We start from the raw sequence: 57671 nt of genomic DNA on the forward strand, positions 1-57671 counted from the left end.
ACGAGGCCGGGCTGGGACACCCTGCCGGCGCTCATGTACCACTCCGTGTCCGCCGTCGGCGGGCCGATGCGCGATCTCGCGGTGCCGCCCGCCCTGCTGCGCGAGCAGTTGCAGGCGCTGGGCGCCGCGGGTTATCGCCTGGTCGGCCTGACCGAGGCGCTCGACCTGCTGGCCGCCGGCAGCACCGACAGGCTCCTCGCCGTCACGTTCGACGACGGCTACCGCGACTTCCTGACCGAGGGGGTGCCGATCCTCCAGGAGACGGGGGCCGGCGCCACCCTGTACGCGTCGGTCGGGCACCTCGGCGGCACGGCGGGCTGGCTGGGCCAGTGGGCGCCCGACTTCGGCCCGATGCTCACCTGGGACGAGCTCGACGAGGTGGCCGCGGCCGGGGTCGAGATCGGCAACCACAGCCTGATCCACCACCCCCTCGACGTCCTCCCGCCGGATCAGCTGCGCGACGAGATCACCCGCAGCCACGACGAGCTCGAGCAGCGGCTGCAGACCAGGGTGCGGTCGTTCGCCTACCCGCACGGGTACAACAGCCGCCGGGTCCGCGACCTCGTCGCCGCCACCGGGTACGACAACGCCACCGAGGTCGGCCGCCGGTTGCACACGCCGGGCGAGAAGAGGCTCGCCGTGCCCCGTCTGCAGCCCACCCCCGACCACAGCGGCGCCGACCTGGTCGAGCTGGTGAAGCACGGCGAGGCCGGCCTGATCCCCAAGGTCAAGCAGCTGGCCCAGCCGGGCTGGCGCGCGGTCCGTAAGGTGGCCCGCACGTTCGGACGGAACCTCACGTGAAGCGCCGTAGTCTGCTGGGCCTGTCCCTGGCCGCCGTCCCGCTCGCCGGCTGCGAGCAGTACCGCTCCGACGACGAAGTGCCGCCCGTCGTGTCGCACCCGCCGCCCTCGGCCAGCGAGGCTCCGGGGTCTCTGCCGCCGGTCACCGAGGGCGGTGGCCCGGTGCGCTTCAAGCAGGGCGCGGTCATGCTCGGCGCGTACGTGGATCTGAAGGGCATGGGCGTCAACGCGGGGATCGACCTGCGTCGCCGTCAGCTCGGGAGGCCCGAGCGGATCGTCCACCGGTACTACTCGTGGACCGATCCGCTGCCGGTCTCGCTGGGCTACGTGTCCGGCAAGAGCACGCTGATGATCTCGTGGCGCGGGCCCGAGTACAAAGATGTCAACGGCGGCGCATCGGACAAACTCATCGCGCGTGCCGCAAAGCGTATGGCGCAGCGGAAAAAGCCCACATTGATGCGCTGGGCCTGGGACATGAACCGCGACTTCTACAAATGGGGCGGACCCGGCAACAACCGGGACACCGAGGGCTACATCCAGGCGTTTCGCCGCATCCACCGGATCTTCCGGGAGGAGGGCGCGGACAATGTCTCGTGGGTCTGGAGCCCCAACTGGAATTCGCGCCCCGCCGAGGATTGGAACGCGTTCACGAACTATTATCCGGGGGATGAATACGTCGACTGGGCCGGTGTATCCGGCTTCGCCCAGGCACACTCGCCGGGCGACATGTTCGACGAGTTCTACGCGACGTACAGCTCCCGGAAGCCCATCATGATCACTGAGGTCTCGGTCGTGGACCGCGGCGGCGGCACCAAGCCGGAATGGATCGCCGCCCTGCGCTCCTGGATCAAGGCGCACCCCGCGGTCGGCGCGTCGGTCTGGTTCGACACCGACACCCACCCCTCCTCCCGGGAGAACTGGCGGATCGACTCGTCGGCGGCGTCGCTGGCGGCCTACAAGGCGATGTCGAACGACCCGGTCTTCACCGGGTGACCGGAGCGCATCACCGGTCGAGGCGCAGCAGCCATCGCGCCCCGGCCGGTACCCGCCGCCGCTGGCTCGGGCTGCTGATGGTGCTGCTGCTCGGCGGCACGGCGGCCGCGGGCTATCGGGCCTACTTCTACGAGGGCCCGCCCGACGTCGAGGCGGCCGGGCCGGGCCTGTGGGTCTCCACGCGCGGCTCCGACGACGCCGACGGCAGCCCCGAGAAGCCCTGGAAGACGATCGCGCACGCGGTCGAGGTGGCGCCGGCCAAGTCCAAGATCTTCGTACGGGACGGCACGTACGCCCCGTTCACGGTCTCGCGCCCGAACCTGACCGTGACCAGTGCCCCGGGCGAACGCGCGACGGTCGAGGGCGTGTCCGGCGTACGCGACGGCATCCTGGTCGCGGCCACGGGCACCACGATCGCCGACCTGACCGTACAGGGCTGCGTGCCCAAGCCGGACGCCAACGTCAACGTCAACGGGGACCACGGCAGCGGCATCCGGGTGCACAAGACCAGCAAGGTGACCATCCGCGGCGTGACGGTGCGCGACAGCCACGGCGAGAACTCGGCCGGCCTGCCGGTGGGGTGTTACGGCATCCTGGTCACCGACTCCAACGACGTACGGGTCACCGGCTCGGAGGTGCACCACAACGGCGCCGGCATCGGCGTGACCGGCGGCGGCCGGGGCGTGCTGGTCGACGGCAACAACGTGCACGACCAGGACAGGATCATCCAGAACTCCAAGCCCGACGGCGACGACTTCGGCGGGTACGGGCTGTCGGCCACCTTCATCACGGCCAAGCCGGGCCCGGTGTTCCGCGACAACACCGTACGGCGTAACCACGGCCCGTCCGAGGACTACGGCATCGACGGCGGGGGCATCGAGATCTACGACGCGGCCAACGTCACCATCACCGGCAACACGTTCGAGGCGAACGACGGCGTGATGGAGACCGGCACCGGCAACGGGGGCGGCTGCGCCAACAACGTCTTCAGCGACAACCGGGCGAACGGCGGCACCGAATCCGGCTTCGGCAACGACACCGGCATGGTGCTGCGCTGCGCGGCCGGGATGACGGTCAGCAACAACACCTTCGCCGACATGAAGAAGTTCACGTTCCTGCTGGCCACCGGCAGCGACTTCGCCGGCAGCATCGAGGGCCTGAAGATCACCGGCAACACGGTGACCCGCAACGACAGCGTGCCCATCTTCCGCCTCCAGATCGACGGCGGCGACTCGCCCAACATGACGATCGACAAGAACAACTACCAGACCGGCGACAACAACTTCTCGATCCTCAACGGCAGCTTCACCGAGGCGTCCGTCCCGTACGACGAATGGGTCTCCCGCACCGGCTTCGACAAAGCCTCCACCCTCAAACGCTGAACCCGGTCCGGCCGCCGCCGAGTGCGGTTCAGCGTTCGATGTGGCCGAAGAAGAGGCTGGCGGGCGAGTCGAGCTCGGGTGAGGTGAAGAAGTCCCGGATGGCGCCGATGAACTCGTCGCGGCTGATCCGGCCGTCGTCGTCGGTGTCGAGTTCCAGGAAGACGTTCAGCGCTTCGAGGTCCGACACGCCCCACGCCTCCAGGAACACCTTGTACTCCGGCTTGCTGATGGCGTCGTCCCCGTCGGTGTCCATCACGTCGAAGATCGCCTGCGGGACCACCGAAGCCATGGTGAACTGACTCGTGTCGGCGCCCGCCGCCTTGTTCCCCGCCACGAACTGCTCTTTCGACAGCCGATCGACGCCGTTCACGTGGCGCAGCAGCTCGGACCAGTACCTCTGGTAGGCGGCTCGCAGCGCATGCGCCCGGTCGTCCTCCGCCGCGATGCCGTATCCGTCCAGGTAGCGACTGATCAGGCGTTCGTAGTCGTTCCAGTCGACCAGTCCGTCCCCGTCGGTGTCGCTCGCCCCGAACAGATGCCCCAGCTTCACGGCGATCGGATCAACAGCGCCATCGGTCATGTGCCCTGGCCCTCCAAATGTTAGTTCGTCGGCGATGTGCCCGGTCACGGGGCGGACCAGCCGGCGTCCCGGCAGGCCTGGGTGAAAGCGTCGGAGGCCGTACGCCAGGCGGTGTTGCCCTCGTCGGCGTTGCGGCCCAGTTCCATCGCGCGGTTGCGTACCGGTTCGTTGTCGCTCTTGACCGCGGACGTGGTGACCTTGTCGGCGAGGGAGAGTCGGGCCGAGTTGCTGCGGGCGGAGGCCTGACCGGCCGCGAAGTCGTCGCACGCGCGTACGGCCGCGTTGTCCAGGACGCCCGGCCCCTCGTCGCCGGAGTCGGCGCCGCGGCCCGCGATCAGGGCGAACACGACCAGACCCGCGATCACCAGGGCGATGATCTGCGGACGGCCCAGCTTGAACAGTTTCACACCCAGAGGCTATCGGGACGCGCGCCCCGAAACCCACGTTCACTCACGCAAAAGGCCCGCTTCCCGACCGTATGGGAAACGGGCCTTGGACCTTGCCGTTGATCTTTACTGCGTGGCGGGGGCGCCGACCAGCTTGAAGATCGCTACGCCGGGGGCCTGGTAGAAGACCTGCCAGTTGGCCGAGGCGCGCAGGGCCGAGTCGAGCGACTGCATCGCGTTGTCGTCGGCCGTGCCGAAGTAGTCGGTGTAGTCGTCCATCGCGTCGCTGACCACCAGGTAGTTGGTGGGGTAGTTCATGGCGCGGATGTACGTCTCGATGTCCGGCAGGCGGGTGCCGTTGATGTTGCCGGTGAACAGCGGGTCGCCGATCAGCGAGATGTCGACCGACACGTGCCCCTTGTTGAACTCGCCGTAGTTGGCCTCGAGCTTCGTCGGGAAGTTCGGCGCCACCAGGACCAGGCCGGAACCGGGCTCGGCGTTGGCGTAGAAGTACTGCGCCGCCTCGATGTCGGTCGCCCGCACCTGGTGCACCATCAGCTGGCCCTGCAGGCCCTGCAGACCGGCGAGCAGCAGCACGGCCAGCATCACGCCGGAGGCCAGCATCGCGGGCACCCCGCGGCGTCCCTTGCCGGCCCAGAGCACGCCGATCAGCAGCCCGACGAACGGCATCGAGAAGGCGAAGACCCGGTAGATCGCCTCGCCGCCGTAGTTGCCGGCGACCAGGGTGACCATCGGCAGGAAGCCGATCAGCGCGGGCGTCAGGACCCGGCCCAGCCTCTTGCGGGTCAGGAAGACGGCGATCAGCGCGGCGAGCCAGACCCCGAGGGCCAGGGCCCGCGAGACGGTCGCCGAGAACTCCTGTTCGGGGGTGTTCCAGCTGGCCGAGTTGCCCGAGGCGTTGGACAGCAGGTCGAAGCTGAACAGGCTGTACTGGCTGTTCACCGAGCCCAGGCGGGGCACGAAGAAGAGCAGCATGAGCGCGACCAGACCGGCCAGGAACACCCGCGGCCGCAGGATGCCCAGGATCGTCAGGGCGAACAGCGGGACCATCATCAGCACCGGGGTGAGCTGGTGCGAGACGATGATCGCGGCGAACAGCCCGGTGGCGCCGAGGGCGGCGTAACGCCGGGTCCGGGCGTCGGTCTGGGGGCGCGCCGGCATGCCCTGGACGGCCCAGGCACGCAGCCGGGCGATCCGGCCCTTGGGCTCGGACTTGACCTCAGGGGCGCCGACCAGCCAGCGGGTCACGATCACCCAGAACGCCAGCATCAGCGCGAAGACCAGCGCCTGCGGCGAGAAGTAGCCGATGTCGACCCACATGCAGGCCTGGAACAGCAGCACGGCCAGCGCGATGACCCGGCGGTCCTTGGTGAACTGGCGCAGCAGGGCGGCCGTCATCAGCGAGGTGACCAGCGCGAACAGCAGCGAGGACCAGGCCGCGAACGAGAGGCCGTCGACGCCGGAGATCTGCGACAGGCCGGCCACCGCGGCGAAGAAGCCGGGCCACTGCTGGTAGATGTCGCTGCCGCTGATCAGGCTGCCGTTCTCGCGGATCAGGTCGACGACGCCGATGTGCTTGTACGTCCAGGCGTACTCGATCGTGCCGTCCAGCAGCGGGACGGTGGCCTGCATGATGATCGGCACGACGATCAGGTAGGCCGCCATGACCAGCGGCCGGGCCCGGCCGAACAGCTCGACAGCGAAGCCGATGAACAGCACCACGACGCCGACGACGAAGGGCACGCCGAGCGCCGCGCTGAAGCCGTACAGCCCGACCTGGTCGGGGGAGATCTGGGCGAGCGCGAGAACCCAGAGGCCGACGCCCGCGGCCAGCGTCACGAAGGGGATGACGCCGAGCGCGAGGCCGTTGTCGATCTTGTCGTACGGCTTGCCGACCCGGCCCAGGATCAGCGGCACCTTGGCCCGCGAGAGCCGGAAGAACTGCACCGCCGAGCCGGCCACGGTGACGCCGGCGAGCGCGCTGAGCCAGATCGCCGGCTCCCAGACCCGCAGCCACAGCGTGACCGAGGACAGGAGTGTGACGGCGGCCAGGCTGCCGGCCACGGCGAGCGCCCAGGAGACCAGGCGGTTGCGCACGTTGGCCACGGACAGCAGGGCCGCGCCCGGGCCGAACAGGGTCAGCACGAGCAGCAGGACCAGGCGGCCCGGCCCCTCGGGGACGACCTGCCCGAGCAGGCCCAGCACGCCGGCCACGATGCCGACGAGCGCGAACTCGGGCCGGTGGTCGGCGCCGGACTCGTGGTCGGCCGCGGCCGCCGGCTCCTCGGACAGCGCCGGGGCGCCGCCGCCGGTGGTGATCACCGGGGCGGGCATGAACCGGGTCTGCGACGAGTCGTCGGGGCCGATCGGGATCCGGACGGTCTTGTCGCCGATTTCGAGCCGGGTGGTCGCGTCCTTGTCGACGGTGGAGATCACCGCCGTCGCGTCCGGGGCCGGCTGGGCCTCGCCGGCGGCGCCCAGAACGATCCGGACGGTGGAGTCCGGCTGGTCCGGCATGTCGGCCGAGCGTTGCTGCATGTATTCCCGTCCTCCGTGAACGTCACGACGCCGGCCGTGACGCGTGTTCCTAGGCCTGGGTGGCGCGTTCCTTGGCCCGTGCCGCCCGGCGAGATGTGAAGTAGGCTCGCGGACCCGCCAGCATGCCACGGCGGTTCGCCGAGAGCAGCTCCTGGGGGAAGTCTTCGCGGATGGTCGCAGTTCGGGCGGTGTCCTTGCCGGTCATGTCCTTCAACGCGCTCGGCGCCAGCCGCATCAGCGGGAAGATCAGGCCCGGTCGGCTGACCAGAAGGCTCGTGTACGCGGCCACCAGCCCCGTGCCGTAGCCCACCATCTGCTTGCGCAAACCCTCGAGGTCGCGCCGGTGGTAGTGCCGGGTGATCGCGGAGGGCTGATAGACGATCGTGCCCCCGGTCAGCAGCACCTGGGTGAAAGCGAGGGTGTCCTCGGAGCCCATGGCCGGGGTGCCGGCGCCGAGCGCGGTGTCGAACAGGCCGATCCGCTCGATCACGCCGGGCCGGAAGGTCATGTTCGCCCCGGTGCCGAACGGCGGCAGCGGGTAGAGCGGGCTCTGGATGTGCCGGGTGTGCGGGCCGAACACGTCCGGCTTGAACCCGCGGCCCTTGCTGTGCCCGCCGAACTGCTCGAACCAGATCTGCGCCTTGGTCTCGAGCTCGGCCGGCACGATCACGCCGGAGATCACGTCGGCCTCGGGGTGCTCGTGCAGGGCGCGGGCGACCTCGGCCAGCCAGTGCGGGTCGGCTTCCTCGTCGTCGTCGAGCCAGGCCAGGATCTCGCCCGGCGCGGCCTTGACGGCGGCGTTGCGGGCGAACGACAGACCGCCCTTGGGCTCGACCATGTAGTCGACCCGGCCGCGGGCGGCGGCGGCCCGTACGACCTGCGCGGTCGCGTCGGTGACTGGCGCGTTGTCGACGACCAGCACGCGGAACGCGGGGTACTCCTGGGCCAGCAGGCTGTCCAGGCACTTGGCCAGCTCGACCGGGTGCTCGCGGGTGCAGACCACGACGGTGATGTGCGGCGCGGTGGTGAGGACCGCGCGCCGCTCGGCCAGGAACTCGGGCTCGCTGGCCGGGTTGACGCCGTGCAGCGGCACCGGGCCGTCGCCGAGGCGAAGGCGGACGGCCTCGCCCAGCTCGGCCTCGACGGCCTGGGCCAGGTCGGCCGGGTGCAGGCCCGCCGCCGGGATGTCGAGCAGCAGGGCGCCCAGCGGCTCGGAGAAGAGCCGGACCAGCAGCCAGGCCTGCTCGGCGCGGCGGCCGTCGGGCTGCACGGCCGGGATCGTCGGCAGGGGCTGCGAGAGCTCGAGGTCGCGAACGATGCCGGGCAGTTCGGTGGCGGACGCGCTGCGCTGCGCCGGGATGACGCTGCGGCCGAGGTCGGCGCTCATCGGGCGGCCTCCAACTGGGACTTGGGGGCCCGCTTGGCGGCGATCGTCTCGACGACCCCGCCCCAGCCGGCCGCGGCCACGCCGGCGACGATGCCGCCGGCGCGCAGGAAGTTGTCGGCGCCCTTGCCGGTCAGGCCGGCGCCCAGGTTGCGCAGCGCGGCCTTGGGCAGCGACCACAGGTACGAACGCTCGGCGCCCAGCGTGTCGCGGTCGCCGCCGTCGTCGAGACCGGCCATCTGCACCTTGCCGCGGCCCTCGGCGTAGCACCGCTTGACGAACCACGGGAAGGTCGAACGGTTCGCCGGCACCTCGTGCCGGATCGTCGCGCCCGGCACGTACATCCAGTGGCCGCCGGCGTGCGCGCTCATCCGCAGGCACAGCTCGGTGTCCTCGGGGCGGTTGCGGTCGCCCAGCTTGCCGAAGCCGACCCGGAAGCCGCCGACGGCGTCGAAGGTTTCGCGGCGTACGACCATGCTGGCCGACCACACGTTGCGGATCGGCGAGGTCTCGGTGGGCATGCCGGCGTACGAGCCGCCGACCGCCCACAGGAACTCCGCCGGCATCCAGCGTGGTTCCGGCCCTTCCCAGGCGGGGATGATGCCCCCGCCCGTGCCGACGACCCGGGGGTCGCTGAACGGCTGGACGAGCCGTTCCAGCCAGTCGGGGCCGGCCGTGATGTCGTCGTCCATGAAGGCGACGAGGGCGGTCTTCGCGTGGAAGGCGCCGGTGTTGCGGTTGCCGGAGACGCCCTTGGCGTAGGCGTTCTCGAGGACGGTCACCCCCGGCAGGTCCCGCTGGATGCGGCGGAACAGGTCGGGGTTGTGATCGACGACCACGACGACCTCGGCCGGCTCGGGTTCCTGCGACCGGGCGCAGGCGACCGTCCGGACGAGCGAGGACCAGCGTTCCTCCGTGTGCGTCGGGATCACGATGGTCGTGTCGAGGGGGGTGGATTCCACGGGAGCGTCTCCTGAAGCGAGGGGTGGGGACGGGTCGCGGGTCCGGTCAGCTCAGCGGCTTGATGTCGGTGCTCACGGCGCCGACCTCGTCGCCCACGCGGGGAGCCGGCGCGGGCGCTTCCGGGGTGTGCGCGGGACCGTGGGCCCGGCTGCCCGGCTGCTGGTGCACGATGACGCCACCCGGGCGGCGCTCGCCCTTGCGCTTCTGGCTGCGCATGCGGCCGTACTCGCTGAAGATGGTGCGCAGCACGCGGAAGCCGTCGCGGAAGGTGTTGAGGTTGGTCTCGCCGTGGATGCGGCGGTGCTCGATGCTGCCGACCTCGCCGACCTTCATCCCGTCGACAGCGGCCCGGATGTTGATCATGGTTTCGATCTCGAAGCCGTCGCCCCAGTGCTTGGTGCCGTCGGTCTTCTTGGGCAGCCGGGTGTCGGGCAGGTCGAGCACCGGCACGACCGTGCGCCAGAACGCGTTGTAGCCGTAGCAGAGGTCGGTGAACTTCGTCCCGAACAGGACGTTGACCACCAGGTTGAGACCGTCGTTGCCGAGCTTGCGCAGCTTGGTGATGTCGTGGCTGTGGCCGCCGTGGTTGAACCGGCTGCCCTTCACGAAGTCGGCGCCGTCGACCAGCTTCTGCACGAACAGCGGGATCTCGGCCGGGTCGGTCGAGCCATCGGCATCGATCATCACGATGATGTCGCCCGTGCAGGCGGCGAAACCGCAGGCGAGGGCGTTGCCCTTGCCGGTGCGGGTCTGGTGCACCACGACGACGTCGGGGCGCAGCTCACGCGCGACCTCGACGGTCCGGTCCTTCGAGCCGCCGTCGACCAGAACCACCTCGTCGATGTTCGCCGGCAGCTTGGCGAACACGTGCGGGAGGTTGCGCTCCTCGTTGAGGGTCGGAATCACCACGCTCACGGTCGGTGACGTTCCTCCGTCACCCCTCGTGTTCATGGCGGGCGTCGAAAACTCCATGTCGGTCCCTTCCCGGGGCGGCAAAGCGGTTCGATCGGCAGATCTGGCGGCAAGAAGCGTAGGGCTTTCGCTTCTGTCGACCAACGTAGCAAGCCGCTACGATGCGTCAACTGTCCGAAAAGACAGCGTAGGGGCGGCTGGGAGGATCATTCTCTCCAACCGGATGACCGCAGTGTATTCACACGGCTAACTGCGCACGATTTTCGTCACATCGTTACCACTGGTAACGGACATTCCACGCCTATATTGGCGTGTCACCCATGAAGGCGACAAGTGCCTCATAGGTACGGTTGGATGGGTGGAATCGGTCATGACGGAGATGCCGGATTACCGGCTGTGAATCACCTCACCGAATACGGGCATTACTGAGCGTATGGGGACGGTTGCAGTTCGGTTGCCGGGCCATCGACGGGTCGCTAAGTCCTGAGCTGGGTAAGTATCGATCAGGACGTAATTCGGCCGCGCCCCCGTAGCCTTCGGGCCGCCTTACCGTTGGTGAGACGATGAACGCTGATGAAGCCCAGTGTGTTTGCGGGCATGCGCAGAGTGCCCATGAGCACTACCGGTCAGGAACTGAGTGCGGTCTGTGCGGACCCGAGCGGTGCCCCCGATTCCGGAAGGCCGCGTGGTGGCGCCGGCTGCTGACCCGATGACGGGACAGGTGCGCGAATACCTACTAGATCTGTAGGGTAAGTCTCACTTCGAGCGAGAACTCGCAGCTCCGCGACGTCTCCGCACGACAGGAGGACTTATATGGCACTTCCCGACTTCCTGATCGCCGGCGTGCCGAAGGCCGGCACGACCGCGCTGCACGCGGCGCTCGCAGGTCATCCCGAGCTCTTCCTGCCCTCGGTCAAGGAGCCCAAGTTCTTCCTGTCGGACGGACCGCCGCCTGCCCGCGGCGGTCCCGGCGACGTGCAGACCTATCAGGAACACGTCTGGCGGCAATCCGACTACGAGGCGCTGTTCGACCCGGCCCCGGCCGGCGCCCTGCTCGGCGAGGCGACCCCGTTCTATCTGCACGATCTCGGCGCCCACGCCCGGATCAAGGCGCTCATCCCGTCGGCCCGGCTGATCCTGCTGCTGCGCGACCCGGTCGACCGGGCCCACTCGAACTGGACGCACCTGTGGAACGCGGGGCTCGAGCCCGAGGCCGACTTCCTCACCGCCTGCCGGGCCGAGCCGCGGCGCGTGGCGGCCGGCTGGGCCGCGTTCTGGCACTACGTGGGCCTGGGCCGGTACGGCGAGCAGGTGCGCCACCTGTACGAGCACTTCCCGCGCGAGCAGGTGCTGCTGATGCGGTACAAGGAGCTCAAGGATCAGCCCGCCGCCGCCCTCGACCGCGTCTGCGAGTTCCTCGGCGTCGCGGCCGGGGTTCTGACCGCCGTCCCGCGGGAGAACGTGAACAGTCACGTCGTCGAGCACAACGGCGTGAACCAGGTTCTGCGCTTTCTCCTGCGCGGCGGGGGTACTTTCGGGCACCGGTTCCCGGTTCCGCTGCGGCTGGCCGCCCGGGGGCCGCTGCTCACCCTGCTGCACCGCAGGCGTGGCGCTCGCCCGGTCACCACGCCCGAGGAGCGGGCCGCGCTGATGCCGCTGTTCGCCGACGACATCGCTCTGCTGACCGAGGTGACGGGAGAGTCGTACGACGACTGGCTCTCGATCGACCGACACGCCGCGGCGACCTAATCCCCACTTTCCCCATAGATATTGCACACTTGTGCCGTTACTGTTCGCACGTCGTTCGTGCCGACTCGACGAGGAGCCGCCTTGACCACGGGAACCTTCACCCTGCCGTTGCCGCGCTGGGACGACTCCACCGTCGTGGTCGACCCACCCGGCGACGAGCCCGGCGCCTGGTCGGGCGCGCCCAGCTCGATCGTCGCCGACGGCCACGTCTACCTGGCGTACCGCCTGCGTCTGCCGATCGGCGAGGGTCGCGGCATCGCCAACGTGGTGGCCCGCTCGTCCGACGGCGTGAGGTTCGAGACCGTCGCCGAGGTGACCAAGGAGCAGTTCGGCGCCGAGTCGCTGGAACGGCCCGCCCTGGTGCGCACGGACGACGGCCGCTGGCGGCTCTACATCAGCGCGGCCACCCCCGGCACCAAGCACTGGCGGGTCGAGCTGCTCGAGGCGGCGACGCCCGAGGGCCTGGCCACGGCCGTGCCGCGGGTGGTGCTGGCCGGTGACGAGACGGCCGGCGTCAAGGACCCGGTGCTGCACCACGACGCGTACGGGTGGCACCTGTGGGCCTCGGTGCACCCGCTGGAGAGCTGGGACGACGCCGACCGCATGACCACCGGGTACGCCACCGGCCCGGACGGCGTGCACTGGACGTGGCGCGGCACGGTGCTCGCGCCCCGGCCGGGGGAGTGGGACGCCCGCGGCGTACGGGTGTCGTCGGTGCAGGTCGACGGCGACGAGATCAGCGTCGCCTACGACGGCCGCGCGACCGCCGGGGAGAACTGGGAGGAGCGCACCGGCGTGGCCCGCGGCAAGCGCCTGGCCGACGGCAGCTTCGGCGAGCTCACCGCCGAGGCCCGCGAGCCGCTGGGCAGCCCGTACGCCCCCAACGGCCTGCGCTACCTCAGCCTGATCACGCTGCCCGGCGGCCGCCGGCGGATCTACTACGAGGCCACCCGGGCCGACGGCGCACACGACCTGCGCACGGAGCTGATCTGACGCGTTACCGCAGGTAGCCGGCGATGTTAGCGTAATCACGATTGCCGGGGCCGGACGCCTGGGGATCGACCGTGCTCGTCTAGCTTGGCAACCGACGCCAGGTGTTCGCGGTAAACGGCAGCACCGTCGGTGGCGGAGTCCCTCCCACAAGGAGCGGCTCCGCCATTCTCATCCGCGGGATCAACCGGCCTGCACCCGTCGTGCACCCCGTGATCTCCTGGAACCTCCCCGGCTGCCGCCGATGATGCCCTTCGACACAGACCACGAGGGTTCAGGAGCGAGAGCACATGGTCGGAGCAGCGGTTTCCATCATTCCCACGGTCATGGCGCCCGCAGCCGGCCACTCCGCGCCCGTCGCGGACTGGGTGACCGGCATCACCGAGCCGACCGTCCTGGTCGCCGACGACGACGTGGACGTACGGGATCTGATCACCTCGAAGCTGGTCGCGGCCGGCTACCGGGTGATCACGGCCGAGGACGGGGCCTCCGCGCTGCGCCAGGTGGTCACCGAGCAGCCCGACATGGTGATCCTCGACGTGTCGATGCCCGGCCTCGACGGCCTCAGCGTCTGCTACGAGCTGCACTCCTCGGCCGACACCGCGCAGATCCCCGTGCTCATGCTCAGCGGCCACTCCCGCCAGGTCGACATCGACCTCGGCCTGACCGTCGGCGCCGACGACTACCTGGTCAAGCCGTTCAACCCGGCCGAGCTGGTCCGTCGGGTCCGCTGGCTCCTGCTGGCCAACGAGGACTGAGGCTCCGCAGGAAGAGACCCAAGGCCTTCCCGTACGGGATGAGCGTCGTCAGGTCGGCATACTCGCTCGCCCCGTGCTGCCCGTCCCCGCCCGGCCCGAAGATCACCGCGTCCACGCCGGCCGCCGTGTAATGCCGGCCGTCGGCGGCGCCGTGCTTGGCCAGCAGCGTGCCCGCGAACCCGGCGTCGCGCGCGGCCTGCCGCAACAGCTTGACCTCCACGCTCCGAGGGTCGGCGTGATGGGGGTGGCCCAGCGCCTCGACCTGGGCCGTCACGCCCGTGAGCTCGCCGAGCCGGGCCTCGATCCGCTCCGCGCTGCGCCAGTCGTCGTCACCGGCCGGGAAGCGGATGTCCAGCCACGCGCTCGCCGCGTCAGGCACCTGGTTGACGGCGGCATTCGGCGTGTCCACGCGGGCCACGTTCACCGTCGTGCGCCACACCTCAGTGTCCGGAACCGGATAGCGGCGCAGCAGCGCGTTGATCGCCTCGACGACTCTGACCAGCGCATTCTCGCCGAGCCACGGGTACGCCGCGTGGGCCGCCCGCCCCTTCGCGGTGAGCCGCACGTGAGCAAGCCCGCGCGACTCGTTCACCACCCGCAGCCCGCTCTGCTCGCCGATGACCACAAAATCGGCCCGTACGCCCTGGGCGATCTGATGGGCTGTCCCGTCGGCGCCGCCCACCTCCTCGTCGGTGACCAGCTGCAGGGCGACCGGAACGTCGAGCGTGGGCGCCAGCCGCCGGAACACATCGGCCATGACCAGCGCCGCGACCTTCATGTCCTGCGCGCCGCGGCCGTAGAGGCGGTCGCCCTCGACCCGCGGCACGAACTGCTCGGGCAGCGCCGGAACGACGTCGAGGTGGGCGTTGAGAACGACCCGGAAGTGTTCGTCCCCCGGCCGGTGCACGAGAGCGCTGGGCTTGCCGTTCGACAGGAACCTCCGTACGGCGAACCTGGGCCCCACCTCGTCGAGCACGAACTCGAGTGCCCGCCGCAGCTCATCCGGCCGCTCCGACGTGGACGGCATCGCGATCAGGTCGCAGGCCCGCCCCACCAGCCGCCGCAGGTCGACCCCATGATCCACCGTTTACGCCTCTCAGCCGGGCCCACCCTCCCCGGGGGCCACCACCACCGTAAGGGCTGTCAAGCCGACCCTGGCGCGTTGTCCACACGCAGCATCCCACGCCTGCGAACGCCCGATGAGTTATCCACAGGCGGCTTCGCGGAACCGTCCCCAGCGGAGAGGACGACGACGGCGGTCTGCCGGGCGCCGGGGCCGGTTCGAGGTGGATGTCGGCGCTGGTCAGCTCGATGGGTGCGCTCCCATCCGAGGCGGGGCGAGGGGCGGGGCGAGGGGCGGGGCGAGGGCGGGGCGAGGGGCGCGGCGAGGGCGGGGCGAGGGCGGGGCACTGTGGGGCGGGTTCGGCCTGTATGCTCGCTCGCGACCTAATTGGGGAGGTCGAGCGGCCGGCGCCGGATCGATGAGTCCCGCGTGTATATCGCCGTGTATTCCGAACGTAATCTCCTGGCAACAATCGGTCAGATCCACAAGCGATCGAAATCCCGTGCCGGGGAAGTGGCACTTAATGTGCGGTTAATTCTCGGCATAATGTTGCGCCGTCAAGAAAATGTCGGACGGCGGGTAATCGGAACGGCCGTGGGGCTCGTCACGTTCCGTGGTGGCCGAACACGGAACGTGAGACGCCGTGACTCCTTGGTGTCGTCATTGGACCGCACGCCCTCACGATGACGGCGTGCGATCCGCACAGGGGGCAACACGCGGTGTGTGAGGGGTGGTAAACGAGCCGTCCATCGAGGGGCAGAAGCGCGGCGGGACCCGTGATAGACATGCGCAGTGCGGGACCAGCGGCGTGCGGAGCACAAACACCCCGAGATCCTCGCCGCCGCCCGCATCGTGGTGGCTGAGCGGGGCGCCGATGCGACACGGTTCTCCGATGTGACCGCGGCGACCGGCGTCGGGGTCTCCACGCTGCAGTACTTCTTCGGCAGCCGGGAGGACATGCTCCGGGCCGTCTTCCGGCATTCCGCCCGCGCCGACTTCGACGAGGTCGCCGTCCGGCTGGCCGGCGAGACCGTCCCCTGGCGCCGCGTTCTGCTGATCGCCACCCACCTCACCGGCGCCGTCGGCAGTGACACGTCGTGGCGGGTCTGGGTCGAGTCGTGGCGGTGGGCGCTGCGCGACCCGGAGCTGCGGGTCGACGTGCTCGCCGACCACACCCGCTGGCGTGAGCTGCTGACCGCCGAGCTCACCACCCTCGTAGGGGATCCGGAAGCAGTCGCCCGGCAGGCGCTCGCGCTGATCGACGGTCTGGCGCTGCCGGTGGTCCTCGGCGACCCGGCGGTCGATCGGCACACGGCGGAAGCCCTGCTGACCGACGCCCTCCAGTCCCTGACCGGCCGACAGCCGCAATCGGGTGCGGTCCGCGACGATGGGGCCTCGGCCGAGCGGCCGGGGCGGTTGGGTGTGGCTCGTGACGATGGGGCCTCGGTCGAGCGGCCGACGCGGTTGGGTGTGGCTCGTGACGATGGGGCCTCGGTCGAGCGGCCGACGCGGTTGGGTGTGGTCCGTGACGATGGGGCCCCGGCCGAGCGGCCGACGCGGTCGGGTGCGGCCTCCCACGATGAGATCCCGGCCGAGCGGCCACCGCGGTTGCGCCCGGCCCGGCCCGGCGACGCGCCCGCCATCGCCCGGATCTGGGAGGCGGGCTGGCGCGACGGGCATCTCGGCAACGTCCCGGACGCGTTGACCCGGGTTCGAACCCCCGGCACGTTCCGGGCTCGGGCCGCCGAGCGGATCAGCGGGACCACCGTGGCGGTCGAAGGCGACGAGGTGGCCGGGTTCGTGATGGTGGTCGCCGACGAGGTCGAGCAGGTCTACGTGGACGCGGCGTTCCGCGGCGGCGGCGTGGCCCGTGTGCTGCTGGCCGAGGCGGAACGGCAGGTCGCGGCGGCCGGGCATCGGGTGGCGTGGCTCGCGGTGGTGCCGGGCAACGCTCGGGCGCGGCGGTTCTACGAGCGGGAGGGCTGGACGGATGAGGGGGCCTTCGACCACACGGCGTCGGGGATCCGGGTGCCCTGCCGGCGGTACACGAAGGCGCTTCAGCTGTAGTCACTGCCGTACAGGTGGCGTCCGGGGTGGTCGCAGTAGAGCAGGCAGTGGTTGTCGTCCTGCTGGGAGGGCGTGCGCACGGCCGCGCAGTGGGGGATCGCGTTGATCTCGGAGGCCGACAGCGTCCACTGCACCCACCAGCCGGTGCCGGCCGCGTGCTGGCCCAGCCCGGCGTGCGGGCCCTCGTGCGGGTGTTCGAGTTCGCAGTGCAGCACCCGGTCGAGGCCGTGGGCCGGGCGGGGCAGCCGGCTCAGCCAGCCCACCTGCTGGTGGTCGAGTTCGATGCGGGCGGGGCAGCGGTGCGCGTCGATGACGGCGAGGGTGGTGACGAAGTTGCCGGCGCCCTTGCGTGACGAGATCAGGCCTTCGGTGCGCAGCACGCGCAGAGCGGACTGCACGGTCGTACGGGCAACCCGGTGCTCGCCGGCGAGGGTGTGCTCGGACGGGAGCTTCGCGCCCACGCCCAGGCTGCCGGTGAAGATCTGATGTCTCAGCTCGGCCGCGATCTGCTGGTACGGGGAGAGTGCCGTGTCGGGGGACATGCAAGGCATGCTGCGTGGCTGGTCAGGCCGGAACAAGTGCGCAACCGCGACTGTCTGTCACGACTCCGCGGGTGGCAGGGAGCGCTGACGATCGCGTGCGGACAGCGACGGCGGGGTCTCGCGGGCGCTCAGCGGGGGCTGCGAACCGCGGCCCGCGAGCAGCGGCGTGGTCTTGTTCCACGGCGGTCCACCTGCGTCTTTGCGGCGGCGCGCCATGCCCGACAGCGCTTCCAGCACGACCCGGTTGCCGAGCATGGCGGTGATGTCGGCGTGGTCGAACGGAGGCGCCACCTCGACAATATCCATGCCTACTACGGGTAATTCGTGGCAGATCCGCGAGACGCTGTCGAGCAGTTGCCGCGCGGTGAGCCCGCCCGGTTCGGGGGTGCCTGTGCCGGGGGCGTGGGCGGGGTCGCAGACGTCGATGTCGACCGAGAGGAAGACGCCGTCGCAGTCGTCCAGCGCGATCCGGAACGCGTGGTCGAGCACGGCGTCGAGGCCGCGGTGGACGATCTCGCTCATGTGGAACGAGTTCATGCCCTGGTCGGCCATCCAGTCGAGGGTCTCGGGACCGGGCCAATAGCCACGCAGGCCCAGTTGCAGGAAGCGGTCCCCCCGTACGGCGCCCGACTCGATCAGGCGGCGCATGGGCTGACCGTGGCCGTAGAGCGACCCGAACTCGATGTCCCCGGTGTCGGCGTGCGCGTCGAAGTGGATGACCGAGATCCGGCCGGCGCCGTGGTGCCGGGCCACGCCGGTAACGTCGGGCCAGGTGATGGTGTGGTCGCCGCCGAGGATCAGCGGGATCGCGCCGTGCGCCGTGACGTGGGCGACCGCGTCCTCGATGGTGTCGCAGCTGCGCTGGATGTCGCCGCTGAAGACCTCGAGGTCGCCGGCGTCCTTCACGGTCAGGTCGCCGCCCAGCGCGTCCACCCGCATCGCCAGGTGGGGGCGGGACCCGTCGTGGGGCAGGTAGTCGGTGCCCCGGATGACCTGCGGTCCGAATCGGGCGCCGGGCCGATGGGAGGTGCCGCCGTCGAAGGGCGCGCCGAGGATCACGACGTCGGCGTCCGCGTACGTCTCCGGCTCCTGCCAGTCGCAGGCGGGTACGCCAAGGAAGGTGATCTCGGGGCCGTACATCGGTCCGTAGCGCGTCACGACGGGGACTGTATCTCCATACAGTGGCCGAGTACAGCGTTTCCGCAGGGGCGTCGGAGGGTAGAGCCATCCGAGGATCTGATCAGGAGGTTCGGTACATGCGGATGCTGGGCGGCCGTTACGAGCTTGTGCGGCGCATCGGTGTCGGCGGCATGTCCGAGGTGTGGCGGGGCCACGACCGGGTGCTCGACCGTCCGGTGGCGGTCAAGATCATGGGACCTTCGCTGGAGGGCACGCTGGGCGACGCCGCGAGTGTCGACCTCGTACGGACGGAGGCCCGCTCGGCCGCGAAGCTGGCGCACCCGAACGTGGCCGGCGTGCACGACTTCGGCACCTCACGGTCGGAATCGTCCGCGCGTGAGGTGCCGTACATCGTGATGGAGCTGGTCGAGGGGCAGACGCTGAGCGCCCATCTGGCCGCGGGGCCGCTCGACTGGCGGATCGGGGTGCGGATCTGCGCCGAGGTCGCCGCCGCGCTGGCCGCCGCGCACGCCGAGCTGATCGTGCACCGCGACATCAAACCCGCGAACGTCATGCTCACCCCGTCCGGCGCCAAGGTGCTCGACTTCGGCATCGCGGCCTCGGCCGGAACCCCGGATCCCGATCCCGAGCTGCCGGTGATGGGCACCCCGGCGTACGTGGCGCCCGAGCTTTTCGAAGGGGTGCCGCCGACCCCGGCCAGCGACATGTTCGCGCTGGGTACCCTGCTGCACCAGTGCATCAGCGGGCGCCTGCCGTGGCGGGCCGAGTCGCCGACAGAGCTGGTCTACGCCCAGCGCTACCGCGACCCCGACCCGCTGCCCGAGATCGACAAGCTGCCACTCGAGGTGGAGGACCTGGTGTCGCGCTGCCTCAACCGCGACCCGGCCGAGCGCCCGACCGCCATGGTGGCCGCGCTCCTGCTGGCCGAGGCGGTGGACGCCCGCGTCTACGTGCCGATGCAGGACCTGCACGCCGAGGAGGCGCACCCGCAGATCTCGCCGTGGGACAAGCGTGCCGCTGAGGAGCCGACCTCGGTGGCAGTGCAGGCTGGAGGCGGACGGCACCGCGCCGGCTAACCGCTGCGCGGCACCACCACCAAGGGGCGGCACGCGCGCCGGATCAGCCGGGTCGAGACCCCGCCCAGCAGCACCCGCCGGGCCGGGCCGTAGCCGCGGGAGCCGCAGTACAGCACGTCGACGTCGGTCAGGTCGGCCAGCGCGTCGACGACGTCCCCGGCCACGATCTGCCATTCGGTCGTGACGTCGGGGACCGACTCGGCCGCCCGGCGCAGCGACAGCTCGTACGTCTCGCGGGCGGTGTCGAGGAAGGCCCGCTCGATGTCGTCGCCGATGAGGAACGGCAGTGCGGCGTCCCCCGCGGCGACCACGGTGTAGAGCTTCAGCGTGTCGCCGCCGCGGCGGGCCATCTCCGCCGCGGCGTTGAGGGCGGTCCGGCCGTCCGGTGTGTCCACGTAGGCCACGCCGACACGGCGCTGCTCGGCGGGCGGGGCGGGCATCGCGGCCGGGGCGATGGCGACCGGGCAGACGCTGCCGGCGAGCAGCCGCTCGGCCGTGCTCCCAGCCATCAGGCGTTCCCGGGTGGCGTGCCGTCCCGAGCCGATCACCAGCATCTGCGCATGGGTCTCCTCGGCCAGGTCGTGCAGGCCATGGGCGGCCGACGACGACGAGGCCATGCGAAAGGCCACTTCCCCCCGTACGCCCTCCAGGGCCTTACGGGCGTCGTCGAGCACCCGCTGAGCGGCGCGATGCCGGTCGGCCACCCACTCGGCGTCGACCCGCCCCGAGCCGAGCGCGGCCGGCGCAGGATGCACGACGGCGACGACGAGCGGCGCACCGAGCGCCTCGGCGAACCAGCGTCCCAGGGTCAGCGCGTCGGCGGCGGCCGTGCCACCGTCGACGCCCACGATCACCGGCCCCGTCATCGCGGATCACCCTCCTCGGGCGAGCGGGCCCATCCCGGGGTCCCGTCCGGGTCGCGGCGCAGGCGGGAGTTCTTGTAGCCGTACAGCCAGTAGATGAGCACGCCGATCGCCAGCCAGACCACGAACCGGACCCAGGTGTCCCACGGCAGGTCGCTCATCAGATAGACGGCGAAGGCGATGCCCAGCAGCGGCAGCACCGGCGACCACGGCACCCGGTACGGGCGAGGCATGTCCGGCCGGGTGCGCCGCAGCACGATGACTCCGACGTTGACCAGCACGAACGCGAACAGCGTGCCGATGTTGACGAGCTTGACGATCTCGCTGAGCGGGATCAGCGCCGCCAGGATCGAGATGAGCACGCCGAGCACCAGGGTCAGCCGGGCGGGGGTGCCGTACCGCTGGTTGACCTTGGCCAGGCGCTGGGGGAGCAGGCCGTCGCGGCACATGGCGAAGAAGATGCGGGTCTGGCCGTACATGATGACCAGCACCACGCTGGTGATGGCGACGACCGCGCCGAGCGCGAGGATCGCGGCCGCCCAGCTGATCCCCGCGCCCTCGTCGAGCGCGGCCGCCAGCGGCGCGTCGCTGCCCTCGAGCGTCTCGGGCGAGGCGATGCCGATCGCGGCGGTCGCGGTCAGCACGTAGAAGATCGTGCAGACGACCAGCGAGCCGATGATGGCCAGGGGCAGGTCGCGGGCGGGCTTCTTGGCCTCCTCGCTGCCGGTCGAGACCGCGTCGAAGCCGATGTAGGCGAAGAAGATCACCGCCGCGGCCGCGGTCACCCCGTCCACTCCCTCGGGGGCGAACGGCTGGAAGTTGCCGGTGCCGAAGTTCGCGAACGCCACGATGATGAAGAACAGCAGGACGAGCAGCTTGACCGCAACCATCACCAGGTTGACCCGGGCGCTCTCGGTCACGCCGCGGATCAGCAGGAACGTGATGGCCAGGACCACCAGGACGGCCGGCAGGTTGAACACGCCGCCGTCCTCGGGCGACTTCGCGATCGCGTCGGGCAGCGCCACCCCGAACGCGGAGTCGAGGAACGCGTTGAGGTTGCCGCCCCAGCCGACGGCGATGGCCGCGACCGAGACGCCGTACTCGAGGATCAGGTCCCACCCGATGATCCAGGCGACCAGTTCGCCCATGGTGGCGTACGTGTAGGTGTACGCGCTGCCCGCGACCGGGATCGACGACGCCAGCTCCGCGTAGGACAGCGCCGAGAACACGCAGGCCACCGCGGCCAGCACGAACGACAGGATGACCGCGGGCCCGGCGATGCCGGCCCCCTCGCCGATCACCACGAAGATGCCGGTGCCGATGATCGCGCCGACACCCATCGCGGTCAGGTGCGTGGCGCCGACCGCCTTCTTGAGACCGTGGCCCTCCTCGGCCGTCTCGGTGATGAGGGACCGGACGTCGCGCACCGCAAAGATGCCCGGCCGTCCCGAAGTCGTGGCCATGCTCACTCCTCCCGCCTCTGATCCCGCCTATGTGACTTTGGGCATACGACAGGTCACTCCGCAACCGGACAGCGAGATCGGGCAGGTTCGACATGCTCCGGAGGGCACAGCGCGCACCGGGTGTCCGCTGTGGCAGTGGAAACAGGCGGCAGCCTGCGAGGAGACTGAAACCAGAGGTACGGTGGCCAGACAGCCCCAGGTGACGGAGGTTCGGCGGTGGGCGAGGCGGTGATGACGACGCGACGCCAGGCGGACGGCGCGATCGTCGTCGATGTCCGCGGAAGCCTCGACGCCGCGACGGTGGGGGCGTTGCAGGAAGCCCTGCTCGGCACCCTGCAGCGCGAGCGCCCGCTGACGCTGATCGTCGACCTGACGTTCGTGACGTTCATGGATTCCCAGGGCATCGGCGCGCTGGTCTCGGGGCACAACGCGGCCCGCGAGACCGGCACCCGGTTCCTGCTGCGCAATCCGAGCGAGTTCGTGCACCGGCAGCTGCGCGTCACCGGCCTGGCCGAGATGTTCGGGCTGCCTCCCTCGTCGTCGAGCCAGACCTACACGCCCTGACGCCACCTGCCCGGCAAAGGCGCGCGGCTGCCCGGAACGGCGGTTAGTGTGCCTTCATGGAGGCCAGGCGTGACCCCGATTGGTGGACGCTGCCCGCCGCGGCCGGGTCGTGGTCGACGCTCGAGCTGCCCGTGAAAGCCGTACGGGCCGAGCTGAGCGCCCGGGTCTGGTCACCGGCCGAGGCCACCGGCAGGGTGCTGGTCGCTCATGACGGTCCCGACTACGACAAGCACGCCGACCTGGCCCGGTACGCCGCCGCGTCGATCTGCGCGGGCCGCATCGAACCCTGTCACGTCGTGTTGCTGCCGGCCGGGAACCGTTTCGAATGGTATGCGGCCCTCCCCGCGTACGCCCGGGGTCTTGGTCTCGAGATCTTGCCCCGTCTGACCGAGCGCCTGTCGGGCGGCCGTCCCGTGGTCGCGATCGGCGCCAGCCTGGGCGCGCTGGCCCTGCTGCACTGCCAGCGCCGGCACCCCGAGCCCTTCGCCGGGCTGTTCCTGCAGTCGGGCAGCTTCTTTCAGCCGCGCTTCGACCGCCACGAGTCGGGGTTCGGGCGCTACCTGCCGATCGTGCGCTGGACAGGGCGGGTGCTGCGGGCCGGGCGCGGTCCCGCCGTGCCGACCACGTTCACCTGCGGCAGGCTCGAGGAGAACCTCGCCAACAACCGGAGCATGGCCGAGGCCCTGCGCGGGCAGGGTTATCCGGTCACCTTCGCGCAGATCGAGGGCGGTCACGACTGGCCGGCGTGGCGCGACGCCCTCGACCCGCACCTGACATCCCTGCTGAGACGAGTCTGGCCCTGAAACACCGGGAGGCACCGTGGCGGACGTCGAACACACCATCGGACTTCTACTGGGAACGGAAGACGACTGGCCACGGGCCTTCGAGGCCCTGGTGCGCCGGCTGGGGACGGTGAGCGGGCCGGACGGCCGGACCCACCGCGTGCTGTCCGAGCGGGTCACCATCGAGCCGTTCAACCTGCGCTACAAGCCCCGCCACGAACTGGTCATCGACCGGCTGGCCTACTGGTACTACCACCCGCGCGAATGGCTCAAGAAGATCGCGCTGATGGACGACGTGTACCTGCTGAACAGCCCGTTCACGTTCCAGTCGATGGAGAAGCACGCCGCCTACTGCGCGATGATGCGGCTCGGCCTCAAGGTGCCCGAGACGGTCCTGGTGCCGTACAAGAATCCCCTGGACAACAGCCGGTACGCGTACACGGCGGCCCGCTACAACCAGGCGTTCGACCTCGACGCGACGGCGGCGCAGGTGGGCTATCCGATGTTCATGAAGCCGTACGACGGGGGCGCCTGGGTCGGCGTCTCCAAGATCCGCAATCCGGACGAGCTGCACGCCGCGTACGACGCCTCGGGCGAGCGCCTGATGCACCTGCAGGCCTCCGTCGAGGACTACGACGTGTTCGCCCGGTCGCTGACCATCGGCCCCGAGACGATGGTCATGAAGTTCCGCCCCGAGCAGCCCATGCACGCCCGGTACGAGGTCGACCACGGTTTCCTCGGCGCCGAGCAGGGCGACGAGGTGGTCACCATCTCGCGGCTGGTCAACGCGTTCTTCCGCTGGGAGTTCAACTCGTGCGAGTCGCTGGTGCGCGGCTCCGACGTGCACCCCATCGACTACGCCAACGCCTGCCCCGACGTGGCCCTGACCTCCCTGCACTACTACTTCCCGTGGGCGATGGCCGCGCTGATGCGCTGGTCGGTGTTCTGCGTCGTGACCGGCCGCAAACCCCGGCTGGACACCGACACGTCGGCCTACTTCGCGATCGGGGACAACCCTTCCCTCTCGTACGCCGAAAAACTCGCCGGATACCGCAAGCTCGCCGACGACTACTTCGAGGCCGACCGGTACGCCGAGTTCTGCGACCGCTACCTCGGCAACGTCGACGAGATCGTGTACGACTGGGTCACCTCCGACGAGTTCCGGTCCCTTTTACGCGAGACGGTTCGCGCCACGTACCCGGTGCACGAGCACGAGAAGTTCTTCGCCCACTTCGGCGGCCTGCTCGACGCCTGGGTCCGCGACAACGCCCGCTGAGTTTGTCGGACCCCCCGACTAGGGTTCTCAGCGTGAGGATCCGGATCGAGGGACGCGACCTGCCCGCCGCCCGCCCCGGTGGTCAGGCCGACGCGTTGCGCCTGGCGGGCGTGCACGTGGGGGTGCAGCGCGACCGTGCGGTGGTCTCGCTCTTCCCGGCGTGGGCCGAGTCGGCCACCTGGGAGTTCGAGATCACCTCACGCGAGGTCGACGAGTTGCTCGACGTGGGCGGGCCGTTCGTGCACGGCCGGCCGGGCGCCCGTTTCCTCTATCTGAGCTGGGGCAACGTCCACGGAGCCGACTTCCAGATGTTCCGCCGGGCCAAGCTGATGTTCGGCGACGTGCCGACCGCCGCGCTGCGCGAGGCCCACGAGGGCGCCGGGGTGCTGACCGCCTCCCTTCCCCTCACCGACGGGTTCGGCGACCCCGTGTGCGCCCGCGTCCGGCCCCCGGTGATCGCGTGGGAGGTGCGATGAGCTCCCTGGTCGCGGCCGAGGTGCGGGTGCTGCACGCCTTCGTCGGCCGCGACGGGGCTCTCACCGTGTGGGGTGAGGGGGCACCCACCGGTGGGCCTGGGCATCCGTTCGCCCTGCCCTCTTCGCGGCTGCCCGTGGGGGAGCAGCGGACGGCCACGCTGCTGCTGCCCTCCACGAGCGCCGGCCCGCTGCCGTCGCCGCAGCTCGGCCTGCCGCCCCGCCGCGGCACTCCCAGGTTGCGGGCCTGGCAGGTGCCGGCCGTCGTCGTGCCGTTCCTCGACGCCGAGGTCGCCGCCGAGTTCGACGGGCGGCTCGGCCGCTCGGTCGAGTGGGCCGTCGAGCTCTGCGAGTTCGCGGCCGACCTGGTGCGCCGCGGTCGCGTGCTGCCCGTCGTGCACCCGCACGGCCCGACCGCCCGCTGGCGGCCCGTGCTCACCGGCTTCGACGCCGTCCACCGCGACGACCTGCTGCGCCGCCTGCCCGCCGCCGCCCGCGCCGAACGCGCCCGCCCCGGCGACGTCGCCGGCCTGCCCGCCGAGGACGCGCTGGCCGCCGCCCTCGACCGCCTCGTCGACGGCCTGGTCCGCACTCGTCTGGCCGAGGCCGGCGTGCGCCTCGGCGACGGCTGGCTGGCCGCGCTCACCGGCGATCCCGAGTTCCCGGCCGCCCCCGCGCTCGCCGACGAGCTGGCCGACCGCCTCGACCGGTGGCACACCAGCGCCCTCACCGGCGCCGCCGTCCGGCTGTGCTTCCGCCTCAGCCACCTGGCCGAGGTCGAACCCGACCAGCCCGATGCGGTCAACCCCGCCGCGTCCGCCGCCCCGCCCCGCGACGCCTGGCTGCTCGAGTTCCTGCTGCAGGCCGTCGACGAGCCCAGCGCCCTGGTCACCGCGGCCGACATCTGGCGCGACAGCTACGCCCCGCTGCGCCGCTGGACCAGCCACCCGCAGGAACGCCTGCTCGGCGCGCTCGGCCGGGCCGCCCGCCTCCATCCCGACCTCGACGCCGCGCTGCACGTGCCCCGCCCCGTCGACATGGTGCTCGACACCGAGGAAGCCCACCGGTTCCTGACCCACGCCGCCACCCTCGAAGAGGCCGGCTACGGCGTCCTGCTGCCGTCCTGGTGGCAGGAGAAACCCGGCCTCGGGCTCGGCCTCAACCTGCGTCCCCGCGACCCGATCCCCGCCGTGCTGCGCGACCGGACGGCCGACCTGGCCCACCTCGTCGACTACGACTGGGGGCTCGCCCTCGGCGGGCGCATGCTGACCAGCGAGGAACTGACCGACCTGGCCCGGGCCAAGGTTCCGCTGGTCAAGCTGCGGGGCCGCTGGGTCTGGCTCGACGCCGACCGGCTCGACGCCGGGCTCCGCTTCCTGGCGCGCGGCGGCGGCACGATGACAGTCGGCATGGCGCTGCGCACGATCAAACTGCTGCCGCCCGAGGAACTGCCGCTGCCGGTCACCGCCACCAGCGGCGCCGGGTGGGCGGCCGACCTGCTCTCGGGCGAGCTCGAGCACCGGCTCGAACTGCTCGACCCGCCCGCCGGGCTGCGCGGCGAACTGCGGGCCTACCAGCGCCGGGGTTTCTCGTGGCTGGCCTTCCTCGACCAGCTCGGCCTCGGCGCGTGCCTGGCCGACGACATGGGCCTGGGCAAGACCGTGCAGCTGCTCGCCCTGCTGCTGCACAAGCGCTCGGGGCCGGCGCTGCTGATCTGCCCGCTGTCGGTGCTCGGCAACTGGCAGCGTGAGACAGCCACGTTCGCGCCGTCGCTGCGGGTGCAGGTGGTGCACGGCAGCGAGCGGGTGATCGATCCCGACGCCGACATCGTGCTGACGACGTACTCCACGGCCGTCCGCGACGCCGACCAGCTGGCCGCCGTGCACTGGGACAGGGTCGTGCTCGACGAGGCGCAGCACGTGAAGAACAGCGCCGGCGAGGCGGCGCGGGCCATCCGGCGCTTCCCGTCGCGCATGCGGATCGCGCTCACCGGCACCCCCGTGGAAAACCGGCTGGCCGAGCTGTGGTCGATCCTCGACTACCTCAACCCCGGCGTGCTGGCGTCGGCCCACACGTTCCGCGCCCGCTTCGCGGTGCCGATCGAGCGGTACGCCGACGAGGACGCGGCCGCCCGGCTGCGTCAGGCCACCCGGCCGTTCCTGCTGCGCCGCGTCAAGTCCGACCCGGTCGTGATCAGCGACCTGCCCGACAAGCAGCACGTACGCCACCTGTGCGGCCTCACCGGCGAGCAGACCACCCTCTATCGCGCGATCCTCGACGAGATGACCACGCGGCTCGACGAGAGCACCGACCGCTGGAACAAGGGCATCGTGCTGGCCGGCATGACCAAGCTCAAACAGGCCTGCGTGCACCCGGCGCTGCTGCTCGGTGACGGCTCGCCCCTGCCCGGCCGCTCCGGCAAACTGGAACGCCTCGAGGAAATCGTCGACGGCGCGCTGGCCCAGGGCGAGAGCGTGCTGTGCTTCACCCAGTTCGCCAAGTTCGGGGCGATGCTGACCCCGCACCTGGCGGCCCGGTTCGATGCGCCGGTCCGCTTCCTGCACGGCGGCACCTCCCGCACAGCTCGCGACGAGATGGTCGCCGAGTTCCAGTCCGACGAGCGTCCGGGCGTCTTCGTGCTGTCGTTGAAGGCCGGCGGCACGGGCCTGAACCTCACCGCGGCCAACCACGTCGTGCACATCGACCGCTGGTGGAACCCGGCCACCGAGGAACAGGCGACCGACCGCGCGTTCCGCATCGGGCAGCAGCGCGACGTGCGGGTGCACACGCTGGTCTGCCTGGGCACGCTCGAGGAACGCATCGACCGGCTGCTGGCCGACAAGGGGGTGCTGGCCGCGCGCGTCGTCGGCAACGGCGAGGGCTGGCTGACCGCGTTGTCCACCACCGAGCTGCGTGACCTGCTCACCCTCGCCCCGGAGGCCATCGTTGACTGAGCTGTTTGCCTTTCCTGCGGGGCCGTCCGCGACTGAGCTACCGACCTGCGTTTCCGGGGGTCGTCGTGCCTGAGCTGCTGGTTTGTGCTTCCGGGGGCCGTCGTGACTGAGCTGCCGGTCGCCTTTCTGGGCACGTTCGAGTCGTTGCGGATGGGGCCGACGTTCGCTCGTGGCCGCCGCGACGAACGGGCCGGGCATGTGCGCAGCCTGACCATCTCGTCGAGCCTGGTCGTCGCGCAGGTACGCGGGCCCGAGGACCCTCGTGCCGTCCGGGCGCGAATAGCCGTACGGGCGTTCGGGGCCTCGGAGTGGGCGGCTCTCGAGGCGGCGTTGGCCAAAGAAGCGCGCTTCACGGCCCAGCTGCTCGACGGGCGGATGCCCGCAGGCATAGGCGACGTCTTCGCGGCGGCCGGGCTGAGCCTGGTGCCCTTGTCGCTCGACGAGGTCGCGATGGACTGCTCGTGCGAACGGTGGCCGATGCCGTGCATCCACCTGGCCGCCACCTGTTACGCGCTGGCGCGCAGCTTCCAGGAGGACCCGTTCGGCGCGTTCGCCTGGCGTGGCCGAGGGCGCGACGAGTTGCTCTCCCACCTGCGGGAACTCCGCAGCACCCTCGCGGTGAGCGCCGCTTCCGCCCCGGCGTCGGCCCGTCCCGGCGGCCCGGCCTCGCCCGGCCCGTCCTCTTCCGGCGCTGACCTGGGGGAGCAGTTGGGCGACGTGGCGGACTTCTGGGGCCCCGCGGTGCCCGCGGCCGTGCCCGCCGGCGGCCGGCCCGGCGCCATGACCAGGCCCGACGCGCTGCTCGACCAGCTCGACCCGCCGCCACTGACCGACGGCGGGCGGCCGATCGTCGACGTCCTGCGCTCGGCCTACCTGGCCCTGCCCGACGAGCCGTGATCCGTCTTGGCGCGGCCGTTGCCCGCGGGAGCGTCATCTCTAGCATGATCAACCGTTTCCCTGAGTCAGGATCGGCTGTTCGTGCCGTGCTGCGCCCCTAACGAGGTACACGCTCCGAAATCGACCCGTTACATTCGGTGCCCGTGATGTCCTTCTCTCGACATAGCGTTTTGTCTAGAGAAGGTGTGATATGAACCGTTTTGCCCGGATGCTGACAGTGAGCGGCCTCGGCCTGATTGCGGGCGTCACGATGGGTGCCGGTCCGGCCGTGGCGGCCGTCACGAGTGATGCCGGCACGTCCAAGACGGCCAGCGCCACCCAGGACAACCGCCGCGACCGCGTCGTCGGCTACTACCGCAGCTTCGGCGCGTGCGTCGTTGCGGGCCGCATCGGCGAGCGCTTCGGCCGGTGGGACAGCTTCGACTGCGACCGGGTCGGGCGTCGCACGTTTGCTCTCGAGGTCAGCTGGGACCGTCCGTGGCACTTCCACGACCGTCACCGCGGTCCCGGCCGTCCGTGGTTCGACCGCGACCGTGACCACCGCGACCGCGACCACCACGGCGACCGTGGACGTGACCGCGACTGGGACCGTGACCGTGACGGGGACCGTGACCGTGACCGTGACCGTGACCGCGACTGGGACCGCGACCGCGACCGCGACCGTGACCGCGACCGTGACCGCGACGGGGACCGTGACCGCGACGGGGACCGTGACCGTGACCGGGACCGGGACAACGACCGGGACGGCGGCCGGGCCGACCGCCCCGTCGTCTGACGGCGCCAGTGACACGACGAGCCACGGCCCTCCCGGGTCGTGGCTCGTCCGCGTCCTACCAGGCGACCGGCGCGTAGTCCTTCAGGAAAACCCCGTACAGGTCCTCACCCGCCTCGCCGCGCACGATCGGGTCGTACACCCGGGCCGCGCCGTCCACCAGGTCGAGCGGGGCGTGGAAACCCTCCTCGGCCAGGCGCATCTTGGTCGGGTGGGGGCGCTCGTCGGTGATCCAGCCGGTGTCCACGCTGGTCATCAGGATGCCGTCGGTGAACATGTCGGCCGCGCTGGTGCGGGTCAGCATGTTCAGCGCCGCCTTGGCCATGTTGGTGTGCGGGTGCCCGGCGCCCTTGTAGCCGCGGTTGAAGATGCCCTCCATGGCCGACACGTTCACCACGTACTTGCGCTTGAACGGTGACAGCTTCATCGCCGACCGCAACCGGCTGACCAGCACGAACGGCGCCGTCACGTTGCAGAGCTGCACCTCCAGCAGCTCCAGCGGGTCGACCTCGTGCACCCGGTCGCTCCAGCTGTTGGTCGGCGTGGTGTCGGGCACCAGCCCACCCGCGTCGATAGCGACCGAGCGGGCGGTCAGCGCCATCTCGGTGATCTGCTGCGGCGTCAGCACCGGCGCGCCCGTGGTCAGGGCGGCGGCCGGCGAGACCCCGGCGGTGCCGAAATACTCCAGCTCGGGCAGGGGCCCGTTCGGCAGCGACTCCGACTCGGCGGCCGCGATCGCCGCGTACGAGCCGGGTGTCCGCCGTACGGTCTGTGCCGCGTTGTTGATGATGATGTCGAGGTGCCCGCGCGCCGCCACCGAGTCGGCCAGGCCCACCACCTGGGCCGGGTCGCGCAGGTCGAGCCCGACCACCCGCAGCCGGTGCAGCCACTCCGCGCTGTCAGGCATGGCCGTGAACCGCCGGACCGCGTCGTGCGGGAACCGTGTGGTGATCGTCAGGTCGGCCCCGTCGCGCAGCAGGCGCAGCGCGATGTACATCCCGATCTTGGCGCGGCCGCCGGTGAGCAGGGCCCGCCGCCCGGTCAGGTCGGTGCGGGCGTCCCGGCGGGCGTGGTTGGTGACCGCGCACTCCGGGCAGAGCTGGTGATAGAAAGCGTCGACCTGCGTGTAGCGCTGCTTGCACACGTAACAGCCGCGGGCCTGGTGCAGCACCCCCGCCGTGGCGGCCCGGGCCGTGCTGCGCAGCGGGATTCCCGCCGTCTCGTCGTCGATGCGCCCCGGCGCCCCGGTCGCGGTGGCCTCGGTGACCGCGCGGTCGTTGGCCAGGATCGCCTCGCGGCGCTCCCGTCGGCGCTGGTGCTTGACCGTCTTGAACAGGCTCGCGGTGGCCCGCCGCACCGCCACGGCGTCGGGATGCTCCGGCGGGAGAGCTTCCACCTCGGCGATCACCGCCAGACACACCGCCAACCGCTCGGCATCCACCCCGGCGGTCGTTACCGCTTCGCCCGTCATCCGAACTTTCCGTCCTTCACAACCCGATCCGACGCTGGAACTGTACTGAGCCCGCCGGTTGATCGGTTGCGCACGCCCCCATCCGAGAACTCCGGTGGGGCTGCAGGTTTCGGCCGAACCGGCTCGCGTTCCGCCCGGAACTGCAGGTCACGTCGAAGCCGGGACGCGTGCCGCCGTGAAGTGCGGGGCGGGTAGCGCGGCCACCGTCTCGCGCAGGGCGTGGACCAGGGCGTCGGCCAGCGGGTTGGGCCGGCGGCGCTGCGGCGTGACGATGCCGATGTAGCGGCACGGGCACGGCGGCGCCAGTGGCACCATCGCGAGGCCACCCGGGGCGGCGGTCAGGGCCACCTGCGGGATCATGCTGATGCCCACCCCGGCCCGCACCAGCGACTGGGCGAAGACGTAATCCGTGCCGCGGCAGGCCGTGCGGATCTCGAAACCCGCCAGCGCCGCGTAGTGGTCCAGCATGTCGACGATCTCGAGGCAGCCGTGGACCCAGCGCTCCCCGGCGAGCTCGGCGACCGTCACCGACTCGCGCCCGGCCAGGCGATGACCCTCGGGCAGCACGATCCACATGGGGTCGTCGAGCAGGGGCGTCCACGTCATTCCGGAACGGTCCCCCGGGCGTACGGGGGGAAGGTCGTCGAAGTGATAGACGAGAGCGAGGTCGGCTGCGCCGGAACGCACGAGGGGAAGCGCGTCGGGGGGATCGTTTTCGAGAACGGTGAGCTCGACGCCGGGGCGCTCCTCCGCGAACCGGGTCAGCGCCGGGGGCAGCAGGCGCTGACCGCCGCTGGTGAACGTGGCCACGGTCAGGCCGGCGGGGGTGCCGAGACGGGCGATCTCGCGCTCGGCCTGCGACAACTCGGCGGCGATGGCGTCGCCCGCGTCGACCAGCACCCGGCCCGCCGCCGTCAACGTCACCCCGCGCGTGCTGCGCTGCACCACGGCCGTGCCGCCCAGCTCCCGTTCGAGCGCGCTGATCTGCTGCGACACCGCGGACGGGGTCAGCATCAGCGCGGCGGCGGCCTGGTTGAAGCTGCCGAGCCGGGCCACCTCGCGAAGAACCGTCACGCGGCGAACGTCGATCATAAGCCGAGCTTACTACGGCTTCACCAACTCACTACTACCGCTTACGACCGTACGGGGAGAGGGTCAAGGGGTGAATCGACGCGCCTGGCTTCTCTTCCTCACCGTCTCGGTGCTCTGGGGCATCCCCTACTTCCTGATCAAGGTCGCCATCGAGGACCTGTCGCCGATGCTGGTCGTGTTCGGCCGCGTCGCGATCGCCGCGCTCGTGCTGCTGCCGATCGCCGCCGCCCGTGGCTCGCTGGCAAGGCTGCGCGGCCGCATGGGCTGGGTGACCGTGCTGGCGGTCGTGCACATCCTCGGCCCGTTCCTGCTGATCACGTACGGCGAGACACACATCAGCTCGTCGCTGACCGGCCTGCTCATCGCCGTCGAACCGGTCGCGATCGCCTTGCTCATGTCCCGCTCGGAACGGCTCACCCCGATCCGCGTGGCCGGCCTGATGCTCGGCTTCGGCGGCGTGGCCCTGCTCGTCGGCCTCGACCTGTCCGGCGACCGCCTCGGCCTGCTCGGCGCCGGCATGGTGCTGGTCGCGGCGCTCAGCTACGCCGTCGCCACCATGCTCGTGCAGCGCCGCCTCGCCGACGTGCCGACCGAATCACTGGTCGGGGCGACGACCGGCATCACCACCGTCCTTCTGCTGCCGTTCGCCGTTTTCACACTGCCTTCCCATCCCGTACGCGTGGAGGCCTGGGCGTCGCTGGCCACGCTCGGCCTGTTCTGCACCGCCCTGGCGCTGCTGGCCTTCTACCAGCTGATCGGCGCGGTCGGCTCCACCCGGGCGGGCCTGGTCACATATGTGAACCCGGTCGTCGCCGTCCTGCTCGGCGTCGCGCTGCTCAACGAAAGCTTCGGCCTGAGCACACTCGCCGGTTTCGCCCTGGTCGCCGCGGGTTGCTGGCTCTCGACCCGCCCCGTCCCGTCGACGCGGGCGCCCGAGCTCTTGGAAACGCCGGCCCTGGCGACGCTCCGCCCCGACACTCGCGCGGTCACCGTGTCCAGTGAGTGACTACTCCCATCTTCGCCGCCGACTCGGGCCGGCCGCCCTCGTGAGTCAGGGCTCACCTACCTCTCGCCGCCTACCGTGGCCGGCTGCCCTCGTGAGTGAGTGCTCACGACCGAGCCGGCGTGGCCGAGCGACCCAGCGCCGGCGGGCCGCTCGGCCACGTCCCGTTTTGGCGGTCGACGGCTTAGGGTGACCGGCATGGGGCAGCGGATTCTGATCACCGGGGCGCGGCGCGGAATCGGGGCGGCCATCGCCGTCGGGCTTGCTCGGCCCGGGTGCAGGCTCGTGTTGCATCACCTCGCGGCGGCCGAGGAGGCCGAGGGTGTCGCGAGCCTCTGCCGTGACCTGGGCGCCGAGACCACCCTGCTCGACGCCGACCTGGCCGACCCCGGCGCCGTCCGCGACCTGGCCGATCGTGCGGGTCCGGTCGACGTGCTGATCAACAACGCGGCCAAGGCGTCGAACGTGGACTTCCCGACGCTGCCGCTGTCCGAGTGGCAGCAGACGTTCGCGGTCAACGTCACCGCGCCGATGCTGCTGACCCAGGCGCTCAGCGTGGGCATGGCCGAACGGGGATGGGGCCGCATCGTCAACGTCGTCTCGCCGACCGTGCGCCTCGGCGGCCCCTCCGGCCCCGCGTACGTGTCGAGCAAGGCCGCCCTGATCGGCCTCACCCGCTCGCTGGCCCGCGCGCTCGGCCCGTACGGCATCACGGTCAACGCGCTCTCACCGGGCGCGATCCGCACCGAGGGCGAGGTCGAACTGGCCGCGGGCCGTGACGAGCAGGCCCACGCCCCGATCGTGGCCTCCCAGGCTCTGCCGCGCGCGCTGGTCCCCGAGGACGTGGTGGCCACCGTACGCCTTCTGGTCTCGGACGGTTCGGGCGCGCTCACCGGCCAGGTCCTCGAGGTCGGCGGCGGCCTCGTCTTTCGCTGACCGGCTATTCGGCCGGTTCGTCGGCCTCCGGTTTGCGGCGTTGGGCCGGAACCTGATCGGCCAGCGTCGCCGGGCGGCGGGCCGGTTTGTGCTCGGCCGGACTTTCGGGGCGCTTGCGTTCCACGGTCGAGCGGCGGGTGTATTGGGCCAGGTCGGCCGGGCGGGACTCGCGCAGGTGGTCGCCCAGGTCGGCGGGCCGGGTCGTACGCAGGTGGTCGCCCAGGTCGGCGGGCCGGCGCTGCGCGGGAACAGCCGGTTTCGGCGGGACGGCGGGAGCCTCCGCGGGTGTCGCCGCCTCCGGCGTTGCGGGGGGCGGCTCGGCCGGGCGGACCGAGTACGGCAGGTTGCCACGCATCGACGGGCGCAGTAGCGGAACCGGCTCCTCCGCCGGAGCGGGCTGCCGCGCCGGGCGCGGTTCGTCGTACGCCGCCGGCTCCCGCGGGGGCAGCGGCTCGGTCGATTTCCGTACGGGGAACGGCTGCTCGAACGCGGGCAAGGGCTCGGCGGCCTGCCGCTTGGGAAGCGGGTCCCTCGCCGGACGCTGCCGGGGGAGCGAATCGGCCGCGGGACGCTTCGGGAACGGCTCGACTGCCCGGCGGCGGGGGAAAGGCCTGTCGTACGGGGCCGGGCCGGGATCCTCGGGCACCGGCGCGGGCTCGTCGAAGATCGTCGGACGGCGCCGCGACGTGGTGTCGTCGGGCTCGGTGGTGCGGCGAGCCGGGAACAGGTCGGAGAGGCGGTTCGCCGTTCCGCTGCCGCTGGTGGGCGGCTCGGTCGACGGGGGCTGTGCGGAACGCTGGGGCAGCGGCTCGGAACGCTGGGGCAGCGGCTCGGCCGAAGCGACCGGAACGGCCGGCTCGGCGGGCTTGCTCGGCGCCGGCGGGACAACGGGCACATCGGACTTGCTCGACGCGGCCGGGACAACCGGCACGGAGGGCTTCGACGGCGTCCTGGGCTCGGCCGGGGTGGCCGACGACCCCAGCCGGCGAACACGCTCGATGTCGGGCGCGGGCATCCGGCGGGTCGACTCGAGGCCGGGCAGTTGCAGCTTGCGGGTGGCGTCGAGATCCGGGGCGTCGAAGCTGCGGGTGACGGCGGGATCCGCGTCGTCGGACTCCGTCGTCGCGGCGGGGGCCACCGGCTCGGGGAGCGGGTCTGCCTCGGGGTTCACGATCACGCCGGAGGTTTCCGGGTCCGGGGACTCGAAGGCCCGTACGGCCTCGCGGTTGGGCGCCTCGAAGATCGCGGTGGTGTCACTGTCCGGGGCGTCGAAGCTGCGGGTCAGCTCCAGCTCGGGCAGCGAGAGGTTGCGGGTGCGCTCGAAGTCCGGCCGTTCGCCGAAGTAGGGCACCGGATCCGACGGCTCGGCCGGCAGCGGCAGCGAGCTGGCGAACGTCCCACTTGTCGAAGGGCCGAAGAAGAAGTCGTCCGGCGCCGAGTAGTCGGTGTACGGGCTCACCGACCCGGATCGGTAGACCCCCGGCTCGGGGAAGAAGGGCACCGGCAGGTTGAGCGAGGCGGCAGCCAGCGGCGGATCGGGTTCGGGATCGTCCTCGACCAGCTCGGCATCCACGACGTCGTCATCCCACGCGCCGGAACCGGCCGAACCGCCGTCCCCGGCCAACCGGGTCTCGACAGGCCCCGTCCCGACAGGCCCCGCCCCGACGGGCCCCGTCCCGACAGGCCCCGCCCCGACGGGCCCCGTCCCGACGGGCCCCGCCTCGACGGCCTGCACATCGTCTGCTCGCCCCGAGTCCGGCATTTCCGATTTGCCGGATATTGACGACGAGGGTGTCAGCGAGGCGTGGGACGCGAGCAGGGGCGCATCCTGCCCGCCCGTCTTTCCGTCCACATCTGACATTTCCGATTTGTCGGACGAGGGGGAGGTGGACGAGGGGGAGGTCGAGGAGGCGGAAGTGGACGAGGGGGACGTGGACGAGGCGGAAGTAGGCGGGAAGGAAGGTGAGATGGAGGACGGATGCGGAGCGGGGGGTGAGGGGGCGGAGGAGGCCGCGGTGAAGGGCTCCGAAGAGGCGGCAACGGCGGCCGCGGCAGATTCGTCGACGGTTTCCGCCGACGGCGACTCGGTCCTGGAGGGCGCAGATGCAGGCTTCGCACCGGGCTCATCCTCGGCGACGACCGGCTCGTCGTCCTGGGGGTCGGCGGCGACAGGCTTGGTGTCCTCCGCGAGGGCAGGCTGGTCCTCAGCGCTGACGGGCTCTTCCTCAACGGCGACCGGCTCGTTCTCAACGGCGACCGGCTCGGAGCCGTCCACGGTCTCGCCGTCGTCGGCAGCCGGCGAGTCGTCATCCGCGGCGGCAGGTTCGCTGTTCGCAGCCACCGGCGAGGTGTCGTCCGTGGTGGCTGGGTCGTTGTTCGTGCCCGTCGGCGGGGTGTCGTTGGTGGCGGCGGGTTTGTTGCCGGTGGGAACCAGAGAGGTGTCGTCCGCGGCGGCAGGTTCGCTGTTCGCAGCCAGCGGTGAGGTGTCGTCCGTGGTGGCTGGGTCGTTGTTCGTGCCCGTCGGCGGGGTGTCGTTGGTGGCGGCGGGTTTGTTGTCCGCGGGAACGGGCGAGGTGTCGTCCGTGGCGGCCGGTTCGCTGTCCGTGCGCGGCGGGGTGTCGTCCGTGGCGGCGGGCTGGTTGTTCGCAGCCACCGGTGAGGTGTCGTCCGTGGTGGCTGGGTCGTTGTCCGTGCCTGTCGGCGGGGTGTCGCTGGTGGCGGCGGGTTTGTTGTCCGCGGGAACGGGCGAGGTGTCGTCCGTGGCGGCCGGTTCGCTCTCCGTGCCCGCCGGTTTGTCGTCGTCGGCGGCGGGCTCGTTGTCCACGGCGGCCGGCTCGTCCTCGATGATCTCGGCGTCGACGACGTCGTCCTCGACCCGGGGGATGACCTGCGTGGCCGCCTCGCGGGAGGACACCGCCTGCGCCACCATTCCCGGCGGCAGCAGCATCACCCCGGCCGCTTCCCGGTCCCATTCCGCCTTCTTCTTGACCGTGGCGGACGGCCCCGGCGGCAAAGCCAGCACCGCGGTGACCTCGCCCACCGCGTGCCGTCCCGAGGGCAACGCCGGGGGCTCCTCGCCCGCGTGCTCGGCCAGCCCGGCCCTTTCCTGCAGGCGCTTCAGCGGCCCCGGCGCCCACCAGACGGCGTTGCCGAGCAGGCCCATCACGGCCGGCACCAGCAGCATGCGCACCACCGTCGCGTCCAGGAAGAGCGCCACGATCATGCCGACGCCCACGAACCGCATGGTGGTGACCGACGACAGCGCGAACGCCCCGGTCACCACGATGAGCAGCAGGGCCGCCGCGCTGATGACGCGGCCGGTGCGGGCCAGGCCGACCGTGACCGCCTCGTTCGTCGACGCGCCGTGGGCGCGGGCCTCGACCATGCGCGAGAGCAGGAACACCTCGTAGTCGGTGGACAGGCCGAACACCACGGCCGCCATGAGGACGACGATGCCCGCTTCGAGCGGCGCCGGGGTCACGTTCAGCAGGCCCGCGCCGTGGCCGTCCTGGAAGATCCAGACCAGGGTGCCGAATGTCGCGCTGAGGCTGAGCGCGCTCATCAGCACGGCCTTGATCGGCAGCAGGATCGAGCCGAAGGCCAGGAACATCAGGATCAGGGTGGCGCCGACCAGCAGGGCCACCATCCACGGCAGCTGGGCCGCGGTGGCCGACAGGCTGTCCACGTTGCGGGCCGTGGTTCCTCCGACCAGCAGTTCCGCGCCGTTGGGCACGGGCAGCGAACGGATGTCGTCGACCACCTGACGGGCCTCGACACTGAACGGGTCGGTCGATTTGAGCGTCGCGGTGAAGACGGTGACGTCGCCGGCGCGCTGGGCCGGGCCGACCTGGGCGATGCCGTCGAGCTGGCGCAGCGTGACGGCGAACCCGGAGCTGTCGGCGTCGCCGCGCAGCACGATCGGGATGTCGTCGCCGGTGAACTGCGGGTAGCCGGTCTTGAGGGTCTCGATCGCCACCCGGGCCGGGTCGCCCGCCGGCAGCGTACGCTCGTCGGCCTCGCCGAACCGGACCCCGGCGATCGGCGCCGCCAGGACCAGCAGCACGGCCAGGATGGGCAGCGCGAACAGCACCGGGCGGCGCAGCACGACGGTGGCGAGCCGGCCCCAGAAGGATTCGGCGGGGGTGGTGCTCTTGCGGCCGGGCAGCCGGACGGGCAGCTTGTCGACGCGTGGGCCGAGCAGCGCGAGCATCGCCGGCAGCAGAGTCAGTGAGAGCAGCGCGGCCAGACCGACCGCGGCCAGACCCCCGTACGCGAGGCTCTTGAGGAAGCCCTGCGGGAACAGGAGCAGGCCGGCGAGCGCGATCATCAGCAGCGACGCCGAGAAGACGACCGTGCGTCCGGCGGTCGCGACCGTGCGGCTGACGGCTTCGGATGGCGTACGGCCGGAATTCTGCTCTTCCCGGAACCGGCCGACCATGAACAGGCCGTAGTCGATGGCCATGCCGAGGCCGAGCAGGCTGGCCACGTTGACCGCGAACGAGTTGACCTCGTGCACGTTCGCCACCGCGTGCAGGACGCCGAGCGAGCCCAGCACCGCGGCGCCGCCGACGAGCACCGGCAGGGAGGCGGCGACCAGCGATCCGAACAGGAGAACCAGCAGGATGAGAACGACCGGCAGCGAGATGATCTCGGCGCGGGCGAGGTCTTGCGTGGAGCGGGTTGAGGTGGCGTCGGCCAGCACGACCGAGCCGGACAGCTGCACGTTCGTGCCCGCGACGGCCAGTTTGCCGTCGAGTTCGCGGAACGCGTCGAGCTTGGCGCCGTCGTCCGTGCCGGCCAGCGTGACGATCACGATGCCGCTGGTCTTGTCCTTGGCTGCGAGCTGCGAGGACTTTGTCTGCCAGTACGAGGTGGTGCGCGTGACCGCCGACTTGGGCAGCTGCGCGAGTCGGGTGCGGACCCGTTTGCCCAGCTCGACGTCGTCGACCTTGACCCCGCCGGTCGGTGTGTAGATGACGACCAGGTCGCCGCCCTGCGCGCCGAACGCCTTCTCGACCGCGTCGGCGGCCTGCGACGACTCGCTGTCGGGGTCCTGATAACCGCCCTCGGTGAGCTGACCGAAAACACCGAGCCCCCAGATGCCCGCGCCGATCACCGCGACGAGCGCGACGGACAGCACCGGCCACCGGAAGCGGGCGACCCACGATCCCCAGCCCGCGAACACGTCAACCCCTCTTGTCGTTCATCACTGCCGCCGGATCCCGGACGGAGTGTTATGAGAACACTTCACGAAAGCGTCGCCGCTTCCAGGGCCACCCCTGCGCAACCTTCCCCGTACGCAACGTCGGTGGTCCACGTCAGCCGCACCTGGCCGGATCTCGGCGCCTGGTAGGCCACTGTCACCACAGCGGTACGCAGCGTGCCACCGCGGTTGTCGAGAAGGGTAGAGCCGGTCGACTTGCCGGTGCTCAGCCGCGCGGTCAGCTTTCCGCGCGCGGACACGGCCCCGAGATAGATCTTGAGGATGCGCGGGGTGGTCCCGGCCGGCGCGGTGACCGTGAACCCGTTGCCCTGCCCGCAGGTGCGAATGCCGGTTCGGGTGCCGGGGGTCGTGGCCACCGGGTCGCCGCCGATCCAGGTGAAGGTCTGCGGGCTGAGCGAGTGCCGGAACCGGGGCGCCGTCGGAGTTCCCTCGAGAATGCGGAATCTGCCGCCTTTGTCGCGTTCGAGGGAGTATGTGCCATCTAGCCCCCAGTGCACCCAGTCGCTCTCGCCTTCCTTCGACAGATCAACCTTTCCCGGTACGGGTCCCTGAGCGATCCGCAGCTGGTCGCGTGAGACCGGCCGGGTGGTCGGCGGCGTGCTCGCGGGCGTCGTCGGGGTCGGGCTGACGAGCGGGATCAGGCCCTGACCGGCCGGCGCGGGCGCCCGTACGTCACCCAGCGCGGGGGCGGGCGGGTCGAGCGGCGGCGCCTTCTCGGGGCCGCTCAGCCCGCGCGCCGCGACGAAGCCGAACCCGATGACGACGAGGACCCCGGCGAGGATCACGGCGGCGGACGAGAGGTATTCGTTCCACTCGGGCCCGGCGCTGGTCCGCCGTCCAGGTGGATCGGCGCGGTGGCTTGTCCGGGCTCGGCGGCGACCATCCGCGGTCGACGGCAACCGACCCTCCTGCAGGTGCGTCACTGATGGTTCATCGTGCGAACAACGGTGCGTGAGTGGTAAACAATGGCACTTCGATGCGTGACGGAGTAGAGCGAAATCAGTGATCATCCGTACGGGCGATCATTCGCCTCGGCGGTTCGGCCGAGGTTTGCGGTGGGCTTCGTCACCGGGACGGGTACCGTGTCCGAAGTTTCCGGCCGACGCCGATAACAGGAGAGTCGACGACATATGAGCACCGAGACCGCCCGGCCCATCACCGGCGACAGGGCCAAGCGCCGTACCCAGGCCGTCGCCGGCGCCGTCGCCGGGGTGGCGGTGGTCGCCGTTCTGGTGACCGTCTTCGTCACCGTCCGCGGCGGCTCCGACGAGCCCGCGGGCCGGCCTGCCGCCGCGCCCCCGCCCGCCACGGTGGAGGCGACGCCCGAGGCCCCGCCGTCGGCCGAGACCCCCGCCGAGCCGCCCGCGCCGGCGCCGGTCAGCACCCCGCCCGAGCTGTCGAAGGAGCCTGTCGTCAAGGCGGGCAAGGGCAAGCTGACCGAGCTCAAGGTCACCCCGCTGGTGGCCGGTCGCGGCCCCGCGGTCAAGGCGGGCCAGACCGTGACCGCCAACTACGTGCTCATCGGCTACGCCACCGGGCAGGTCATCGATTCGTCGTGGCAGCGTGGCGAGCCGTTCAGCACTCCGATCGGCGCGGGCCGGGTCATCGAGGGCTGGGACAAGAGCATCCCCGGCCAGAAGGTCGGCAGCCGCGTCCAGATCGACGTGCCCGCGGCCATGGCCTACGGCGAGGAGCAGGGCGACCTGCGCTTCGTCGTCGACATCCTGGCCGCGCAGTAACTACAGGCCGGTCACCACGACGTCCAGCTGACGGGGGCGGCCCGCCGCGACGGGCCGCTCCTCGACGGTGTACTTGAGGTCGCGCAACGCCGTGACGATCTCGTCCACCGAGCCGGGCGTGACGGCGGCCTCGGCCAGCGAGCGTACGAGACGGCCCTTGGTCGCCTTGTTGAAGTGACTCACCACCGAGCGTTCCGCCACCCCGTCGACCACCCGTTCGTGCAGCACGCGAACGGTGGCCGAGCCGGCGGGCGGCGTCCACATCGCGCTGTAGGCCCCCGAGCGCAGGTCGAGCACCGGCCCGTCCGAGGCCACCCGGTCCAGGGCCTTCGGCAAGACCTTCTTCCAGTACGCGGTGAGCCCGCCCAGCCCCGGCAAGGTGACCCCGACCGACAGCCGGTACGCCGGGATCCGGTCGTCCAGACGCACCACGCCCCACAGCCCCGAGAACACCACCGCGCGCGAGTCCAGCCATGCGCGCGCCGCCGGAGCCAGCGAGCCGGCGTCCAGGGCCTCGTAGAGCACCCCGCTGTACACCGAGACGGCGGGCGCGGCGGGCGCCGTGAGCAGCGACGCGTTACGGGTGACCTCGCCCGTCTGGCCGGGGGAGAGACCGAGCACGGCCAGCGAGCCGGCCATCGCGCGGGCGCTCGTCCGTTTGCTCAAAGCCACCAGCCGCGACAGCACGCGTTTGCGGGCCGTGGCCAGCGCGGGCAGCCACAACGCGGCCGGGTCGACCGGATCACCGGAGGTGGCGGGCGTCTTGCCCTCGGACGGCGGCAGGAGGATCAGCACCCCGCGAGATTAGTCGGCCGCCGGTCTTCCTTCCCGGAGGGCGGCGGAAAGCCGGTTTCTATACGCTCCTAGGCAGATCCACGCTCTAGGGAGGCCACCCATGTCCGTCAACCCCCGCGCCGGGAAGCCCGCCGAGCCGCGCGACCTGATCGACGTGCCCCGGGTGATCTCGCGCTACTACACCGAGCACCCCGATCCCGAGGTGGTCGGCGAGCGGGTCGCCTTCGGCACGTCCGGTCACCGCGGCTCCAGCCTGCGCAGCGCGTTCAACGAGGACCACATCGCCGCGACCAGCCAGGCGATCGTGGAGTACCGCCGCGACCAGGGCACCGACGGCCCGCTCTACCTGGGCCGCGACACGCACGCGCTGAGCGAGCCGGCCATGGTCACGGCGCTCGAGGTGTTCGCCGCCAACGACGTCACGGTGCTGATCGACAGCCGCGACGGCTACACCCCGACCCCGGCCGTGTCGCACGCCATCCTCACGCGCAACCGCGGTCGCACGAGCGGGCTGGCCGACGGCGTGGTGGTCACCCCGTCGCACAACCCGCCCGACGACGGCGGCTTCAAGTACAACCCGCCCAACGGCGGCCCGGCCGACACCGACGCCACCCGCTGGATCCAGGACAGGGCCAACGAGCTGATCGCGGGCGGCCTGCGGGACGTTCGCCGGATCCCCGCGGCGCGCGCCCGCCAGGCCGGGTCCGTGTCGGGTTACGACTTCCTCGACGCGTACGTGGGCGACCTGCCCGCCGTGATCGACATCGACGCGATCCGGGCGGCCGGGCTGCGCGTGGGCGCCGACCCGCTGGGCGGCGCCAGTGTCGCCTACTGGGGCGCGATCGCCGAGCGGCACGGGCTCGACCTGACCGTGGTGAACCCGAACGTCGACCCGACCTTCGGGTTCATGACGCTCGACTGGGACGGCAAGATCCGCATGGACTGCTCGTCGCCGTACGCGATGGCCTCGCTGATCGAGCAGAAGGACCGGTTCCAGCTGGCCACGGGCAACGACGCCGACGCCGACCGGCACGGCGTCGTCACCCCCGACGCGGGCCTCATGAACCCCAACCACTACCTGGCCGTGGCGATCAACTACCTGTTCGCGAACCGCACAGGGTGGCCGTCGGCGGCCGCCATCGGCAAGACGCTCGTCTCCTCCTCGATGATCGACCGGGTCGCGGCCGAACTGGGCCGCCGCCTCGACGAGGTGCCGGTGGGGTTCAAGTGGTTCGTGCCCGGCCTGCTCGACGGCTCGATCGGCTTCGGCGGCGAGGAGAGCGCCGGCGGCTCGTTCCTGCGGCGCGACGGCAGCCCGTGGAGCACCGACAAGGACGGCATCCTGCTCGACCTGCTCGCCTCCGAGATCCTGGCCGTCACCGGGCGGACCCCCAGCGAGCACTACCGCGACCTCACGGCGAAGTTCGGCGAGCCCGCGTACGCCCGGATCGACGCCCCCGCCACCCGCGAGGAGAAGGCGATCCTGGGCCGTCTGTCGCCCGAGCAGGTCACCGCCAAGGAACTCGCCGGCGAGCCGATCACCGCCGTGCTCACCACCGCCCCCGGCAACGGCGCGGCGATCGGCGGGCTCAAGGTGGTGACCGAGTCGGGCTGGTTCGCCGCCCGCCCCTCCGGCACCGAGGACGTCTACAAGATCTACGCCGAGTCCTTCCACGGCCCGGACCAGCTCGCCCGCATCCAGGAGGAGGCACGCGCCGTGGTGGGGGCCGCGCTGAAAGGCTGATCTTTCTCAGTTTCGGCGTCCGGCGGCCGACAGGAGGGCGGTAGGGAACACCGACTCTGGCCATAGGACGCGCATGACTGGACCCGTGGTACCCGCCGCCCGGCGTGCGGGGACCGGGCTCGCCCCCCTGCTGATCGCGGTGGCCGCCACCGCGGCGGTCGCCGTGTGGCTGGTGGTGCGTGATCCACAGGACGTCGTGATCGGCTACGCCGGCGCCCCGATCGCCATGATCGCCGCCGCGTGGTCGGTGCAGCGACTCGGCGCGATGGTGATGCTCCCCAGGGTGGTGCGCGCGTTCTGGCGCCAGCTGGGGCACGCCGCCGGCATCCTGCTCATCGGCAACGCCGCCGCCCTGGCCATGGCCAACAACGACGCCGGCATGAACCCGTACGTGGCCGTGCCCACGCTGCTCGGCATGTTCTGGGCGATGTCGGCCTTCCTGCGCCTGCCGATGGGCGACCGGACGTCGCTGGGCTGGCTGCGGGTGCTGCTCGACCTCGCCACCGTGGCCGTCGCCGGCGCGATGATCTTCCACTACGTCGTGCTGAACTCGGCCCCGCCCGGCACCGAGCTGACCACCCGGGCCACGGCCGCCGTCGTCGGTGTGGCCGGGCTGCTCTGCCTGGTGATCATCGGCAAGGCCGCGGTCCGGCCGGACGCCCCGATCGACGCGGTCTCGCTGCGCATTCTCACCATTCCGCCCATGGTCGCCGTCGCGGTGGCCGTGCTGCTGATCGGCAGCCACGACACCGCCCGGCTGATGATCTCGGTCGGGGGCGGCCCGCTGGTCGCTCTCTCGTTGAGCGCGGCCGCCTACCGGCAACGGCTGACGCTGCGCCGCCCGGCGACCGAGGCGCCCGTCCGCAGACGCCGCTCGGTCAACGAATTCCTGCCGTTCGCCGCCGTCCTCGGCACTGCCGTGATGGTGGTCGTCGTCGCGGCCCGCGAGGTCCAGGGCCGTGAACGTGTCCTGATCGTCGGCGCGGTGCTGGTCACCACGCTGGTGGTGGCCCGGCAGCTGCTGGGGATGCGCGAGAACCGGCGGATGCTGGCCGGCCTGCGCGACCAGCAGGCCGAACTGCGGCGGCTGGCCATGACCGACACGCTGACCGAACTGGCCAACCGCACCCGCTTCGTCGCCGTGCTGACCGAACGGCTCGCCGCGCACGAACCCGCCAGCGTGCTGCTCATCGACATCGACGACTTCAAGATGGTCAACGACACGATGGGCCCGGCCCTCGGCGACCAGCTGCTCTACCAGGTGGCCCAGCGGCTACGGGCCAACAGCGGGGCCCGCGAGCTGCCGGCCCGCCTCGGCGGAGACGAGTTCGCCGTGCTGCTCGACGTCGAAGAGGTCGACTCGGCCGAGGAGGCCGCGGCCCGGATCCTGCAGGCCCTGGCCGAGCCGTTCCGGGTCGGTGAGCACCACCTGCTGGCACACGCCAGCCTCGGTGTCGCCATCGCCGGTCCCGGTGACTCGGCCGACGAGGTGCTGCGCAACGCCGACATCGCCATGTACGCGGCCAAGGAGGGCGGCAAGGCGGCCTGGGCCCGGTTCGAGCCGCGGATGCGCCAGGACGTCGTCAACCACGCCCGCCTCGGCAGCGAGCTGCACAACGCGATCATCCGGCACGAGCTCTTCCTGCTCTACCAGCCGGTCTTCGACATCGTCACCGGCCGCCTGCACGGCGCCGAGGCCCTCGTACGCTGGACGCACCCGACCCGCGGCTTCGTCTCGCCCGGCGACTTCATCCCGGTCGCCGAACGCTCCGGCCTGATCGTCCCGCTCGGCTCGTGGGTGCTGCGCGAGGCCTGTGAGCAACTCGCCCGCTGGCGCCACGAACACGGCGACGGGGCGATCAAGGCGATCAACGTGAACGTGGCGGTCCGGCAGCTGCGCGAGCCGGGCTTCGTCGACGAGGTCGCGGCCGTGCTCAGCGAGACCGGGCTGCTGCCGCAGAACCTGGTGCTGGAAGTGACCGAGTCGTCGGTCGCGGACGGCCGGCAGGTGCGCGAGACGCTGCACGCGCTGCACGAGATGGGCGTACGGCTGGCCCTGGACGACTTCGGCACCGGCTCGTCGTCGCTGAGCCTGCTGCGTGCCTTCCCGGTGGACGTCCTGAAGCTGGACAAGTCATTCGTCGACGGCATCGCCGACGGCGAAGACCGAGGCCGCCTGGCCGTGGCCGCGGCAGTGGCCCAGCTGGCCGAGTACTTGCAGCTCAGCGCCGTTGCCGAGGGCATCGAGAGCGAGGCCCAGCTCGAGCGCTTGCGCGAAATGGGCTACCGCCTGGGCCAGGGCTTCTTCATGTCGAAGCCCCTGCCGGCCGACCAGGCCGGCGCGCTGATGGGCGCGCCGGCGCCGGTCGTGGCCTAGGCCTCGATCTCTGGGCGGCCGTCGGTCGCCCAGAGGGTGTGGAACGAACCGTCCTTGTCCGTGCGGCGGTAGGTGTGGGCGCCGAAGAAGTCGCGCTGGCCCTGGATCAGGGCGGCCGGCAGGCGCTTGGCGCGCAGGCCGTCGTAGTAGGCCAGGGCCGAGGCGAAGCCGGGGGCGGGGATGCCCTGCTGAGCGGCCGTCGCCACGACTCGGCGCCAGGCGTCCTGGGCGCCGGAAACGGCGTCGAGGAAGTACTGGTCGACGAGCAGGGTGGCCAGGTCGGGCTGCTTGTCGTACGCCTGCTTGATGAAGTCGAGGAACTTGGCCCGGATGATGCAGCCGTCCCGCCAGATCTTCGCCATCGCGCCCGGGTCGATCGACCAGTCGTACTCCTTGCTGGCCGCCTGGATCTGCTGGAAGCCCTGCGCGTAGGCCACGATCTTGGAGGCGAACAGCGCCTGCTCGACGTCGGCCTGCAGGTCGCCGCCGTGCGCGCCGGCCGCCGCGGACGGGCCGGGCAGCGCCGCGTCGGCCGCGGCCTTGCGTACGTCGGCCCCGCCGGAGAGCGCCCGCGCGAACACCGACTCGGCGATGCCGCTGACCGGCACCCCCAGGTCGAGGGCGGCCTGCACCGTCCAGCGGCCGGTGCCCTTCTGCTCGGCCTCGTCGACCACGATGTCGACGAACGGCTTGCCCGTCTCGGCGTCGACCTGCTTGAGCACCTCGGCCGTGATCTCGATCAGGTACGAACCGAGCCGGCCGGAGTTCCAGCCCTTGAACACCTCGGCGATCTCGGCCGGCGAGTGCCCGCCGACCTGACGCAGCAGGTCGTAAGCCTCGGCGATGAGCTGCATGTCGGCGTACTCGATGCCGTTGTGCACCATCTTGACGAAGTGCCCGGCGCCGTCGGGACCCACGTGCACGCAGCACGGCTCCCCGTCGACCTTGGCCGAGATGTCCTCGAGCAGCGGGCCCAGCGCCTGGTACGACTCGACCGAGCCGCCCGGCATGATGCTCGGGCCGTGCAGCGCGCCTTCCTCACCACCCGAGACGCCCGTGCCCACGAAGTGCAGGCCACGCTCGCGCAGCGCCGCCTCGCGCCGGCGCGTGTCGAGGTAGTGCGCGTTGCCCGCGTCGATGAGCATGTCGCCCTCCTCGAGCAGGGGCGCGAACTCGTCGATCACGGCGTCGGTGGGCGCGCCGGCCTTCACCATGATGATCACGCGACGCGGCCGCTCGAGGCTGGCCACGAACTCCTCGGCGGTCTCGGCCGGGATGAACTTGCCCTCGCTGCCGAACTCCTCGACCAGCTCCTTGGTGCGGCCGTAGGAGCGGTTGTGCACGGCCACGGTGTGCCCGTGCCGGGCGAAGTTGCGCGCCAGGTTCCGTCCCATCACCGCGAGGCCGGTGACCCCGATCTGTGCCTTCTCCGACATCATTGACACCCTTCCCTAGCTGCAAGCCACGCCGCCTATTCTTACGGCTCCGTCATGATCAAGGTTCACCCCCGTGCCACGGTGTCAACACAGTGGGATTTTGCGCCGGTGTGCCACGCGGTGCCCTAAGATCGCGCGGCGGTAGGGTGGGGCGCATGCCGAGCGGGACGTGTCCATGAGGCGCGGCGAGATCTGGACCATCGGCAACCGCACCGACCTGCGCTACCGAGTTCTCGTGCTGTCCGCCGACGCGTACAACGAGCGCGGCAACGCCTCTCCCTACTGCGCGCCGATCGTGCGCCAGCGTGGTGTGACCGAGCTCCCTCCGTACGCGGTGGCTCTGACCGAACAGGACCCGATCACCGGGGTGGTGGTGGTCAACCGGATGCGCCGTCTGCCCGCATCGGTCGGTGCGGAACGTATCGGCATGGTCACCGGGGCGAGCATGGCCCGCCTGACCGAGGCTATGCGGTCACTCTTCGAACTGTGAGCCTTTCCTTTCTCTTAAGCCCGATGTCCGTTCTGCCCCCGGCGCACTCCATCGGGTCACACCCGGTCGGGTGACCGGTGGGACGTCACGCCGCGGGTAGCGAACGGTCGAGATGATCGGCCGATGACGACCCCTGTCCCGCTGACGTATTCAGGTAACGGCACCGGAGCTTCGGGGAGGACATGGCGTGACACAGGCGTACGCGGCGGCGGTGGAGAGCCTGCGCCCCAGCGCGCCGGCGGGCGCCGCCGAGGCCGGTCGCCTGACCGTCGAGCGCGCGGTCGGGCTGCTGGCCGGCCGGGCCCGCTGCCGCCTGGCCGACGCCCACCGCCACCTGCTGCGCATGGCCGCCGAGGAGGCGCGCCCGCCTGCCGAGGTGGCTGCCGGGGTCATCCGGATGCTCGATGTCGCCGACCCGGACACCGGCGTCGTTCTCGGCCTCGACACCAGCCACGTCCCGGATCCGCCCATGGTTCCCGTCCGCCGGTTCGCGCCGTGGGTCAGCCTGGTGCAGCGGGTGCTCGACGTCGCACCCGGCATGGCCTCCTACCTGCGGGCCGAGCGCGGTCCCGACGGCCGGCTGACCGACCTGATCTGGGCCGCCGCCAGCCCCGAGGCGGTCGCACCGGACGGCTTGCGGGGGCATCGGCTGATCGGGTTGCGCATGAGCGAGCACTTCCCCGAGGTCCTGGCCAGTGACCGCTGGGCCACCTACGAGCGTGTCCTCGACACCGGTGTGCCCGCCCATCTCGGCCCGTTCCCGCAGCGTGACGGCCTCTACTCGGTCCGCGCCCACCGGCTCGGCGAGGGTCTGGTGCTCAACTGGACCCGCCACGACCAGGATCCGGGCGGCATCGCCGAACGTCTGGCCGGCACCGAGCGCCTCGGCAACCTCGGGTGGGGCGAGTGGGACCTGATCAGCGGCGAGATCTACTGGTCCGACCAGCTCTATCGCATCTTCGAGCGTGACCCCGGGCAGGGCCCACCCGACCCGGAGGCGCCCGACGAGGCGGGGCTGGAGGAGGACGAGCCGCTGCGGGCCGCGGCCAAGGCGCAGCTCGACCGGGGTGACCGGGTGGACGTGATCACACGGGTGCGGATCAACGGGCGGATCAAGCACCTGCGTACGGTGGCCGACGCCAGCCGTGACGCCGACGGCCGGGTACGGCGGATCTACGGCATCGTCCAGGACGTCACCGAGCAGGAGACCGGGGCCAGGCGGCTGGCCGAGGTCGAGCGTCAGCTCGTCGAGCAGCGCCGCAGCCTGGCCGCCGAGCACGAGCTGGCCGGCCGCCTGCAGCGCATCATCCTGCCCCTCCCGGAGGGCCCGATCGTGCTTCCCGGGCTCAAGGTCGCCCTGCGTTACCTGCCGGCCGGCCAGGAAAACCTGGTCGGCGGGGACTGGTATCACGCCGCCGAGCTGCGTGACGGCTCGGTGCTGCTGGCCGTGGGCGACGTGGCCGGGCACGGCACCCAGGCCGCCACCGCGATGGCCCAGCTGCGGCACGCGCTGCGCGCCCTGGCCGTCACCACCAGCGACCCCGGCGAACTGCTGGGCCACCTCAACAGGCTGACCTGCGACCTCGAACGCGAGTCGCCCGAGATGGCGGCCACCGCCGCGGTCGCCCGGTTCGACCCGGCCCGCAACGAGATCGTCTGGGCACAGGCCGGGCACCCGCCGCCGCTGTTCAACCGTGGCGGCCGCACCGCGCCCCTGGAAAGGCCGGCCGGCCCGATGCTGGGTGTCGTCGACGACGCGACCTACCAGACCGCCCGGATCGACTTCCGGGTCGGTGACCTGCTGCTGCTCTACACCGACGGCCTGGTCGAGCACCGCCGCCGCGGCCCCGACGACGGGCTGGCCTCGGTGATCGCGACCGTCGACGAGGCCGTACGCGCCTCGCCCGACCAGCCGCTGGCTCCGGTGCTGGCCCGGCTGCGGCGCACCAACCCCGACGACGACACCTGCATCCTGGCCGCCCGCCGCGTGACGGGGGAGACCCAGGATCTGCGAAGATTCCTCACCAGCACGGGCAAAATGTCGCATCCACGCCGCTGAGCGGGTGTTTTCGGGAGATCATGTCGCCCGTGGGTCGTCGCACGTACGGTGTCCTGTCGCCCTTCGTCGGGGGCGACTACTACGGGACCATGATCTCGGGGGCGAACGAGGCTGCCGTGTCCCGGGGCGACCGTCTGCTCGCGCTGCAGACCCTCGACCCGGGCTCGTACAACGCCGACCGCAGCGGGCTGCCGGACTACCGGCGGCCGGTCGCCTGGGATCACCTGTCCGGGGTCATGGTGCTGGCGGGGGCCATCCACGAGTCGTACGCGCAAGCGGTTCTGATCGCCGGCCTCCCCGTGGTGACGGTGGGGCACGAGTTGCGTGACTGCTCCGCGACCCTGGCCGACAACAGCGCGGGCGTGCGGGAGGCGGTCGAGCACCTGATCGAACACGGTCACCAGCGGGTCGCGTTCGCCGGGCAGATGGCCCACTTCGACGTGCGGGAGCGGCGGGCGGGGTACGAGAGCGCGCTGACCGGGCACGGCCTGATCCCGTCCGGTGACCTGGCCATCGACGTCACCGACAACCACGAGAGCGGCGGCGAGCTGGCCGCCGACCTGCTGCTCGCGGCCGGGATGCCCGCCACGGCGGTGGTCTGCGGCACCGACCGCAACGCGATGGGCCTGATCCGCCGCCTGGGCGAGCACGGTGTACGGGTTCCCCGCGACCTCGCCGTGGTCGGCTTCGACGACCTGGCCGGCGCCATGTACATGCGGCCCAGCCTGTCCACCGTGCGCCAGTCCGCCGGTGAGATCGGCGCGGCCGCCGTCGAGCTGCTGGCCGAGCTGGCCGGGAATCGCCCGTCGTCGCGGGTCGTGCGGCGGGTGCCGACCACCTTCGTGCGGCGTGACTCGTGCGGCTGCCCGCCGAGCGGGCTGCCGGTCACCGAGGACCTGACCCGCTATCTGTTCGGGCAGGTCTGCAGCCTGCAGGAGATGCTCAACATTCAGCACGAGCTCGGCATCGACCTGCTCGGCGCACACGACCGCGACCCGCGCGAGCTGGGCTGGCTCAAGCGCACCACGGCGTTCGCGGGCTGCCTCGGCCTGTGGTCGGACAGCGCCGTGCCGACCCTCGACGCCGAGCTGCGCATCGAGGGGGAGTACCCGGCCGGTTACGAGCTGGCCGGCGCCACCATGCCGGCCAGCCGGTTCCCGCCGGCCGAGCTGTTCGAGCTGGCCGACGGCGCGGCCGGCGACGCGGTCTTCGTGGTGCCGGTGCGCAGCGCGACCCGCGACTGGGGGATGCTGGCGGCGGTCGGCCACATCCAGGAGAGCTCGCCGCCCGGCAGCGAGATGATGAACCAGTCCGGCGCCCTGCTGGCCGCCGCCCTCGACCGCGGCGCGATGGTGGCCGCGCTGCGCGAGCAGGAGGAACAGCTGCGCGACGCGGCCCTGCACGACGCGCTGACCGGCCTGCCCAACCGGGTGCTGCTGGCCGACCGGATGCGGCAGGCCGGGCTGCGCGCTGCCCGCCAGCCCGGGCACCGTTTCGCCGTGCTGCTGCTCGACCTCAACGGCTTCAAGGCCGTCAACGACTCGCTCGGGCACGCGGCCGGGGACGTGCTGCTCATCGAGGTGGCGCAGCGGCTGACCGGGCTGCTGCGCGACTCGGACACGGTGGCCCGGCTCGGCGGAGACGAGTTCGTGGTGCTGCTCGACGGGCTGCCCGCCGACGGGGCCGAACGGCTGGTCAAGGACACCATCGCCGCCCGGCTGACCGAGCCGTACACCATCGACGGCGGCCGGGTCACCGTCGGCGTGAGCATCGGCGTGGCCCTGAGCGGCGAGAACGCCGACGATTCGGACCGCCTGCTGCGCGAGGCGGACGCCGCCATGTACCGGGCGAAGCTCGCCTCTAGGGCAGCTTCCAGCTCTGACTCGACTCACCCGAGCACGCGCTGACCGTCGTGGTCGCGCCGGCCCGGCCCGGGTCGGTAAGGCAGCCACCGCTAGCCGAGTTGATCAGCGTGCCGTCGCCCCCGGCCCGCCACTGGCTCGAGGCGCCGTCGCCGCACCCCGTGACCCGTACGGTGCCGTCGCCGGTCGACTGCGCGCACTTGCCGGCGACCTGCAGCGTGCCGTCGGTGGCCAGCGTGAACGACTGGTACGCCACCGACATGCAGCCGCTCACCTGCACCGGGCTGCCGTCGGAGCCGAACAGGCTGCCCAGTGCCAGGCAGCGGCCGCTGGCGGCGGTGATCGCGCCGGTGCGGTCCGAGGCGGGCGGGGCCAGGCTCGGTTCGGTGGCCGGCGCGCTGGACGGGGGCGCGCTGGACGGCGTCAGCGTCTGGAGCGACGAGCTGGGCGACGCCGAGGCGCTCGCGGAGGCGCTGGCCGAGGGGCTGGCCGACGCGCTGGCGGAGGCGGTCGCGCCCGGTCCGACGCTCTGCACCTGCTGCTCGAGCGGCGCTTGGCCCCCGATGGCGGGCAGCGCCGTGCCGGGGCGGGGCATCTCGGGATCGGCGGCCGGGCCGAAGATCAGGTAGCCGACCACGCCGAGGGCCAGGGCGGCGCCGCCGGTGAAGATGCCGAGCCGGGCCAGCGGGTGCAGGGTCAGCCGGCTCTTCCGGGGCTCGGCCGGCGGCTCCTCCTCGACGGCCGGCTGAACGAGGGTGTCGGCGTCCATCGGCAGGTCCGCGGTCTCCGGCCACTTCTCGGGCTTCTCGTCCGGCGCCCGCTCCGCCTCGGCCACGGCCTTCACGTACGGCCGCACCAGCACGGGATCCTCGTCCCGCACGTCGTTCTCCGCCATCACTTCTCCCCGGTGCCCAGGTCCACGGTGGACCGGTAGGAGAACATACGCCACATCAGCCCGTATCGATCATCCCATTCCGGACTTTAACCGTACGTATTGGTCTGACCATCTTCCCGTGAGTGGCGTAGGGTCGCCGGATGCCATCGACCCCCCGGATGGCGTGGCTCGACGGGTTGCGGGCCGTCGCCGTGCTGCTCGTGCTCTACGCCCACCTCAGCCGCTACGTGCTGACCGACGTCCGTGCCGTCTCCAGCGAATGGCTGCATGCCGGGCAGGCCGGGGTCATGTTGTTCTTCCTGGTCAGCGGCTACATCATCCCGGCCTCGCTGGAACGGCACGGCAATCTGCGCCGGTTCTGGATCGGTCGTGCCGGACGGCTCCTCCCGCTCTACGCCGCGGTGACGGTCGCGGTGGTCGCGCTCGGGCTCTACCGCCCGTCCGATCCGGCGACCGCCGCGGTGGCGCACGCGACGATGCTCCCGTTCCTGCTGGGCGAGCCGCAGGCCACCCCGGTGTTCTGGACGCTCGCCTTCGAAATGGTGTTCTACCTGCTCGTCACGGCCCTTTTCGCCGTACGTCTGCACCGCGCCGACGCCGTCACGGCGGCGCTCCTGGCGGTGGCCGGGGTGCTGAGCGCGCCGCTCGCCCTCCAGGCCCTGCCGGCCCCGTACGCGGTCCTCGTGCTCATCGCCGGGCTGGCCGCGGTGCTGAGCGGGCGCCGCCGCGTCGTGATCGCCGGGGCCGTGGTGCTCGGCGTCCTGGCCCTGGCGCTGACCGTCACGGGCGCGGCGCCCTCGCACGCCTGGGACGGCCTGCTCATCCTGGCCGTCATGTTCACCGGCACCACGATCTATCGCGCCGACGCCGGGCAGACCGGTTGGTGGCCGGTCGCCGTCGTCGCGCCCGTGGTGGCGGCCGCGCTGGTGCTCAACTGGTTCGCCGAACTCGTCTCACTGGACGCGTTGACGCCGCGCTACATGGCCCGATCGCTGATCACCCTGCTGGTGTTCGCGGGCGCGTTCGCCGTCGGCATGCTGACCCGCCGATGGCGTACCCCGGCCTGGCTGGCCACGATCGGGGTGATCAGCTACTCCGTATACCTCACCCACTACGTCCTGTTGCTGGTGATGCGGCCGCTCCTCGGCCACGACGCGGTCGCGGTGGCGTACGTGGCGGTGGTTCTCATCGTGTCGAAGGTGACGCATCGTTACCTCGAACTGCCCGGGCAGAGGTGGGCCCGCGCGATGTCGGACGTATGGGACCAGGGCCCCCGGGTATCCCGGACCCATGCGCCGGTACGGGGATGAGGTGGCGGCGATCGCCCGCCCGCTGCTCGACGAGGGCGACCTGGACGTCCTGCTCGACCGGGTGGGCGACGCGCGGGTCGTGATGATCGGCGAGGCCAGCCACGGCACGCACGAGTACTACGCGTGGCGGGCTGCGCTGACCCGTCGCCTGATCGCGGAGCGTAACTTCTCGTTCCTCGCCGTCGAGGGGGACTGGCCCGATTGCCGACGTGTCGACGCCGCGGTCCGCGGAGCGCCGGCATCCCCGCTGGAGTCCCTGCTCGGCTACGAACGCTGGCCCACCTGGATGTGGGCCAACGAGGAGGTGCTCGACTTCACGGACTGGCTCCGCTCCCACAATGCCACCCGCCCGGACCGTTCCGCGTTCCCCACCTCCTCCGGCTCCGCCTCCCGTGACGACAAATACGACAAAGTCGGGTTTCATGGGCTGGACGTCTACTCCATGTGGGAGTCGCTGCGCCAAGTCGTCCTGTGGCTGCGGGAGAACGATCCGGAGGCCGCCGGGCATGCCGTCAACGCGTACCAGTGCCTCGCCTCGTACTCGGAGAACCCCCAGTCCTACGCGTGGGCGACCAAGTACTTGCGGGCGAGCTGCCAGGACGAGGTCGTACGGATGCTCATCGAGCTGCGCGGGCGGGACCTGGACGTCTGGCAGAACGCTGAGGTGGTGGCGGGCGCCGAGCACTACTACCGCGCGCTCGTGGCGGGCGGCGCGAGCTCGTGGAACGTACGGGATCGGCACATGGACTCGACGCTGGCCCGGTTGCTCGATCACTACGGCGAGGGCTCGAAGGCCGTGGTCTGGGCGCACAACACGCACATCGGCGACGCGAACGCGACCGACCAGGCCGCCCAGGGCGAGGTGACCCTCGGATCGCTGGCCCGCGAGCGCTTCGGCGCCGGCCAAGTGGTGCTGGTCGGGATGGGCGGCCACCGCGGCTCGGTGATCGCCGGCCGCACGTGGGGCGCTGCCATGACCGAGCTGCCCGTGCCGCCGGGGCGCCCCGGCTCGCTCGAGGACATCCTGCACGCGACCGCGCCGCCCCAGGCGCTGTTCGTCTTCCCTCGGCTTGCCGGGCGACCCGACCTGCTGGTCGACGAGGTGCCGCACCGGGCGATCGGTGTCGTCTACCGTCCCGAGCAGGAGCGCCTGGGCAACTACGTGCCGTCGGTGCTGGGCGACCGCTACGACGCGTTCCTGTGGTTCGACGAGACGCGTGCCCTGCGGCCGTTGCACCCGCTGCACGTCGACATCCACGAGTTCGAGACGTATCCGACCGGCGTCTGACGTCCTCGTCCGGCCTCTTGACACCGCGGGCTGCGAGCGTATTCTCAACCTATCAGTTTATAAACCAGGTGGTTGTCATGCCGGATCCCATCGACGGCGTCTTCGCCGCACTCGCCGACCCGACCCGACGCGCGATCCTCGATCGTCTCGCGACCGGTGACGCGACAGCGGGCGAGCTCGCCGCCAACTTCCCCATCAGCGCCCAGGCCGTCTCCAAACACCTCAACGTGCTCGAGGCGGCGGGCCTGATCGTCCGCACCCGCGAGGCCCAGCGCCGGTGGTGCCGCATCGTGCCCGCGCAGGTGCGTGCGGTGTCCCAGTGGGCCGAGCAGTACAGGCGGCTCTGGGAGGAGCGGTACGACGCGCTCGACGACTACCTGGACCGGCTCCAGCAGGAGGAATCGTGACCCTCAACGTCCAGACCCTCAGCGACACCACACTCGTCATGAGCCGCACGTTCAACGCGCCGCGCGAGCTCGTCTTCGCCTGCCACACCCAGCCCGAACACCTCCGCCACTGGTGGGGCCGGGGCAACCCGCTCGACGTCGAGATGGACTTCCGGGTCGGCGGCAAGTGGCGCTTCGTCGAGCACGCCGACGGCACGGAACACGCCTTCCGCGGCGAGTACCGGGCCATCGACGCGCCCCGGGGCTTCACCTGCACGTTCGAGTACGAGCCGATGGCCGGTCACATCCTCACCGAGCAGTACGTGTTCACCGAGGAGGACGGCAGGACCACGGTCACCACGACCTCCACGTTCGCCAGCAAGGAAGACCTCGACGGCATGGTCGGGTCCGGCATGGAGGTGGGCGCCGAACAGTCGTACGCGGCCCTCGACGACTACCTGGCCAAGCTCTGAACGCCCGCCGGGTTCAGCCCGCCCGGGTCAGGGCCACCACCGGAATCGCCCGGGTGGCCCTGACCCGGCAGCGGCCCACCCGGAATCGCCGGCCGCGAATCACCAGCGGCGCGGGTTCGCCTTTCCCGGACAGGCTCAGTGGCGCCGAGGCGGGCCACGGTCAGGACGCCGTCACGTGAGCGATCGTCAGCGTGATACGCGTGGTCAAGGTCAACGGCCATTCCAGCGACGCCTCCACGGCCGCGGTCGCTTCGGGAAGGCGGGACGGCGGCACCGCGTCGACGGTCACGGCGCCCATGTGGGAGCCGATCCACCGGACGAACGTGGCCGCGTCGGGATAGGTGCTGTCCACGGATACCTCGGTGGTCTCCGCCGTGGCGAAGCCGGCCGCGGTCACGGCCTCGATCAGGCCGGCGGGGGAGCCGAACATGGGGTGCAGCTTCGGACGTTCGGGCGGGGCCGGGGCGTACGTGCCCAGCAGGCGCAACGTCTCCGGGTAGAGCGGGTCGTGGGCGGCGAACGAGCTGAACGCCAGACGGCCGCCGGGGCGCAGGAGGCGGTGGTACTCGGTCAGGGCGGCGGGCGGGTCGGGCAGGAAGAACAGAACCAGTGCCGCCGTGATCAGATCGAACGACGCGGGCGGGAAGTCCGGCTTCTGAGCGTCTCCGGATTGGACGGTGACCTGGGTGAGGCCGGCGGTGGCGGCTGCTGTCCGTTCGACCATGCCGGGGGCGAAGTCGATGCCGGTCACGTGGCCTTCGGGCCCCACTGACCCGGCCGCGGCGAGCAGGGCGGCGCCTCGGCCGCAACCCGCGTCCAGCACGCTTTCGCCCGGCTGCGGGGCGGCTGCGGAGACCAGGGCGGTGGCCAGCGGGGTGAAGAAGTCGACGCCGACGTTGTCGTAGCGCCCGGCGACCTTGTCGAAGACCTCGGCGACACTCATCCGCACAGCATGTCAGCGGGCCGGACCTCGGGGTAGGGAGGTGCAAGCCGCGTCGCACCGGTCACGGCCGCCGCCAGGAAAGTCGCGGCGTGGTCGACCGTGATCGTCAGGCCGCGGCGGCCGTCGAGCGTCCCCCGGGGCGAGGCCCAGCACGCCCGGGCGGCGATCCGGTAGGCGGCGTGGTCGGTGAGGGAGAGATGCACGGCGCCGGTCAGAACGTAGGCAGCCGAAGACGGCGGGCGGGAATCGCGCCGTGCGGACACGGCGATGCCCGGCAGAACACGAGGTCTGCCGGGCATCGGATGTGATCGTCGAGCCCGTGGGCCCGAGCGGTCAGTTGTCGGCGGCGAGCTGCTTGGCGCGCTCCGGCCAGGTCGCCAGGCTCGGCGCGGAACGCATGCCGGCCGCGGCGACGGCCGCGCGCAGGGCGGGGACGTCGGTGTCGGCGAGCTTCGCGTACGTGGTGATGCCGCCGGCGGCCAGTGCCATGGCCATCTTCGGGCCGATGCCGGGGATCTTGGTGAGGTCGTCCGGCTCGGCCACGGACACGGCGACCGGCGCGGGCGTGGCGTCGACCTGCTCCGGCTCGGCGGCGCCGGGAACCGGGACCGCAGTGTCCGGAGTGGAGGCTGCCGCGTCGACAGCGACGGGTGCGGGCACGGCGGCGACCTCGTCGGCCGCGTCCGCACCCGGAACGGCGGCGACCGGCTTCGGCTTGGCCGTACGGGTGCGGGCCGCGCGCGGCTTGGGAGCCGGCTTG

At 71.5% G+C, this 57671-nt stretch carries 48 protein-coding genes (2 of these 48 running past the window's edge); 27 read left to right on the forward strand and 21 right to left on the reverse strand.

Annotated elements, in window-relative coordinates; all coding sequences use genetic code 11:
• The 3 genes in view from C8E87_RS31690 to C8E87_RS31700 are tightly spaced (each overlapping or abutting the next) and all read left to right on the forward strand, a layout consistent with a single transcriptional unit that may run on beyond the window.
• Positions 1 to 801, forward strand: partial view of a polysaccharide deacetylase family protein gene (locus tag C8E87_RS31690; protein WP_133876473.1) — the 3' portion only. The gene continues 12 nt to the left of window position 1, outside the view; only the last 801 of its 813 coding nucleotides appear in the window; its start codon lies beyond the left edge, outside the window; it ends in the stop codon at positions 799 to 801.
• Entirely contained in the window at positions 798 to 1793 is a 996-nt protein-coding gene (locus C8E87_RS31695; protein ID WP_133876474.1) for a glycoside hydrolase family 26 protein, read from the forward strand. The genes C8E87_RS31690 and C8E87_RS31695 overlap by 4 nt, the downstream gene beginning before the upstream one ends.
• Positions 1790 to 3175 (forward strand): right-handed parallel beta-helix repeat-containing protein, encoded by a 1386-nt coding sequence (locus tag C8E87_RS31700; protein ID WP_133876475.1) that lies wholly within the window; start codon positions 1790 to 1792, stop codon positions 3173 to 3175. Before C8E87_RS31695 ends, C8E87_RS31700 begins: the two co-directional genes overlap by 4 nt.
• Positions 3176 to 3203: 28 nt before the next feature.
• On the opposite strand, the gene C8E87_RS31705 is transcribed toward C8E87_RS31700, so the two are convergent.
• The 6 genes from C8E87_RS31705 to C8E87_RS31730 all read right to left on the reverse strand — a co-directional run bounded on the left by C8E87_RS31705 (position 3204) and on the right by C8E87_RS31730 (position 9962).
• Complete coding sequence (locus tag C8E87_RS31705; protein ID WP_133876476.1) at positions 3204 to 3755, reverse strand: EF-hand domain-containing protein; 552 nt, start codon at positions 3753 to 3755, stop codon at positions 3204 to 3206.
• A 44-nt stretch (positions 3756 to 3799) separates the two neighbouring features.
• Positions 3800 to 4162, reverse strand: coding sequence for a hypothetical protein (locus tag C8E87_RS31710; RefSeq protein ID WP_133876477.1), 363 nt, complete (start codon positions 4160 to 4162; stop codon positions 3800 to 3802).
• A 105-nt stretch (positions 4163 to 4267) separates the two neighbouring features.
• A complete protein-coding gene (locus C8E87_RS31715; RefSeq protein WP_133876478.1) occupies positions 4268 to 6700 on the reverse strand; it encodes a hypothetical protein in 2433 nt (810 codons plus the stop codon).
• Between the two features lie 49 nt (positions 6701 to 6749).
• Positions 6750 to 8087 carry a glycosyltransferase family 2 protein gene (locus C8E87_RS31720; protein ID WP_133876479.1) on the reverse strand — a complete coding sequence of 446 codons (1338 nt, stop codon included), beginning with the start codon at positions 8085 to 8087 and terminating at the stop codon, positions 6750 to 6752.
• Positions 8084 to 9046: a glycosyltransferase family 2 protein gene (locus C8E87_RS31725; RefSeq protein ID WP_133876480.1), complete on the reverse strand. Its 963-nt coding sequence runs from the start codon at positions 9044 to 9046 to the stop codon at positions 8084 to 8086. The genes C8E87_RS31720 and C8E87_RS31725 overlap by 4 nt, the downstream gene beginning before the upstream one ends.
• Before the next feature lie 46 nt (positions 9047 to 9092).
• Complete coding sequence (locus C8E87_RS31730) at positions 9093 to 9962, reverse strand: glycosyltransferase family 2 protein (protein ID WP_239080525.1); 870 nt, start codon at positions 9960 to 9962, stop codon at positions 9093 to 9095.
• 810 nt (positions 9963 to 10772) lie between these two features.
• Between C8E87_RS31730 and C8E87_RS31735 the strand changes: the two genes are divergently transcribed.
• From C8E87_RS31735 to C8E87_RS31745, 3 genes are all read left to right on the forward strand, one after another.
• The gene (locus C8E87_RS31735; protein WP_133876482.1) at positions 10773 to 11708 is read left to right on the forward strand and encodes a sulfotransferase family protein; all 936 of its coding nucleotides are present in this window, start codon (positions 10773 to 10775) and stop codon (positions 11706 to 11708) included.
• An 81-nt stretch (positions 11709 to 11789) separates the two neighbouring features.
• On the forward strand, positions 11790 to 12701 hold the full coding sequence (locus tag C8E87_RS31740) for a glycoside hydrolase family protein (protein ID WP_133876483.1): 912 nt from the start codon (positions 11790 to 11792) through the stop codon (positions 12699 to 12701).
• A 287-nt stretch (positions 12702 to 12988) separates the two neighbouring features.
• The gene (locus tag C8E87_RS31745) at positions 12989 to 13456 is read left to right on the forward strand and encodes a response regulator transcription factor (protein ID WP_133876484.1); all 468 of its coding nucleotides are present in this window, start codon (positions 12989 to 12991) and stop codon (positions 13454 to 13456) included.
• On the opposite strand, the gene C8E87_RS31750 is transcribed toward C8E87_RS31745, so the two are convergent.
• Positions 13398 to 14540, reverse strand: a complete 1143-nt coding sequence (locus C8E87_RS31750) for a M20 family metallopeptidase (RefSeq protein ID WP_239080524.1) — start codon at positions 14538 to 14540, stop codon at positions 13398 to 13400. The genes C8E87_RS31745 and C8E87_RS31750 overlap by 59 nt on opposite strands.
• A gap of 771 nt (positions 14541 to 15311) precedes the next feature.
• Between C8E87_RS31750 and C8E87_RS45870 the strand changes: the two genes are divergently transcribed.
• Entirely contained in the window at positions 15312 to 16586 is a 1275-nt protein-coding gene (locus C8E87_RS45870) for a GNAT family N-acetyltransferase (protein ID WP_239080523.1), read from the forward strand.
• Here the strand turns inward: C8E87_RS45870 and C8E87_RS31765 are convergent.
• Together C8E87_RS31765 and speB are read right to left on the reverse strand one after the other, a co-directional pair.
• Positions 16577 to 17128 (reverse strand): winged helix-turn-helix domain-containing protein, encoded by a 552-nt coding sequence (locus tag C8E87_RS31765; RefSeq protein WP_133876485.1) that lies wholly within the window; start codon positions 17126 to 17128, stop codon positions 16577 to 16579. The two genes, C8E87_RS45870 and C8E87_RS31765, sit on opposite strands and share 10 nt — an antisense overlap.
• 57 nt (positions 17129 to 17185) lie before the next feature.
• The gene (speB, locus tag C8E87_RS31770; RefSeq protein WP_133876486.1) at positions 17186 to 18286 is read right to left on the reverse strand and encodes an agmatinase; all 1101 of its coding nucleotides are present in this window, start codon (positions 18284 to 18286) and stop codon (positions 17186 to 17188) included.
• A gap of 98 nt (positions 18287 to 18384) precedes the next feature.
• Between speB and C8E87_RS31775 the strand changes: the two genes are divergently transcribed.
• A complete protein-coding gene (locus C8E87_RS31775) occupies positions 18385 to 19344 on the forward strand; it encodes a serine/threonine-protein kinase (protein WP_133876487.1) in 960 nt (319 codons plus the stop codon).
• Here C8E87_RS31775 and C8E87_RS31780 read toward each other — a convergent pair.
• Together C8E87_RS31780 and C8E87_RS31785 are read right to left on the reverse strand one after the other, a co-directional pair.
• Entirely contained in the window at positions 19341 to 20210 is an 870-nt protein-coding gene (locus tag C8E87_RS31780) for a universal stress protein (protein ID WP_133876488.1), read from the reverse strand. The two genes, C8E87_RS31775 and C8E87_RS31780, sit on opposite strands and share 4 nt — an antisense overlap.
• Positions 20207 to 21670, reverse strand: coding sequence for an amino acid permease (locus C8E87_RS31785; RefSeq protein ID WP_133876489.1), 1464 nt, complete (start codon positions 21668 to 21670; stop codon positions 20207 to 20209). Before C8E87_RS31785 ends, C8E87_RS31780 begins: the two co-directional genes overlap by 4 nt.
• 231 nt (positions 21671 to 21901) lie before the next feature.
• Between C8E87_RS31785 and C8E87_RS31790 the strand changes: the two genes are divergently transcribed.
• The 7 genes from C8E87_RS31790 (at position 21902) to C8E87_RS44715 (ending at position 29391) form a co-directional block, all read left to right on the forward strand.
• A complete protein-coding gene (locus C8E87_RS31790; protein ID WP_239080522.1) occupies positions 21902 to 22234 on the forward strand; it encodes an STAS domain-containing protein in 333 nt (110 codons plus the stop codon).
• 56 nt (positions 22235 to 22290) lie between these two features.
• Positions 22291 to 23037, forward strand: coding sequence for an alpha/beta hydrolase (locus tag C8E87_RS31795; protein WP_133876491.1), 747 nt, complete (start codon positions 22291 to 22293; stop codon positions 23035 to 23037).
• A 16-nt stretch (positions 23038 to 23053) separates the two neighbouring features.
• The gene (locus tag C8E87_RS31800) at positions 23054 to 24292 is read left to right on the forward strand and encodes an ATP-grasp domain-containing protein (RefSeq protein WP_133876492.1); all 1239 of its coding nucleotides are present in this window, start codon (positions 23054 to 23056) and stop codon (positions 24290 to 24292) included.
• Positions 24293 to 24324: 32 nt separating this feature from the next.
• Complete coding sequence (locus C8E87_RS31805) at positions 24325 to 24768, forward strand: DUF5990 family protein (protein ID WP_133876493.1); 444 nt, start codon at positions 24325 to 24327, stop codon at positions 24766 to 24768.
• Positions 24765 to 27719, forward strand: coding sequence for a DEAD/DEAH box helicase (locus tag C8E87_RS31810; RefSeq protein WP_133876494.1), 2955 nt, complete (start codon positions 24765 to 24767; stop codon positions 27717 to 27719). Before C8E87_RS31805 ends, C8E87_RS31810 begins: the two co-directional genes overlap by 4 nt.
• A 102-nt stretch (positions 27720 to 27821) precedes the next feature.
• Positions 27822 to 28616: an SWIM zinc finger family protein gene (locus C8E87_RS31815; RefSeq protein ID WP_133876495.1), complete on the forward strand. Its 795-nt coding sequence runs from the start codon at positions 27822 to 27824 to the stop codon at positions 28614 to 28616.
• 190 nt (positions 28617 to 28806) lie between these two features.
• Complete coding sequence (locus tag C8E87_RS44715; RefSeq protein ID WP_203720867.1) at positions 28807 to 29391, forward strand: hypothetical protein; 585 nt, start codon at positions 28807 to 28809, stop codon at positions 29389 to 29391.
• Between the two features lie 55 nt (positions 29392 to 29446).
• Here the strand turns inward: C8E87_RS44715 and C8E87_RS31825 are convergent, their stop codons facing one another.
• Together C8E87_RS31825 and C8E87_RS31830 are read right to left on the reverse strand one after the other, a co-directional pair.
• Positions 29447 to 30859 (reverse strand): SDR family NAD(P)-dependent oxidoreductase, encoded by a 1413-nt coding sequence (locus C8E87_RS31825; RefSeq protein ID WP_133876496.1) that lies wholly within the window; start codon positions 30857 to 30859, stop codon positions 29447 to 29449.
• Between the two features lie 147 nt (positions 30860 to 31006).
• Entirely contained in the window at positions 31007 to 31951 is a 945-nt protein-coding gene (locus tag C8E87_RS31830) for a LysR family transcriptional regulator (RefSeq protein WP_133876497.1), read from the reverse strand.
• A 70-nt stretch (positions 31952 to 32021) separates the two neighbouring features.
• On the opposite strand from C8E87_RS31830, the gene C8E87_RS31835 reads away from it, so the two are divergent.
• The gene (locus C8E87_RS31835) at positions 32022 to 32957 is read left to right on the forward strand and encodes a DMT family transporter (RefSeq protein ID WP_133876498.1); all 936 of its coding nucleotides are present in this window, start codon (positions 32022 to 32024) and stop codon (positions 32955 to 32957) included.
• Positions 32958 to 33152: 195 nt separating this feature from the next.
• Positions 33153 to 33890, forward strand: a complete 738-nt coding sequence (locus C8E87_RS31840; RefSeq protein WP_133876499.1) for an SDR family NAD(P)-dependent oxidoreductase — start codon at positions 33153 to 33155, stop codon at positions 33888 to 33890.
• A gap of 4 nt (positions 33891 to 33894) precedes the next feature.
• Here the strand turns inward: C8E87_RS31840 and C8E87_RS45875 are convergent, their stop codons facing one another.
• Positions 33895 to 39075 (reverse strand): MMPL family transporter, encoded by a 5181-nt coding sequence (locus tag C8E87_RS45875; protein ID WP_239080521.1) that lies wholly within the window; start codon positions 39073 to 39075, stop codon positions 33895 to 33897.
• A gap of 62 nt (positions 39076 to 39137) precedes the next feature.
• Positions 39138 to 39899, reverse strand: a complete 762-nt coding sequence (locus C8E87_RS31850) for a hypothetical protein (protein ID WP_133877202.1) — start codon at positions 39897 to 39899, stop codon at positions 39138 to 39140.
• 345 nt (positions 39900 to 40244) lie between these two features.
• Between C8E87_RS31850 and C8E87_RS31855 the strand changes: the two genes are divergently transcribed.
• Entirely contained in the window at positions 40245 to 40853 is a 609-nt protein-coding gene (locus C8E87_RS31855; RefSeq protein WP_133876500.1) for an FKBP-type peptidyl-prolyl cis-trans isomerase, read from the forward strand.
• Here the strand turns inward: C8E87_RS31855 and yaaA are convergent, their stop codons facing one another.
• Positions 40854 to 41648 carry a peroxide stress protein YaaA gene (yaaA, locus tag C8E87_RS31860; RefSeq protein ID WP_133876501.1) on the reverse strand — a complete coding sequence of 265 codons (795 nt, stop codon included), beginning with the start codon at positions 41646 to 41648 and terminating at the stop codon, positions 40854 to 40856.
• A 100-nt stretch (positions 41649 to 41748) separates the two neighbouring features.
• On the opposite strand from yaaA, the gene pgm reads away from it, so the two are divergent.
• Positions 41749 to 43392 (forward strand): phosphoglucomutase (alpha-D-glucose-1,6-bisphosphate-dependent), encoded by a 1644-nt coding sequence (gene pgm, locus C8E87_RS31865; RefSeq protein ID WP_133876502.1) that lies wholly within the window; start codon positions 41749 to 41751, stop codon positions 43390 to 43392.
• A gap of 73 nt (positions 43393 to 43465) precedes the next feature.
• Positions 43466 to 45769: a putative bifunctional diguanylate cyclase/phosphodiesterase gene (locus tag C8E87_RS31870; RefSeq protein WP_133876503.1), complete on the forward strand. Its 2304-nt coding sequence runs from the start codon at positions 43466 to 43468 to the stop codon at positions 45767 to 45769.
• On the opposite strand, the gene gnd is transcribed toward C8E87_RS31870, so the two are convergent.
• Positions 45766 to 47205 carry an NADP-dependent phosphogluconate dehydrogenase gene (gene gnd / locus C8E87_RS31875; RefSeq protein ID WP_133876504.1) on the reverse strand — a complete coding sequence of 480 codons (1440 nt, stop codon included), beginning with the start codon at positions 47203 to 47205 and terminating at the stop codon, positions 45766 to 45768. The genes C8E87_RS31870 and gnd overlap by 4 nt on opposite strands.
• Before the next feature lie 175 nt (positions 47206 to 47380).
• Here gnd and C8E87_RS31880 point away from each other — a divergent pair, with 175 nt between their 5' ends.
• The 3 genes from C8E87_RS31880 (at position 47381) to C8E87_RS31895 (ending at position 51661) form a co-directional block, all read left to right on the forward strand.
• Entirely contained in the window at positions 47381 to 47695 is a 315-nt protein-coding gene (locus C8E87_RS31880) for a type II toxin-antitoxin system PemK/MazF family toxin (protein ID WP_133876505.1), read from the forward strand.
• A gap of 187 nt (positions 47696 to 47882) precedes the next feature.
• On the forward strand, positions 47883 to 49754 hold the full coding sequence (locus tag C8E87_RS31890) for a SpoIIE family protein phosphatase (RefSeq protein WP_239080520.1): 1872 nt from the start codon (positions 47883 to 47885) through the stop codon (positions 49752 to 49754).
• Positions 49755 to 49783: 29 nt separating this feature from the next.
• Positions 49784 to 51661, forward strand: coding sequence for a substrate-binding and GGDEF domain-containing protein (locus C8E87_RS31895; protein ID WP_166661299.1), 1878 nt, complete (start codon positions 49784 to 49786; stop codon positions 51659 to 51661).
• Here C8E87_RS31895 and C8E87_RS31900 read toward each other — a convergent pair.
• Positions 51615 to 52511 carry a ricin-type beta-trefoil lectin domain protein gene (locus tag C8E87_RS31900; protein ID WP_133876507.1) on the reverse strand — a complete coding sequence of 299 codons (897 nt, stop codon included), beginning with the start codon at positions 52509 to 52511 and terminating at the stop codon, positions 51615 to 51617. The genes C8E87_RS31895 and C8E87_RS31900 overlap by 47 nt on opposite strands.
• A 140-nt stretch (positions 52512 to 52651) precedes the next feature.
• Here C8E87_RS31900 and C8E87_RS31905 point away from each other — a divergent pair, with 140 nt between their 5' ends.
• From C8E87_RS31905 to C8E87_RS31920, 4 genes are all read left to right on the forward strand, one after another.
• Positions 52652 to 53821, forward strand: a complete 1170-nt coding sequence (locus tag C8E87_RS31905; RefSeq protein ID WP_133876508.1) for an acyltransferase family protein — start codon at positions 52652 to 52654, stop codon at positions 53819 to 53821.
• Positions 53802 to 55109, forward strand: coding sequence for an erythromycin esterase family protein (locus tag C8E87_RS31910; protein ID WP_133876509.1), 1308 nt, complete (start codon positions 53802 to 53804; stop codon positions 55107 to 55109). Before C8E87_RS31905 ends, C8E87_RS31910 begins: the two co-directional genes overlap by 20 nt.
• Positions 55110 to 55186: 77 nt before the next feature.
• Complete coding sequence (locus C8E87_RS31915; RefSeq protein WP_133876510.1) at positions 55187 to 55516, forward strand: ArsR/SmtB family transcription factor; 330 nt, start codon at positions 55187 to 55189, stop codon at positions 55514 to 55516.
• The gene (locus C8E87_RS31920) at positions 55513 to 55968 is read left to right on the forward strand and encodes an SRPBCC family protein (RefSeq protein WP_203720866.1); all 456 of its coding nucleotides are present in this window, start codon (positions 55513 to 55515) and stop codon (positions 55966 to 55968) included. The genes C8E87_RS31915 and C8E87_RS31920 overlap by 4 nt, the downstream gene beginning before the upstream one ends.
• Before the next feature lie 160 nt (positions 55969 to 56128).
• On the opposite strand, the gene C8E87_RS31925 is transcribed toward C8E87_RS31920, so the two are convergent.
• The 3 genes in view from C8E87_RS31925 to C8E87_RS31935 are tightly spaced (at most 34 nt apart) and all read right to left on the reverse strand, a layout consistent with a single transcriptional unit that may run on beyond the window.
• Positions 56129 to 56911 carry a class I SAM-dependent methyltransferase gene (locus tag C8E87_RS31925; protein ID WP_133876511.1) on the reverse strand — a complete coding sequence of 261 codons (783 nt, stop codon included), beginning with the start codon at positions 56909 to 56911 and terminating at the stop codon, positions 56129 to 56131.
• The gene (locus tag C8E87_RS31930; RefSeq protein ID WP_133876512.1) at positions 56908 to 57210 is read right to left on the reverse strand and encodes a hypothetical protein; all 303 of its coding nucleotides are present in this window, start codon (positions 57208 to 57210) and stop codon (positions 56908 to 56910) included. Before C8E87_RS31930 ends, C8E87_RS31925 begins: the two co-directional genes overlap by 4 nt.
• Before the next feature lie 34 nt (positions 57211 to 57244).
• Positions 57245 to 57671 carry the final stretch of a helix-hairpin-helix domain-containing protein gene (locus tag C8E87_RS31935; protein WP_133876513.1) on the reverse strand. It continues 758 nt past the right edge of the window, so 427 of the gene's 1185 nt are visible here — the last part of the coding sequence; the start codon falls outside the window, past its right edge — the gene reads right to left on this strand; the stop codon is at positions 57245 to 57247.

This window comes from Paractinoplanes brasiliensis, assembly GCF_004362215.1.
Classification (GTDB): Bacteria; Actinomycetota; Actinomycetes; order Mycobacteriales; family Micromonosporaceae; genus Actinoplanes; species Actinoplanes brasiliensis.

Bases quoted from the DNA above. Each gene is read 5' to 3' on its own strand.
- C8E87_RS31765 (WP_133876485.1), bottom strand. From the start codon at position 17,128: ATGTCCCCCGACACGGCACTCTCCCCGTACCAGCAGATCGCGGCCGAG.
- C8E87_RS31785 (WP_133876489.1), bottom strand. From the start codon at position 21,670: ATGGCCACGACTTCGGGACGGCCGGGCATCTTTGCGGTGCGCGACGTC.
- C8E87_RS31705 (WP_133876476.1), bottom strand. From the start codon at position 3,755: ATGACCGATGGCGCTGTTGATCCGATCGCCGTGAAGCTGGGGCATCTG.
- C8E87_RS31720 (WP_133876479.1), bottom strand. From the start codon at position 8,087: ATGAGCGCCGACCTCGGCCGCAGCGTCATCCCGGCGCAGCGCAGCGCG.
- C8E87_RS31910 (WP_133876509.1), top strand. From the start codon at position 53,802: ATGCGCCGGTACGGGGATGAGGTGGCGGCGATCGCCCGCCCGCTGCTC.
- C8E87_RS31715 (WP_133876478.1), bottom strand. From the start codon at position 6,700: ATGCAGCAACGCTCGGCCGACATGCCGGACCAGCCGGACTCCACCGTC.
- C8E87_RS31775 (WP_133876487.1), top strand. From the start codon at position 18,385: ATGCGGATGCTGGGCGGCCGTTACGAGCTTGTGCGGCGCATCGGTGTC.
- C8E87_RS31780 (WP_133876488.1), bottom strand. From the start codon at position 20,210: ATGACGGGGCCGGTGATCGTGGGCGTCGACGGTGGCACGGCCGCCGCC.
- C8E87_RS31905 (WP_133876508.1), top strand. From the start codon at position 52,652: ATGCCATCGACCCCCCGGATGGCGTGGCTCGACGGGTTGCGGGCCGTC.
- C8E87_RS31915 (WP_133876510.1), top strand. From the start codon at position 55,187: ATGCCGGATCCCATCGACGGCGTCTTCGCCGCACTCGCCGACCCGACC.
- C8E87_RS31795 (WP_133876491.1), top strand. From the start codon at position 22,291: ATGGAGGCCAGGCGTGACCCCGATTGGTGGACGCTGCCCGCCGCGGCC.
- C8E87_RS31930 (WP_133876512.1), bottom strand. From the start codon at position 57,210: ATGCCCGGCAGACCTCGTGTTCTGCCGGGCATCGCCGTGTCCGCACGG.
- C8E87_RS31830 (WP_133876497.1), bottom strand. From the start codon at position 31,951: ATGATCGACGTTCGCCGCGTGACGGTTCTTCGCGAGGTGGCCCGGCTC.
- pgm (WP_133876502.1), top strand. From the start codon at position 41,749: ATGTCCGTCAACCCCCGCGCCGGGAAGCCCGCCGAGCCGCGCGACCTG.
- C8E87_RS31840 (WP_133876499.1), top strand. From the start codon at position 33,153: ATGGGGCAGCGGATTCTGATCACCGGGGCGCGGCGCGGAATCGGGGCG.
- C8E87_RS31925 (WP_133876511.1), bottom strand. From the start codon at position 56,911: ATGAGTGTCGCCGAGGTCTTCGACAAGGTCGCCGGGCGCTACGACAAC.
- C8E87_RS31810 (WP_133876494.1), top strand. From the start codon at position 24,765: ATGAGCTCCCTGGTCGCGGCCGAGGTGCGGGTGCTGCACGCCTTCGTC.
- C8E87_RS31855 (WP_133876500.1), top strand. From the start codon at position 40,245: ATGAGCACCGAGACCGCCCGGCCCATCACCGGCGACAGGGCCAAGCGC.
- C8E87_RS31745 (WP_133876484.1), top strand. From the start codon at position 12,989: ATGGTCGGAGCAGCGGTTTCCATCATTCCCACGGTCATGGCGCCCGCA.
- C8E87_RS31900 (WP_133876507.1), bottom strand. From the start codon at position 52,511: ATGGCGGAGAACGACGTGCGGGACGAGGATCCCGTGCTGGTGCGGCCG.
- C8E87_RS31790 (WP_239080522.1), top strand. From the start codon at position 21,902: ATGACGACGCGACGCCAGGCGGACGGCGCGATCGTCGTCGATGTCCGC.
- gnd (WP_133876504.1), bottom strand. From the start codon at position 47,205: ATGTCGGAGAAGGCACAGATCGGGGTCACCGGCCTCGCGGTGATGGGA.
- C8E87_RS31735 (WP_133876482.1), top strand. From the start codon at position 10,773: ATGGCACTTCCCGACTTCCTGATCGCCGGCGTGCCGAAGGCCGGCACG.
- C8E87_RS44715 (WP_203720867.1), top strand. From the start codon at position 28,807: ATGAACCGTTTTGCCCGGATGCTGACAGTGAGCGGCCTCGGCCTGATT.
- C8E87_RS31880 (WP_133876505.1), top strand. From the start codon at position 47,381: ATGAGGCGCGGCGAGATCTGGACCATCGGCAACCGCACCGACCTGCGC.
- C8E87_RS31825 (WP_133876496.1), bottom strand. From the start codon at position 30,859: ATGACGGGCGAAGCGGTAACGACCGCCGGGGTGGATGCCGAGCGGTTG.
- C8E87_RS31870 (WP_133876503.1), top strand. From the start codon at position 43,466: ATGACTGGACCCGTGGTACCCGCCGCCCGGCGTGCGGGGACCGGGCTC.